The organism is Stenotrophomonas sp. AN71 (assembly GCF_050435725.1).
Lineage (GTDB): Bacteria > Pseudomonadota > Gammaproteobacteria > Xanthomonadales > Xanthomonadaceae > Stenotrophomonas.
Window position 1 is genome coordinate 1 of sequence record NZ_JBNDKU010000017.1, and the last position, 52365, is coordinate 52365.

Below are 52365 nucleotides of genomic sequence, written 5' to 3' on the forward strand. Positions count from 1 at the left end.
GGGGGGGGGGGGGGGGCCCCCCCCCCCCCCAAACCCCCCCGGGGGGGGGCCCGGGCCCCCCCCCCGGCCCCCCCCGGCCCCCCCCCCCCCCCACCCTCCGCCTCTGGACACGTTCCTGCGAGCGCGGCGCATACATGCGCGGTGCCTTGCCTTTGGTAGCTGCCAACCCTGGTTGGCAACAGCTTTTGACTTTGCTTTTTTCTTTTGACTTTGAATTTCGCTCTCGTTCCGCGCGCGCAGGAAGCTGTCAAGAGGGGGACGGGTGACGCAGGCAGGACCGTTGGCGCCATGGATGGCGCCATCGAGCCTACAGGGACGTACTTGCGGCGTGTCCTGCCTGCGTCACCCGCCCCCCTCAAGCCACGATCAATGCAGGCGCCGCGAACAACGCTGTAAACCTACTTCGCATACTGCCCACCGCAGTCGGCATCCTTGCCCGGCCCCAGCTCGATGGTCGCCAGCAATGCCGCCGGCGGGGCGATGCTGCCCAATGCCAATGCCACTGCACCGCGCAGGCCCAGTGCCTTGAAGTCCGGGCGGAACGACGGGTCCTTGAAGGTGCCCGCTATGTGCAGCGGTGAGCGCAGCACCAGGATGCTCTTGTCCTTCGGGCGTGGCTTCAGCAGCAGGTCGAGGGTTTCGTCGCGCAGGCTGACGGTGCCTTCGCCGATGATGATCGTGTCGGTGGTGTCCACCGCCAACGCTTGGCTGGTCATCAGCCCGTCGCGCACGCCGAAGTCGGCGAAGGCGCAGCGCAGCGGGATTTGTCGGTCACCAGTGACGAGGAATTTCAGCGATTCGGTGATGTCCAGGCCGGCCAGTTCCATCACCAGGTTGCCGACATGGCCGCGACCCATGGCCAGGCCGACCTTGCCGCTGCTGCTGCCCAGCATTGCGGCAATGGAGTTCCCGCGGCCGCTCAGGTCGATTTCACCGCCGATGCCGCCCTTGGCCTGCTCGGCCAGCTTCGCGTCGGGGAACAGCTGGCCCAGCTGTACACCGCGCACGCTGGCCTTCAGCGCGGTGCTGATCTGTGGTTGTCGCGCGTCCATGCGGATCGTGCTGCGGATATCACCGCCGGCCACGCCGAAGTTCAGCGGATCCAATCGCAGCAGACCGTCATCCAGCAGGAGGTGCGCGTCCATGTCGTCCAGTGGCAGCGAGGGCGCATTGATGCGGTGCGCTTTCCAGCGTACGTCGGCATCCATCGCGCGCAGCTTGCCCAGGTTGTACGGCGTGTCGGGAAGCACCCGGGCACGCGCGGCAACGCGGGCGGCCTCGGCCTTCTGCTCCGCGTTCGCGGTTTCACCGCTGCCGGTCTTCGGTGGCGCGCCGATGAAGCCGGCCAGGTCGTCGAAATCCAGACGCCTGGATTCCAGCGCGGCGGTCAGCTTGGGCCGTGTGCCGCCGACATCGAACTGCAGGTTGCCGCCGAGATCGCTGTCGCCGACCTTGCCGGTGAAGGCGTCGTAACGCCAGAGGTTGTGGTCACGCTTGAGGCGGCCGTTCAACGCATAGGGCGGCGAGGGAGGAATGGCGATGCCGAGCAACGGGTACAGGTCAGCCAGATCCTGCCCGCTGAGCGCGAACTGCAGGTCGAACACACGCAGCTGGAATGGATTGGTGAGCGTGCCACTGGCCACCGCGTGGGTGGCACCGGCGCGGCCGTCAAGATGGATGCGGAACGGGTGATCGCTGTCGGTCAGCTCCAGCGGTGATTCCGTGCCTCCGCTCAGGGTGAACGGATTACCCTGCCAGTGGCCCTTTCCCTGCATCTGCAAGGGCGGCGCGGCGTCGGCCTGCTTCGGCCGCCCGCTGCGCACGTCCATACGGATGTCGGTGCGGCCGAGCGCATCGAGGAACTGCAGGCGTCCGTCGTCGATGCGCAGGCGCTTGAGCTGGAGGCTGCTGCCGCCGGAATTGTCGCCGAGGAAATTCCAGTTGCCCGGATCGCCCTTGCGTGGAGCGGTTTCCAGCAGCAGGTCCGGTCGTGTCAGGCGCACCTCGGGCAGCTGCACGCTGCCGCGCAGCAGGGGCCACACCCGCACGTCGATCTCGACGCGGTCGGCGCTGGCCATGCTCGGCTGCTTCGCCCAGCGGGCATTGGCGAAGGTGATCGCATCGGCGCGGATCGTACTGGTGCGGCCGAGATCGACATCCAGATGGCCGATGTGCAGCGCACGGCCGGTGCGTGCCTGCACGGCCCGCTCGACCGGGCCCTTGAACCAGTTCCAGTCCCACAGCGCGACCAGCAGCAGGATCGCCGCGAGCAGGAAGATCAGCGCGGCCAGCCAGCGCTGCCCGCGTGGGCCGGGGCGACGCAGGCGCGAGCGGGAATGGCGCGAGGTGGCAGGGGAGGCGGCAGCATTCACGCCGTCATGGTTGCCCCGTCATCGTGGACGGGGCGCGAAGCGTTCATGTGCACGGCGTGCAGGCCCGCGCGCGAGCCTGCGTTTACAGCACCTGCATGGTGACCGCGACGAAGTGGCAGACGCTGCCGCCGATCACGAACAGGTGCCAGATCGCGTGCGAATAGGGGATCGATTCGCGGTGGTAGAAATAGGTGCCCAGCGTATAGGACAGGCCACCGGCCAGCAGCCAGCCCAGGGTCCAGCCATCGATCGAGGCCAGCATCGGCTTGACCGCGACGATCACCAGCCAGCCCATCGCCACGTAGATGGCGGTGGACAGGCGCTTGAAGCGGCCGGTGTAGAACAGCTTGAACACCACGCCGGCCAGGGCCAGGGTCCAGATCGCAGCAAACAGGCCCCAGCCCCACGGGCCACGCAGGCCGATCAGGGTGAACGGGGTGTAGGTGCCGGCGATCAATACGTAGATCGCGCAGTGGTCGAACACCTTCAGCCGGCCCTTGGCGACCGGGTGCTGGATGGCGTGGTAGAGGGTGGAAGCGGTGTACAGCAGCAGCAGCGCAATGCCGAACACGATGGCGCCGGCCAACTGCCAGCCATCGCTGTAGATGGCGGCCAGGGTGATCAGTACCGCGCCGGCGCCCAATGCGAACACGGCACCGAGGCCGTGGGTCAGCGCGCTGGCGATTTCTTCGCGGATCGAAGCAATGGAAGTCGTGGACATGGCGTGGGCATCGTTCGCGGGAGGGGGAGCCGCTCCCCCCTATCATCGCCGCGATGGCCGGCGCGTGCACGCCGGTCACCGTATGGTCGCCATGCCGGGGTCAGAGCCCTTTCCTGGCGGAAAGGGATCCGAGCCCACTGGCAGTAGATCCACGCCATGCGTGGATGAACCGCCCGGACGCGCAGGTTCAGCCCGCCGACACGGTGTGCGCGGCTTCGCGGGTGGCCGAGAAGCGCACGTCCGGCGCGCGTTCCTGCGCCAGCTGCAGGTTGACCCGGGTCGGCGCCAGGTAGACCAGGTGGCCGGCGGCATCCAGCGCCAGGTTCAGTGCGTTCTTCTCGCGGAACTCTTCCAGCTTCTTTTCATTGCTGCAGTGGACCCAGCGCGCGGTGGTCACGCTGACCGGCTCGAAGGTGGCTTCCACGCCGTACTCGTCCTTCAGACGATAAGCGGCCACGTCGAACTGCAGCACGCCGACCGCACCCAGGATCAGGTCGTTGCTGGTCAGCGGGCGGAAGAACTGGGTCGCGCCTTCCTCGGACAGCTGGGCCAGGCCCTTCTGCAGCTGCTTGAGCTTGAGCGGATCACGCAGGCGTGCGCGACGGAACAGTTCCGGGGCGAAGTTGGGGATGCCGGTGAAGGTGACCGCTTCGCCTTCGGTGAAGGTATCGCCGATGGAGATGGTGCCGTGATTGTGGATGCCGATCACATCGCCCGGCCACGCCTCGGCGGCGATCTCGCGATCGCTGGCCATGAACGTCAGCGCATTGGCCAGCTTCATCTCCTTGCCGGTGCGCACGTGGAAGGTCTTCATGCCGGCGCTGAACCGGCCCGAGCACACCCGCATGAATGCCACGCGGTCACGGTGCTGCGGGTCCATGTTGGCCTGGATCTTGAACACGAAGCCGGTCAGCTTGTTCTCCTCCGGGGCGATCTCGCGGCCGGTGGTGGAACGTGCCTGCGGCGACGGCGCATGCTCGATGAAGAAGTCCAGCAGCGGCTGTACGCCGAAGTTGTTCACGCCCGAACCGAAGAACACCGGGGTCTGCTTGCCGGCGCGGTAGGCCTGCAGGTCGAACGGGTGGCTGGCGCCCTGCACCAGTTCCAGCTCGTCACGCAGCTCGGCCAGCATCTGTGCACCGATCTTCTCGGCCAGGCCGGGGGCATCGATGGACGGGAAGATGGTGGAGTCCTGGCGGGTGAAGTTGCGGCCCGGTTCGTACAGGTGCACTTCGCCGGTCAGCAGGTGCACAACGCCCTTCAGGCGCTGGCCCATGCCGATCGGCCAGGTCACCGGTGCGCACTGGATGCCCAGCACGGTTTCCACTTCATCCAGCAGCTCGATCGGGTCCTTGCCCTCGCGGTCGAGCTTATTGATGAAGGTCATGATCGGGGTATCGCGCAGGCGGCACACTTCCATCAGCTTGATGGTGCGCTCTTCCACGCCCTTGGCCACGTCGATCACCATCAGCGCCGAATCCACCGCGGTCAGCACGCGGTAGGTGTCCTCGCCGAAGTCGGCGTGGCCGGGGGTGTCGAGCAGATTGACGATCTTGCCTTCGTACGGGAACTGCATCACCGAGGAGGTGACGGAGATGCCGCGTTCCTTTTCCAGCGCCATCCAGTCGGAGGTGGCGTGGCGGGCGGCCTTGCGGCCCTTGACCGAACCGGCCATCTGGATCGCGCCTCCGAACAGCAGCAGCTTTTCGGTCAGCGTGGTCTTGCCGGCGTCAGGGTGGGAAATGATGGCGAAGGTGCGGCGACGCGACGCTTCGGTTGCGACTTCGGACATGGCAGTGGCGCCCGCCCGGGGCGCTTTTCAAAGAGATAAGCGCCCGATTATACCGGCCGGGGCCGCTCAGCGCCCGGTGCCGCCGTCGGCCTCGCCCTGGCGGGCGAACTGCAGCTGGCCCTGCTCGGCGAAGATGCGTACCGGCACCGAGCGCAGGGCCATACCCCGGTTGACCTGCACCACGAAGTGCAGGTGCGGTGCACTGCTGTAGCCGCTGTTGCCTGACAGGCCGATCGGCTGCCCGGCCTGCACCGCCTGGCCGCGACGCACCCGCATGCCACCGGCCTGCAGGTGACCGTACAGGGCCATGCTGCCGTCGCTGTGCAGCACGCGGACGAAGTTGGCACGGCCACTGTCGCGTTCGCGGTCCAGGCCATGGCCATGGAAGCCGTCCTGGATCTGCATCACGGTGCCCTCGCGCGCAGCCAGTACCAGCGTGGCCTCGGGCAGCGCGAAGTCCACGGCGTCGCGGTTCTCCTCGTCATCGTGGCTGAACCGGCCCTGCGGTGCCTGGTCCACGCGCAGGCGGGCGGCATCGAACGGCACGCGGTAGGCAACGTCCTCGGCCTGCGCGGATGGATTGCCAGGGACCGACTGCATGCGCAGATCCAGCGTGCGGCCGTTGAGCGGCGCGGGCAGGTGGCCAACCACCAGGCTGCCGTCGCCCTGGATCAGCGACGTCACCGGCAGGCCGTCGACCGGGTGTCCGGGTGCGGCGCGCAACTCGATCTGCAGCGGCCCCGCCAGCCCGTTGTCGATGCGGGCCTGCCATTGCTCACCCACCGGCTGCAGGCGCAGCTGGGCCATGGGGTGTGCCTGCTGGGCGGTGGGGCTGCTGTCGGCGCGGGAAACGGCCTTGTCGACCAGTCCCCAGCCCTGGCGCCAGTCGCCAGCGTGCGCGGTCGTGCTTGCCAGCAGGGACAGCAGCAGGCAGGTCAGGGGCAGACGCGGCATTGATGGATCCAGCAGGGAGGCCGCCGCGACTCTACCCGATCCTGAACGGAGCGGCCGCGACCGGGTACGCGGAACGACAGGGAGGCACTCATGGAAAATATTCATCTCTCCATCCGCATGAAGGGATTGACAGTGACGAAAGGGGCTGGCATCGTGGCTCCACCATCGAGACCGGCAGAGGGACAGGCCCTTTGAAGCCGGGGCAGCCCGCGGACGTGAAAGCGTCGGCGTAGGTGCCAAATCCTGCGGGGACCGTGGTGTCTTCCGAAAGATGGTTCGAACCATGCACTGCACGTGCATTTCGAACGCGGGCCCCGCGAAGGCTCGATGGCCGATTCCCCAACCGGATCCCGCCATGAGCTTCGCCACCAGCACCGTCGTTCGCCCCGAACCCTTTGTCCCCGTCAGCGTGCCGGTCGAAGACCGCGTGCATGCCGAGCGCGGTGAGTTCGCCGCGGTGCTGTCGATGCGTCACGCCGGTCCCAGCCCGCTGCGCCTGCGCTACGAATGGGTCGGCCCGGCCAACGCGCCGGTGGTGGTGCTGGCCGGTGGCATCTCCGCACATCGTCATGTGGCGTCCAACGCGCAGTTTGCCGAGAAGGGCTGGGCCGAAGACCTGGTCGGCAGCGGCCGCGCGCTGGATCCGCAGCAGCTGCGCGTGCTGGCATTTGATTTCATCGGTGCCGATGGTGCGCTGGACGTACCGATCGATACCGCCGACCAGGCCGATGCATTGGCGTTGCTGCTGGATCACCTGGGCATCCGCACGCTGAAGGCCTTCGTCGGCTACTCCTACGGCGCGCTGGTCGGCCAGCAGTTCGCGATCCGCCACCGCTCGCGGGTGCGCCAGCTGGTGCTGGCCAGCGGCGCGCATCGCCCGCATCCGTATGCCGCGGCCTGGCGCGCACTGCAGCGTCGTGCGGTTGCCCTTGGCCAGCTGCAGTGCGGCGAGGACCACGGCCTGGCCCTGGCGCGGCAGTTCGCCATGCTCAGCTACCGCACGCCGGAAGAGTTCGGCGAACGCTTCGATGCCGCGCCGGAAGTCATTAATGGCCGCGTACGCGTGGCCGCCGAGGACTATCTCGATGCTGCCGGTGCGCAGTACGTCGCGCGTACACCGGTGACCGCCTACCTGCGCCTGTCCGAATCGATCGACCTGCATCGCGTCGACCCCACCGCGATCCTGCCGCCGACCGTGGTGGTTGCCGTGGAGGGTGACCGCCTGGTGCCGCTGGCTGATCTGGTCGGCCTGGTCGAGGGGCTGGGACCACGCGGCAGCCTGCGCGTGCTGCGCTCGCCCTATGGCCACGACGCCTTCCTCAAAGAAACCGATCGCATCGACGCGATCCTCGCCACCGCCTTCCGCACTTCTGGAGAGTCCGCATGAGCCTGCACGCCACCGAGCCGTCCTGTAGTCGCACCACCGCCGCCGTCCGTGCCGGCATCGATCGTGACACCGCGCATGGCGCGGTCACTCCACCGATCGTGCTGTCGTCGAACTTCAGCTTCGAAGGATTCGGCAACAAGCGCCAGTACGATTACACGCGCAGTGGCAACCCCACCCGCGATCTGCTGGGTGAAGCACTGGCCGAGCTGGAAGGGGGCACCGGTGGTGTGATCACTGCCACCGGCATGGGCGCGATCAACCTGGTGCTGAACGCACTGCTGCAGCCGGGCGATACGCTGGTGGTGCCGCACGATGCCTATGGTGGCAGCTGGCGCCTGTTCAACGCGCTGGCGAAGAAGGGTCACTTCGAACTGGTCACCGCCGATCTGACCGATCCGCGCGCGCTGGCACAGGCGCTGTCCACCCAGCCGAAGCTGGTGCTGGTGGAAACGCCGTCCAATCCGCTGCTGCGCATCACCGACCTGCGCTTTGTCATTGATGCCGCGCACAAGGCCGGTGCACTTGTTGTGGTGGACAACACCTTCCTGTCGCCGGCGCTGCAGCAGCCGCTGTCGTTTGGTGCGGATCTGGTGCTGCACTCCACCACCAAGTACATCAACGGCCACAGCGATGTGGTGGGTGGCGCGGTGATCGCGCGCGACCCGGCAGTGCATGAGCAGCTGGTGTGGTGGGGCAACGCGCTGGGCTTGACCGGGTCGCCGTTCGATGCCTTCCTGACCCTGCGCGGCCTGCGCACGCTGGACGCCCGACTGCGCGTGCACCAGGAGAACACCACGTCGATCGTCGCGCTGCTGGACCAGCATCCGGCCGTCGGCAGAGTGTATTACCCGGGCCTGGCCGATCACCCGGGCCATGCCATCGCCGCCCGTCAGCAGAGCGGCTTCGGCGCCATGCTGTCGTTCGAACTGGCGCACTGCGCCGGTGACGATCCGCACGCAGCGGTGCGGGCGTTCGTCGACGGCCTGCGCTGCTTCACCCTGGCCGAGTCACTGGGCGGCGTGGAAAGCCTGATCGCCCATCCGGCGACCATGACCCATGCGGCAATGACCGTCGAAGCGCGTGCGGCGGCCGGCATCAGCGAGGGCCTGCTGCGGCTGTCGGTCGGCATCGAGGCAGAGCGTGACCTGCTGGCCGATCTCGGCGATGCGCTGCAGCGTGCCGAAGCGGTGATCGATGCGGCTGCGCGCCGCAAACAGGCGGTGGATGCATGAGCGCGCTTGCCGCTGACATTCCCGCGCTGGGCGCAGGGCGCCTCGCGCTGCTCGGCACTGGCACGGTGGGCTCGGCGTTCGTGCAGCGCTACCAGGCGCTGCAGGCGCGTGGTCTGGAACTGCCTGGCGTGCAGTGGCTGGCCAATTCGCGCACCGCGCTGGCGATCGATCGCGATCTGGCGCTGCCGCTGGAACTGGCGCGGCGCGCACCGCGCGAAGGCCACAGCTCGCCGCCGTGGGCCAGCGCCGAGGGGCTCGAGCGTGGCGATGTGGTGGTCGACGCCACCGCCAGTGAAGATGTGGCCGCACGCCACGTGCAATGGCTGGCGCGCGGCGTTCATGTGGTGACGGCCAACAAGCTGGGGCGGGGCGCGCAGCTGGCGCGCGCGCAGGCGATCGCCGAGAGTTGCGCCGACAGTGGTGCGCGCTACGGAGACAGTGCCACGGTGGGCGCCGGCCTGCCGCTGTTGAGCAGCCTGCGTGCACTGGTGGCCGGTGGCGACCATATCCATGCCATTGAGGGCGTGCTGTCCGGTTCGCTGGCCTGGCTGTTCCACCGCTATGACGGCCGGTCGCCGTTTTCGGTGGCAGTGCGCGAGGCGTTGGCCGCCGGCTATACCGAGCCTGATCCGCGCCTGGACCTGTCCGGCGAAGACGTGCGCCGCAAGCTGCTGATCCTGGCCCGCAGCAGTGGCCTGGCGCTGGATGCTGCGCAGGTGCAGGTGGATTCGCTGGTGCCCGAGGCGCTGGCAGCACTGCCGCTGGACGAAGCAGTAGCTGCGCTGGAACAGCTGGATGCGCCGCTGCAGGCGCGCTGGCGGCAGGCGCGCGACAACGGCCGTGTGCTGCGTTTCGTTGGCCGTGTCGATGGCGAGGGCGCGCAGGTGGGCCTGCGCGAACTGCCGCCCGATCACCCGCTGGCACAGGGCGCGGGCACCGACAACCGCGTGGCCATCCACAGCGATCGCTATCAGCGCCAGCCGTTGTTGATCCAGGGACCGGGTGCGGGTGCGGAAGTCACCGCCGCCGCGTTGCTGGACGACGTGCTGCGTATCGTCGGGTGACGGATCGCCGGGCATGGCCCGGCGCTCCCCGTGCCGATCCTGGTAGCGCCGGGCCATGCCCGGCGGACAGGAAACCTCAACGCGCCTTCAACGCCTTCAACAACGCGGCATTGAACTGCTTCGGGTCCTGCACCTGCGGCGAATGCCCCAGTTCATCGAATTCGACCAGTGTCGCGCCGGGAATTGCGGCTGCCGCGGCCTTGCCGAGCGCCGGATAATTGCCCAGCGTGGCCTTCACCGCTGGCGGTGCCAGGTCGCGGCCGATCGCGGTGCGGTCCCTCTGGCCGATGAACAGCGTGGTCGGCACGTGCAGGTTCTTCAACTCGTAGACCACCGGCTGGTTGAACACCATGTCCGAGGCCAGCGCCTGGCTCCACGCAACGGCCGGCTTGCCCGCGCCTTCGTACATGCCCGCCTGCATCCGTGCCCACGGTTCGTACGCCGGCTTCCACTTGCCGTCGTAGTACACGTCCAGCTGGTAGCGGCGGATGCTGTCATAGCTGATGTTCATTTCGCCTGCGTACCACGCATCCACGCTTCGCCAGGGCACGCCCAGTGCTTTCCAGTCTTCCAACCCGATCGGGTTGACCAGCGAGAGGCTGCGCAGGTCCTGCGGGTACATCAGCGCGTAGCGCACTGCGAGCATGCCGCCCATCGAATGGCCGACCAGATGCACCGGGGTATCACCCAGCTGAAGGTGCTGCAGCAGCGCATGGGTGTTGTCTGACAGCTGCGCGAACGAGTACTGGTAGCGCTCGGGCTTGCTGGACTTGCAGAAGCCCACCTGGTCCGGTGCGATCACCCGGTAACCGGCCGCCAGCAAGGGTTTGATGGATTCCTTCCAGGTTGCCGCGCAGAAGTTCTTGCCATGCAGCAGCACCACCACGCCGACAGGCGCCTTCTTCGGCGCGATGTCCAGGTAGGCCATCTCCAGCGGTTGCCGCTGCGATTCCAGCGTGAAGATCCTTACCGGATAGCCATAGTCGAAACCCTCCAGCCGCGGCCCGTAGGTCGGTGCAGCGGCGGCGGACAGCGGAAGACAGGCGAGCAGGGCGGCAGCGATCACACGCATGGGGCGGTCCGGGGCAGGGGAGACCCGAGCCTAACCGCAATGTGGTGACGGCGCCGTTCTGCGTAGAGCCAGGCCATGCCTGGCGGCTGCCCTCAGCACTCGATGACGTTCACCGCCAGGCCGCCACGGCTGGTTTCCTTGTACTTGTCCTGCATGTCGCGGCCGGTGTCGCGCATGGTCTTGATCACCTTGTCCAGCGACACCTTGTGCTTGCCGTCGCCGCGCATCGCCATGCGCGAGGCGTTGATCGCCTTCACCGCACCCATCGCGTTGCGCTCGATGCACGGGATCTGGACCAGGCCGCCGATCGGATCGCAGGTCAGGCCGAGGTTGTGCTCCATGCCGATTTCCGCGGCGTTCTCGATCTGGCTCGGATTGCCGCCCAGGGCGGCGACCAGACCGCCGGCTGCCATCGAGCAGGCCACGCCCACTTCGCCCTGGCAGCCCACTTCGGCGCCGGAGATCGAGGCGTTTTCCTTGTACAGGATGCCGATTGCCGCCGAGGTCAGCAGGAAGTCGAACACGCGCTGTTCGTTCGCACCCGGGCAGAAACGGTCAAAGTAATGCAGCACCGCCGGCAGCACGCCGGCCGCACCGTTGGTCGGCGCGGTGACCACGCGGCCACCGGCGGCGTTTTCTTCATTAACCGCCAGCGCGTACAGGTTGACCCAGTCCAGCGTGGTCAGCGGGTCGCGCATCGCCGCTTCCGGCTTCGACGACAGTTCGCGGTACAGCGCCGGTGCACGACGGCCGACCTTCAGCCCGCCCGGCAGCACGCCTTCCTCGCGGATGCCACGCGCCACGCACGACTGCATTGCGCTCCAGATCTCGCGCAGGTTCTGGCGGATCTCCTCTTCGCTGCGCCAGCACTTCTCGTTCTCGAACATCAGCTGGGCGATGCTCAGGCCGCTGCGCGCAGTCTGCGCCAGCAGCTCGTCGCCGCTCTTGAACGGGTAGGGCAGCGGGGTTTCGTCGGGCACGATGCGGTCATCGGCCGCGTCGTCCTGGTTGACCACGAAGCCGCCACCGACGGAGTAGTAGTCGCGGGTGGCGATCACTTCGTCCTCGGCGTTGTACGCGGTGAAGCGCATGCCGTTGGTGTGGTACGGCAGCTTCTGGCGCTTGTTCATGCCAAGGTCGCGCTTCTCATCGAAGGCGATCTCGTGCTGGCCCATCAGCTGGATGCGCTTGCTGCTGCGGATGCGCTCCAGGGTGGCCGGGATGATGTCCGGGTCGATCAGGTTCGGCCGCTGGCCTTCCAGGCCGAGCAGGATCGCCTTGTCGGTGCCATGGCCGCGGCCGGTCAAGGCCAGCGAGCCGTAGACATCGGCGCGGATGCGCGCGACCTCGTGCAGGCGGCCCGGGTCGAGCAGCCAGCGATGGATGAATCGCTCGGCGGCCTTCATCGGCCCGACGGTGTGCGAGGAACTCGGACCAATGCCGATCTTGAAAACGTCGAACGTGCTGACAGCCATGGTTGCCAAACTGCGGGTACCGGACAAGCGGCTATTCTAGCGGCTTGCCGGGCCATCCGATGGCTGCGGCGCAGCATTTCCGCCACGGGAGCCCTGCCGGTGTTGACCCTGATCCAGCGTGACGATTGCCACCTGTGCGACATGGCCGTGGCCGAGCTGGCCAAAGCGCGGGCGCCGGAGTTCGAATCGGTGTTCCTGGATGACCAGCCGGCGCTGGAAGCACGCTATGGCGCGCGGGTGCCGGTGCTGCGTGACGAGGCCGGCGGCCGTGAGCTGGACTGGCCATTCGACGCGGCCGGGGTGCAGGCCTGGTTGGCCGCGGGTTGAATCCGCCGGGCATGGCCCGGCGCTACCCTGTGTCACCGTCCTGCGGTAGCGCCGGGCCATGCCCGGCGGCAGGCCCGTCTTATTTCGCGTCGAACTTCACGATCGTGCTGATCGCGGTGTCGTCCGGAATGGTCTTGGTGTCGGCCCAGTCACCGCCGCCCACGCCGAAGTCCAGGCGCTTGACCGTGGCCTTGCCGGTCAGCACCGGCTGGGTGCCGGGCTTCCAGGTGAAGGTGAGGGTGACCGGCTTGCTGACGCCGCGCAGTTCCAGGGTGCCATCGGCGGCGAACTGGTCGTTGCCCACGGCGCGGAAGCCCTTGGCGGTGTATCGCGCGGTGGCGAACTTGCCGACATTGAAGAAGTCGGCGCCCTGCAGGGTCGAGTCGCGGTCGGTATTGCCGCTCTTCGCGCCGGCCAGCGGAATCACCACGTCCAGTGAACCGGCGGCGGGATTGGCCGGGTCGAAGCTGAGCTTGGTCGCAAAGCCCGGGAAGCTGCCGGTGAACACTTCGCCGTCGTACTTGGTGGCAAACACCAGGATCGAGCCGGCACCCGGGGCCTGCGCGTAGTCCGCGGCGAGCGCCGGGGCGGTGGCCAGCATGCCGGCCAGGGCGGCGGCCACGGCGGCCGGAGTGGTCAGTTTCAGGTTCATCGGTCAGTCCTTCTGAGGGGAGGCGAGCCAGCCGCGCGGCAACATGCGGGACAACGTTGCATCGCGCTGGAACAGGTGGTGGTAGAAGGCAGCGCCGGCATGGGCCAGCACCACCGCGATCAACAGCCAGAAGCCGTATTCGTGGATGGCATGCGACACCGCCACGACCTGCGGGTCCGGGCCGCTCAGCTTGGGCACGTCGACCAGACCGAACCAGCGGAACGGACGCAGGCCACTGGCCGAGTCGTACAGCCAGCCCGACAGCGGGATGGCGAACATCAGTACATAGAGCAGCACGTGGGTCGCGCTGGCGATGCGTTCCTGCCAGCTGGGGATGCCCGGCACCGGTTTCGGGGCGCCGGCGTAGACGCGCCAGCCGAGGCGGAATAGCACCAGCGCCAGCACGGTGATGCCGATCGATTTGTGCGCGGTATAGACCCAGAAGTATTTGGGCGTCTTGGGCAGTTCACCCATGAGCAGGCCGACCACGCCCAGGGCGAGGATCAGCAGTGCGATCAACCAATGCAGGATCTGGCTGACACTCCCCCAGGCGGCGGGGGTGTTCTTGGCGGTCATGAAGGGTCCTTGGGGGCCGTCGTGTGGTCGGAGTGCGGAACGGGAGCGGGAGTTCCCGGGGTATCGCTGCGGTCGAGGGTGGCTTCAGCTTCAATTCTTACCTGTACCGCGTCACCGATGACACCGGGCCAGGCGGTGATGCCGAATGCGCGCCGGCTCAGCGTGGTGCTGGCGGAAAAGCCGGCGGTACGCCGGAATGGCGGCAGTGGATAGCGCTTGATGGCGTTGAGCGTCACCTCCAGGGTGACTTCCTGGCTGACCCCACGCAGGGTCAGCGTGCCGATCACGTGCGCACGCTTGGCATCGATCGGTTCCACCCGGCTGGAGACGAAGCGCGCCTTCGGGAAGCGCTCGCCATCGAGCAGACTGCGCGCCAGCGTGGCCTGGTTCCACTTGGCGTCGCCAAGGTCCAGCCGCGACACCGGCACCTCCACCTCCAGCGTGGCGTCGCGCCAGTTGTCGGCATCGAACAGCAGGCGTCCCTCGCTGCCGGAAACCGTGCCCATCGCCTGCGAGTAGCCGGCGTGGTCGATGGAGAACAGGACCCGCGTATGCACCGGATCGAGGCGATAGGCGTCAGCGGCCGCCCAGGCGGGGGCGGTGGCGAGCAGCATCGGCAGCAGGGCCAGGCAGGGACGCATCGATGGCGGGCTCCGGGAAGGGGACGTTGCGATCATACGCACAGCCCCCCGCCAACGTTGCGTGCATGGCTGCAACAGTTCGTGGTGGCTCTGCCTGTGGAAACAGGCTGTTGCAGCGATGAACCCGGCCCTGTGTGACAATCGGCCCAGGACAGGGGGTTCAGGATGACGAGCGGCTGGCGCCGGTGGTGCCGTGGCATCGCAGGTATGGGATTGCTGCTGATGGCGATGGCCGCGGCGGCTGCGACCTTGGACATGGCAGAAACACCGCGCCTGCGCCGTTTCGGTGCCGCTGAGGGCTTGCCGTCGCGCATGGTGGTTGCGCTGGCCGAGGACCGCCAGGGCCACATCTGGGCGGCCACCGATGGCGGCCTGGCCCGCTACGATGGCAGCCGCCTGCGGGTCTGGGAGCACGACCCGGAACAGGCGGGCTCGCTGCCGGGCAACGAGATCGAGACGCTGCTGGTCGATCCGCTGGACCGGGTCTGGGTGGGCATCAACGGCAAGGGCGTGGCGCGCCTGGATGCCGACCGCGAACGCTTCAGGACCTTCGATACGGTCAATGCGCAGTGTCAGGGCCAGTTCTGGGCGTTGGCCTACGCCGACGACGCGCTGTGGATCGGTACCAACAACCATGGTGTGTGCCGGCTGGGCGAAGATGGCAGCGTGCGCCTCTATGCACACGACCCGGCACGCTCGGGCGGGCTGCCCAGCAACAGTATTTTCACCAGCCTGGTCGATGCCCGGGGCCGACTGTGGGTGGGCACTGAAGCCGGTGTGGCGCGCTGGAATGGCAGCGGGTTCGAGCCGGTGGCAGCGCGGGAACTGGGCGCGCTGAGCGTGCTCCGCCTGAGCCGTGATGCGGAGGGTTCGATCTGGGTGGGCAGCCAGAACGATGGCCTGTACCGCATCGATGCGCAGGACCGGGTCAGCCGCCCTCGATGGGCCGACAGTGGCCAGCTGCGCTCGGCGCTGGTGCTGGCCGATCGCCAGGGCGGCTATTGGGCCGGCACCTCCGATGGCCTGTTGCGTGGCGATGCGGCGGCGCTGCGCCGCCTGGAGGGCGATCGCGGCAGTGGCTTCCTGACCGCGCACAGCGGCGTACTCGACCTGCTGCAGGACCACGAGGGCGGATTGTGGGTGGCGCTGCTGACCCAGGGCCTGGCCTATCTGCCACCGGATTGGCGGCGTTTTTCGATCTGGAACCAGCTCGACGGCAAGCCGCTGGACAGCCAGTACCTGCTGAGCGCGGCCAGCGATGGGCAGAACTACTACGTCGGCTCGGCCCGTGGCGTCTACCAGCTGGATGCACAGGGCACCCTGCGGCTGCTCGCCAGCGATCGGCAGCTTGGCAGCGGCGTGGTGTGGTCGGTGTTGCCGCGCCCGGATGGGCGGCTGTGGCTGGGACGTGGCGGCCGCATCACCGAGTACGATCCGGCCACCGGCAGACTGCAGGATTGGCGGATCGACGGCAGTGCCGACCTGCGCCAGCGCATCGACCTGATGCGGCAGGCACCTGATGGCACGGTCTGGGTGTCGGTGATGGGCCTGGACCTGCAGCAGCGCGATGCGCAGGGCCGCCTGCTGCACAGTTATCCGCTTGAGCACTTCCGTGGCACGGCCGATGCACCGATCGAGCAGATCCGCTTCGATGCCCAGGGCCGGCCCTGGGTAATGGGCGACATGGGCATCTGGCGTGAGCAGGCCGGGCGCTTCGAGGCGGTGCCGGGCGTTTCGCGCGGCCCGATCTACGACCTGGTGTGGGTCGATCCGCAGCAGTTGTGGCTGGCGCGCCAAGGGGCATTCGAGCGCTACCAATGGGATGGCATGAGCCTGCGCCTGATCCAGCGCATCGATGGCAGTGCAGGCGTGCCACCGGTCACCATGGGCGGACTGGCCTTGGCCGCCAATGGCCAGCTGTGGGCCACCACACCACGCGGCCTGCTGCGCTGGGACCCAAAGGCGCGGCGGCTGCAGCAGTTCAACGAGCGTGATGGCCTGTCCGATGCCGAGTTCACCGGCCGGCCGCCGGCGGTGAATGCCGATGGCCGTGTGCTGGCTGTCACCCAGACCGGACTGGTCGCCTTCGATATGAATGTTGCCGACACCGTGCTGCCGCCGTCGTCGCTGGTGATCGCCGAGGTGCGCGTGCGCCGCGATGATGCGCGTGGTTGGCAACCGTTGCCGCTTACCGGCATCCTGCTGCTGGGGCCGGACGATCGCGACCTGCAGATCGATGCGCGCCTGCTGTCCTATGCCAGCCCGCAGGGCAACCGCTACCGTTTCCGCGTACAGGGGTACGATCAGGATTGGGTGGAGCAGGGCGGTGACGGCCAGCGTACGCTGTCACGCTTGCCCACCGGCAGTTACCTCATCGAGGTGCAGGCAGCGACCGCCAGCGGCGCGTGGACACCCTCGCAGCAGCTGCAGGTGAAGGTGCTGCCGCCATGGTGGCGCAGCGGCATGGCGATCTTCGGCTACATCCTGCTGGGGTCACTGCTGCTGGTGATCCTGGTCTGGTCGATCCGCGCACGCCTGCGGCGCCGCCAGCAATGGCAGCTGACCGTGCACAAGCAGCAGCTGGCCGAACAGGCCTCGCAGGCCAAGAGCCGCTTCCTCGCCACGCTGGGGCACGAGGTGCGCACGCCGATGACAGGCGTGCTGGGCATGAGCGAGCTGCTGCTGGCTACTCCGCTGGATCCGGTGCAGCGCGGTTATGCCGGCTCGATCCAGCAGGCCGGCAGCCACCTGCTGCGGCTGGTCAACGATGCCTTGGATCTGGCCCGCATCGAGGCCGGGCGATTGGAACTGGACCTGCGTCCGTTCGATCTGGTGGACCTGCTCGACCAGGTGCAGGGCCTGATGCAGCCGATGGCGAACCAGCGCCAGCTGGAGTTCCAGCGCGGTGAGAATCCGCCCGGCCCGATCAGCGTCAGTGGTGATGAGATGCGCGTGCGCCAGATCCTGCTGAACCTGCTTGGCAACGCGATCAAGTTCACCGAGCGCGGCCACGTTGGCCTGGCCGTGCACCTGGATGACAAGAGCGGCGTGTGCTTCGACGTGCATGACAGCGGCCCGGGCATCAATGCCGAGCAGCAGGAGCGCCTGTTCCATCGTTTCGAGCAGGCCGACGGCCCGCGCACGGCGTCGCGTTATGGCGGCAGCGGGCTGGGCCTGGCGATCTGCCAGGAGCTGGCGGTGGCGATGGGCGGACGTATCGAAGTGGACAGCCAGCCCGGCAAGGGCGCGCGCTTCCGCGTGCGCCTGCCATTGCCGTGGACCCGGCAGGCGGCCGGAGTGGCCGGCGAGTCGGCGACGTTGCCGGTGCTGCCACCGCTGCGCATCCTGCTGGTCGAAGATGACGCCACCGTGGCCGAAGTCATCGCAGGCCTGCTGCGCGGACGCGGACATGACGTGGTGCATGTGCTGCACGGTCTGGGCGCATTGGCGGAGATCGCCACCGATGGCTTCGACGTGGGCCTGCTCGATCTCGATCTGCCGGCGCTGGATGGCACCGCCATTGCCCGCCAGCTGCGCACCATGGGCTATGAACTGCCGTTGGTGGCGGTGACCGCACGCTCCGATGCCTATGCCGAGACACAGGTGCTCGCCGCTGGATTCGACGGTTTCCTGCGCAAGCCGGTCACCGGTGATCTGCTGGTGGCCGCCATCGCCCAGGCCCGTGCAAAACGCCAGACCACAGCGTGACCGTGCCGGCGCCGGGCGTGAACGGCGCGACTTTCGGTTTACCATGCCGACGCCCGCAGCGCGGGAATCATCAGGACCAGCGTGAGGAGGCAATCGGTGGTGTATCTGCGGGCGGCGATGCTGCTGCTGGTCCTGCTGTGCTGCGTGTCGCCCGTTGCGGCGCAGCCGGTACCTCCGAGTCCGCGACAGGTGACGGTGTTCGATGGCTTGCCGTCCAATACCGTCAACCGCATGGCCGAAGACCGTTATGGCTATCTCTGGATCGCCACCAACGATGGCCTGGCCCGCTACGACGGGCGCACCTATCGGGTCTGGCGCTCGGAGGATGGGCTGCGCGACAACCGCATCTGGACGGTGATGGTCGATGCCCGCAACCAGTTGTGGATCGGTACCGAGAATGCCGGCCTGGTGCGCATGTCGGCCGATCGCCGGCAGCTGCACTTCTACGACCGCAGCAGCCAGCCATTGATGGGCACCAACACCATCTGGAGCCTGGCCAGCACGCCCGATGGCTCGATCTGGTTCGGCACCCATGAAGGTGGGTTGTACCGGCTGGACAGCCACGACCGCCTGCAGCGCTTCCTGCCTGAACCGAACAATCCGCGCAGCCTGCCCTCGTCGTCGGTGCCTTATCTGGCCACGCTCGCCGATGGCAGTCTGTGGATCGGAACCAAGCACGGCGTGGCGCGCTGGACCGGAACCGACTTCGAGCGCATCGGCGCGGACGTCATTCCCAGCCAGTTGATCAACGGCCTGACGGCCGATCCCGATGGCAGCCTGTGGATCAGCACGATGGCCGGTGCCACGGTGCGCCGCCCGGATGGTCGCTTCGAGGCACCGCCATGGAAACTGCCGCCGGGCGAGCAGGTGCTGGGAATGATGCTGCGCGATGAGCAGGGCGGGAACTGGCTGGATACCCGCAGTGGGCTGGGGCGTGCGGTCGATGGCCAGTACCAGACCGTGCCGTTGTACAGCACGATCGCGCGTGGGCCGGTACGGCCGAACTGGGCCGGTGCCTATGAAGACCGTGAAGGCGGCATCTGGCTGGCCAGCACCAATGCTGGCCTGTGGCATCTGCTGCCGCGCTGGTGGCAGTTTTCGGTACTGTCGCGGCTGGAGGACGATCCCACCTCGTTGCGCAATGCCCTTGTGCTGGGCACCAGCCCGTCCAGCAACGGCGGCGTCTGGACGGTGGGCAGCCATGGCGCGCTGGACCGCTTCGACCCAAGGACCGGCAAGGTCGAGCAGCACCGCACCTGGGTCAACGGCATGTATTGGCTGACGTCGGTGCGTGAAGACCGCCGTGGTCAGGTCTGGATCGGGTCGACCGATGCGCTGTTGCGCTACGACCCGCAACGACGCGAACTACGCCGCTGGGGACGCGAGGCGGGCGACGATGCGCCGATGGAAGGGGTCATCGAGGCCATGATGACCTGCGATGGCGACAGCCTCTGGTTGATGCTGCCTGCGGGGTTGCAGCAGCGCGACCTCGACGGGCACCTGCGGCGCCAGCTGGACAATGGCCAGCGAGGACTGCAGCAGGGCCAGCTCAACCTCGACGTGGAATGCGGACCACAGGACCACATCTGGCTGGCCAGTAGCCGTGGTCTGCTGCAATGGCTGCCGGAGAGCGAACGGTTCCAGCCGGTGCCGGGTGCACCGGCAACCGCGATCCATGCGCTGCATGTGGGCCGCGATGGCCAGGTCTGGCTGTCCGAGGACGGTCGCCTGTCGCGCTACCGCTGGAGCCAGGGGCGCCTGGAACGGCAGGCAGTGGTTGGTGCGGAGCAGGGCTATCCAGCCATCTCCGCCTCTGGCCTGGTGGTTGACGCCCAGGGGGTGGCCTGGGCCACCAGTGCGCGCGGCCTGGTACGGGTCAGCGCCGACGGGCAGAGCGTGCGCCTGTATGGCGTGCACGATGGGCTGCCAAGCCAGGAGTTTCGCGAGCACACGCTGATAGCCGCCGCCGATGGTCATCTGGTGGCCGGTACGGCCGCCGGCGCGGTGGTGTTCGACCCGGAGCAGGTACGGCCTTCGGTGCGCCGCGCACCGTTGGTGATCGAGCGGGTGGAAGTGCGTCGCAACGAGCAGGTGCTGGACATGACCCATGATGTGCCGTTGCAGATCGCCGATGGCGACCGCGACCTGCGCATCGTCGCGCGGCTGCTCTCCTTCGCCGATTCGGCCTCCAACACCTACCGCTATCGCCTGGCTGGCTACGACCCGGATTGGGTCGAGGTCGGCCCGGCCGGCGAGCGCCTGTTCTCGCGCCTGGCGCCCGGCAGCTATCGGCTGGAAGTGCAGGCGCGCTCGGCTGACCACGTCTGGTCGCGGGTGCAGAGCCTGGAGTTCCGCGTGCAGCCGCCGTGGTGGCGCAGCCTGTCCGGCCTGCTGGTGCTGGCGTCGATCGCATTGCTGCTGACCAGCTGGTTCGCCTGGCTGTATCGCCGTCGCCTGCAGCGCCGCCATGCCTACCAGTTGGCGCTGCACAAGCAGGAACTGGCCGAGCAGGCCTCGGCGGCCAAGACCCGCTTCCTGGCCAACCTCGGCCACGAGATCCGCACGCCGATGACCGGCGTGCTGGGCATGAGCGAGCTGCTGCTGTCCTCGCCGCTGGACCCGCAGCAGCGCGGCTACACGCAATCGATCCGGCATGCCGGCGAGCATCTGCTGCACCTGGTCAACGATGCGCTGGATCTGGCCCGGATCGAATCGGGGCGGCTGGAACTGCAGTCCAAGCCATTCCCATTGAATGGCCTGCTGCGTGACCTGGCTGCCCTGATGGGCCCGCTGGCCGCACAGAAGGGCCTGCGCTTCAGTCTGGACAACCAGCTGCCAGCAGGCCTGCAGGCCACTGGCGATGCCATGCGCGTGCGCCAGATCCTGCTCAACCTGCTGTCCAACGCGGTGAAGTTCACCAGCCGCGGCACCATCACCCTGCATGCGCGCTGCGATGGCGAACTGCGCGCGCTGCAGTTCGAAGTGCGCGATACCGGTCCGGGCATCAGCCAGGAACAGCAACAGCGCCTGTTCCGACGCTTCGAGCAGGCCGATGGTGCACGTACGGCGGCGCAATACGGTGGCAGCGGCCTGGGCCTGGCGATCTGCCGTGAACTGGCACAGGCGATGCAGGGGCGCATCCAGGTCGAGAGCCAACTCGGTCGCGGTACCTGCTTCGGCGTGACCCTGCCGTTGCCGCTGGTGGTGGACAGCGATGCCGAGGCGGCCGCCGAGACCCATCGTGATGATGTGGCGAACATGCCACCGTTGCGGGTGCTGCTGGTCGAGGACGATGCCACCGTGGCCGATGTGATGCGCGGACTGTTGAGCGCACGCGGGCATGAGGTGGTGCATGCCGGGCATGCACTGGCGGCGTTGCGCGAGATCAGTGCCGGTGATTTCGATGTCGGCCTGCTGGATCTGGATCTACCGGGCCTGAGCGGCTTCGAGCTGGCGCAGCACCTGCGCAACCAGGGCTACATGTTGCCACTGCTGGCGGTGACTGCGCGCACCGATGCGGACCTGCAGCAGCAGGTGGAAGCGGCTGGCATCGGCGGCTTCCTGCGCAAGCCGGTGACCGGTGAGCTGCTGGTGGAAGCGATCGCCAGGGTAATGGGACGGTAGGGGGGCGGCAGGGCCTGCGGCCCTGCACCTGCCGAAGCAAAAGCAAAAGCGGAATTCCTGGGAAATGGTGGGGTGGGTCCGGTTGCGGGGGACGCCGTGAATTCCCCTCCGGGGTCCGGCCCAGCCGCTGGCGGCTGTGCGTTCGGGCGCTTGCGAAGCAGTGCTTCGCAAGCAAAGCGCCCTCACCCATGTAGGCTCGGTCGCGCCTTGCTCGTGTGCGCTGTCCTGCGCACACGGCAAGACCGGGGTTGGGCGTCCTGCCCAATCCGCCCGAGGCATGCCTCGGGCCCATGGCGCTCACGCCCCCGCAACCGGACCCACCCCGCCTTCGACAGAATTCCGCGATCTGTCGGAACGGCGCTTGGGGTCAGATCCGTTTTCCGCAGGAAAACGGATCTGACCCCAGATTCAATTCGATATCTGACAGATTTGATCCACGCATGGCGTGGATCTACCGGACACAGGAAACTGTCAGAGGCGGGGAGGTGTCGGAGTGCGGGGTGTCAGCCGCATGGATGCGGCTGCCAAGCCTACACGGACGTACTTGCGGCGTCCCCGCACTCCGACACCTCCCCGCCATCCCACGGAATGCCCGCTTTTGATGTTGCTTCGGCCGTTGCCGTTGCCTCCAGTGGGTGCAGGGCGCAGCCCTGCCGAACCCCCTTCACTCCGCGACGTGCTCGACCTGCCGCGGTTCGGGCTTGGTGTCGGGCAGCTGCCAGAAGATCATCGTCGAGGTCAGCGTGATCGCACCCACGCACAGGAACGTGGCATGCAACGCCGCGGTGGCGTCGGTGCTGTCCAGATGATTGCCGAATGCCGCCAGCAGGCTGCCGGCGGCCGCAGCGCCGAAGCCGGCGGCGAGCATCATCACCATCGACAGCAGGCTGTTGCCGGAACTGGCGAACTCGCGGTCGAGGTCGCGCAGGGTCACAGTGTTCATCACGGTGAACTGCAGTGAGTTGACCGCACCGAAGAACGCCAGCTGCAGCAGGCGCCAGGCGAGGGGCTGGTCCGGCGTCATCAGGATGAAGCTGGCCATTGCCAGGCCCACCAGCACCGTGTTGATCATCAGCACGCGGCGGTAGCCGAAGCGCTCCACCAGCTTCACCGCCAGCTGCTTGGAGACCATGCCGGCGGCGGCCACCGGCACCATCATCAGACCGGCGTTCATCGGCCCCAGCCCGAGGCCGACCTGCAGCAGCAGCGGGATCAGCATCGGCATGGCGCTGCTGCCGATGCGCGAGAACAGGTTGCCGAGGATGCCGATGCGGTAGCTGGGCACCCGGAACAGCGCCAGCGAGAACAGCGGTGCGGTGGAGTTGGCCGCGTGCAGCCAATAGCCGACCAGGGCGGCCAGGCCGGCGACGGTCATCAGCATCACCAGTGCATGCGGCGCGCCCAGGCCGGAGATGCCGTCCAGTGCCAGCGAGAGAACGACCATCGCGAACGCCAGCATGATGTAGCCGCGCAGATCGAAGCGGGTGCGGTGGCTCGCGTAGTGGTCGGGCATGATCTTCATCGCCGCGATGAAACCGATCACGCCGATCGGCAGATTGATCAGGAACACCCAGTGCCATGAGGCGATCTCGACCAGCCATCCGCCCAGCGTCGGGCCGATCAGTGGGCCGACCAGTGCCGGAATGGCGATGAAGCTCATCGCGCGCAGGAAGTCCTCGCGCGGTACCGAACGCATCACCGCCAGGCGGCCGACCGGCAGCAGCATCGCGCCGCCGATGCCCTGCAGCACGCGCGCGCCGACCAGCTGGTGCAGATGCTGGGCCAGCGCGCATGCCAGCGAGCCGAGCGTGAACAGGATGATCGCCACCAGGAAGGTGCGGCGGGTGCCGTAGCGGTCGGCGATCCAGCCGGAGGCAGGAATGAAGGTGGCCACCGCCAGCGCATAGCTGAACACCACCGACTGCATCTGCAGGGGGCTTTCGCCCAGGCTGGCCGCCATCGCCGGCAAGGCCGTGTTGACGATGGTCGAGTCCAGCATCTGCATGAAGATCGCCAAGGACACCAGCCACAGCAGGGGACGCTGGCGGTTGTAGGTCGATGACGATGTGGGCATGGCGTGCGGCCGGTGCAGCGTGGGGGCCGCCATCATCGCGCAAACACGGTCACGGTGCGATCAACGTCGCACCGTGATTGCGTGCGGAATGCTCAGCGCTGGCTGTGCGCGTGCACCGCGTCGACCAGCACCTGCACGTGCGCCGGGTCCATGTCCGGCGACATGCCGTGGCCGAGGTTGAACACATGGCCCTCGCGCGAACCACCGTTGCCGGCGGCATAGGTGTCGAGCACGCGCGCGGCGGCGGTGGCGATCGCATCCGGTGAGGCGTACAGCGTGGTCGGGTCGAGGTTGCCCTGCAGGGCAACACGGCCGCCGGTGCGGCGCATCGCCTCGTCCAGATCCAGCGTCCAGTCCAGGCCCAGTGCATCGGCGCCGGTCTGCGACAGCGCTTCCAGATGCAGCCCGGTGCCCTTGCCGAACAGGATCAGCGGCGTGCGTTCGCTGCCTTCGCCACGCTCCAGGCCTTCGGCGATGCGCTGCAGGTAGCGCAGCGAGAACTCGCGGTACATCGCCGGCGACAGCACACCGCCCCAGGTGTCGAATACCTGCAGCGCCTGCGCACCGGCGGCACGCTGCGCGCCGAGGTAGGCGATGACGGCCTCGGTGGTGACCTCCAGCAGGCGGTGCAGGGCCTGAGGGTGGTTCAGTGCCATCGCCTTGATGCGCGCGAAATCCTTGCTGCCGCCACCTTCCACCATGTAGCAGGCCAGCGTCCACGGGCTGCCGGAGAAACCGATCAGCGGTACCTGACCATCCAGCTCCCGGCGGATCAGGCGCACCGCGTCCATCACATAGCCCAGGTCCTGCTCCATGTCCGGCACCGCCAGTTTGGCGATGGCGGCTTCATCACGCACCGGATGGCGGAACTTGGGGCCTTCGCCTTCGACGAAGTACAGCTCCAGGCCCATCGCATCGGGAATGGTCAGGATGTCCGAGAACAGGATGGCGGCGTCCAGCGGGAATCGGCGCAGCGGCTGCAGGGTGACTTCGCAGGCGATCTCCGGGGTCTTGGCCATGCCCAGGAAGCTGCCGGCCTTGGCCCGGGTGGCGCGGTACTCCGGCAGGTAGCGGCCAGCCTGGCGCATCAGCCAGACGGGGGTGCAGTCCACCGGTTCGCGGCGCAGGGCGCGCAGCAGGCGATCGTTGCGGAGAGGGCTGGTCACGATGGGCATTCCTTGGACGAAAGGGCAGCGGCGTCAGTCGCCGTGCGAAAGGATCTGGAAGCCGCGATGCAGGTCGGCATCGCGGGCCTTCTCGAAGGCGTGGCGGGCTTCATCGGCCTGCAGGAACAGCTCGCGCCGCAGCTGCGAGCGGCCTCCCACGCGGCCGCTCTCGCGCAGCAGCTCCCAGCCGCCGAACAGGTCCGGCTGCAGGCTCAGGCGCAGGAAGCGCGGTGCGTCGGCACCGGCGTCGGGATGTTGCAGGTAGACGTGCATGGAACCGATTGTATCGCCCCGGGGCGGCACGGACCTGTAGAGCCGAGCCCATGCTCGGCTGCGCTTCATGCCGCGACACAACCCGGTCGCGCCGGGCCATGCCCGGCGAACGCGGAAACGGTCAGCCCGCGCCCAGCACCTTCAGCACTGCCGCCTCATCCACGTCCGGCACCACCTCGGCGCGGCCCATGCCGCGCCACAGCACCAGGCGCAGGCGACCGGCCACATTCTTCTTGTCCAGCCGCATGCGGCCGAGCAGGGCGTGCGGGTCCAGCCCTGCGGGGATCGTCACCGGCAGGCCGAGGCGTTCCAGCAGTGCCTGCAGGCGTGCGCGGTCGGCGTCGGCAGCCAGGCCCAGGTCGGTGGACAGCTTCGCGGCCAGCACCATGCCCACCGCCACCGCCTCACCATGGTTCAGCGCATCGCGGCCGGGGGCCGAATAGCCCTGTTCGGTTTCGATGGCGTGGCCGAAGGTGTGGCCGAGGTTGAGCAGGGCACGTTCGCCTTTCTCGAACGGGTCGCGTTCGACGATCGCGGCCTTGTGCCGGCAGCTGCGCGCGATGGCTTCAGCCAGCACGGTGTGCTCGCCGGCGAGCAATGCCTCGGCGTTGTGTTGCAGCCAATCGAAGAAGGCAGCGTCGCCCAGCGCGCCGTACTTCACCACTTCGGCCAGGCCGGCGCGCAGCTCGCGCGGGGGCAGGGTGGCCAGCACGCGGGTATCGGCGATCACCGCACGTGGGGGATGGAAGGCACCGACCAGGTTCTTGCCGGCCGGAATGTCGACCGCGGTCTTGCCGCCCACCGACGAATCGACCATCGCCAGCAGGGTGGTCGGCAGCTGCACGCAGTCCACGCCACGCATCCAGCACGCGGCAGCAAAACCGGCCAGATCACCGACCACGCCGCCGCCGAGGGCGAACACGCAGGCATCGCGGGTGGCGCCGAGCGCAGCCAGGGCTTCGATCGCGCGGCCGAATTCGGCCAGGGTCTTGGAGGCTTCACCGGCAGCCAGCACGTGCTCGCCGACGATCAGGTCCGGGCGTGCGGTCAGCAACGCTTGCTTCACCCCCGCCAGGTAGAGGGGGGCCACTTCGCTGTCGCTGAGCAGCAGCACGTGGCGGCCGCGCACGTGCGTGGCCAGTGCGGCACCGTCGGTCTGTGCACCGGTGCCGATGGTGATGGTGTAGGGGCGGTCGCCGCCAACGGCGACCTGCAGCAGGGCGGGGGAGGTCATGCGGTCAGGTCCTGGCGCTGCCAATGCGTAGCCAGCTTGACCACGAGCTGGGCGGTCGCATCTGCAGCGGTGTACGGGTCGGTATCGAGGGTGAGGTCGGCCAGCTCGCGATACAGCGGGTCGCGGTGTGCGGCCAGGTCGTGCAGCACCTGCTCGCGGTCCGGGCGCTGCAGCAGCGGCCGGCCCTTGTCGCGGGCCAGGCGTTCCAGCTGCGCGGTCACGCTGACCCGCAGGTAGACCACGAAGCCGCGTCGGGCGATCAGTGCCCGGTTGTCGGGATCCAGCACCGCGCCACCACCGGTCGAAACCAGCTGGTTGCGGCCGGCCAGCACACGGGCCAGGGCCTGGCGTTCATGGCTGCGGAAGGCGGCTTCGCCGGAGTGCTCGAAAATGGTCGGTATGCTGGCGCCGGCAGCATCGACGATGGCCTGGTCGACATCGACGAAGTCCAGCGTGAAGCGCTCGGCCAGGCGGCGGCCGATGCAGGTTTTGCCGGCGCCCATCGGGCCGATCAGGATCAGGTTCGGAGCAGGATTCATGCCCTCTGATGCTAACACCTCCGTGCCCCGGCCTTTACGTTCTTCACGTCAGGGTGGACATTCCTGCGGGGTCTCCCGCGCCAGCCGGAGTACAGACCATGACGGTCGCCAAGGTCATCGAAATCACCGCCTCCTCGCCGAAGAGTGTGGAAGACGCCGTGCGCAGCGGGTTGAAGAAGGTCTCCGAGACGGTCAAGGGCATCCAGGGTGCCTGGGTGAATGAAACCAAGGTGGTCACCAACGGCAGCGGCGAGATCACCGAGTGGCGGGTCAACCTGCGGGTGACCTTCCTGGTGGAGTAGGCGCCCTCAGCGTACCGCCTGCACCTGGCGCTGGCCGTCCAGCGCCACCACGTGGTCGGCGAGGGTGGGCAGGGCCAGCAGCGCCTGCCGGCTGACCCGCTCGTAGTACTGCACGAACCGCTCCAGCTGCGGCCGGCTCATCCCATGCCGGCCCGGCTGGGCGGCCTGCAGGTTCTGTTCCTGCTGCCAGCGCCAACGCGGTACCACCGAAAAGTCGGGTGGTTGCAGGAACCACAGGCGGTTGCAGCGCTGCCACAGCGCCGGATAGTCGCGGGCCAGCGCCTGATTGCACCAGCGCCGCCAGCGGCCATCGGCGTCGGCCTCACGTTCCAGCGCGTTCAGCGGGCTGTCCAGCGCATCGTCGTCCTGGGCCGGTGTGCCGAGGAACCAGCCTTCGAACACCAACAGGTCGAGGGGCTGTTCGAGATGTGGCCATTGCGCTTCGGGAACGCGCTCGTCGGCCAGCTTGTCAAAGCGCGGCAGGGCGAACGGCCGGCGTGCGGCCACTGCGTCGAGCACAGCATGGGCCAGTGGCAGGTCGTGGGTGCCAGGCGGGCCGCGGGTGATCAGCAGCGGATGTACCTGCCTGGCCAGTCGCTGGCGCTGCACACGGGTCAGGTAGACATCATCGATCGACAGCGTGGCCGCGTTCAGCCCCCGCGCCTGTGCACGTGCCACCACCTGTGCCGCCAGCGTCGATTTGCCACTCCCCTGCAGACCGCTGATCGCCAATACTGGAACCGCAGCGCCGCTGCCCAGCGCATCGTCCAGCACCTGTTCGGCCAGTGTTTCGGGGAATCCTTTCACCTGGGGCATATACGCAGCAGCGGCCATGCAGCCACAATAGCCCAAACCGTGTGAGAACAACGCAATCATGAGCGACCTGTACGCCGAAGCCCTGTCCACGTTTGCCGCCCTGTTCGAAGAGGCCAAACAGAGCCGCGAGGTCGAGCCGAACGCGATGACCGTGGCCACTGCCGATGCGCAGGGCCGCCCCTCGGCGCGTACCGTGTTGCTGAAAGCGTTCGATGAGCGCGGCTTCGTGTTCTACACCCACCTGGACAGCCACAAGGGCCAGGAGCTGCAGGCCAATCCGCAGGCCGCGCTGCTGTTCCTGTGGCGCAGCCTGCGCGAGGCGGGCATCCAGGTGCGCATCGAAGGCCGCGTCGAGCAGGTGGCCGATGCCGAGGCCGATGCCTATTTCGCCAGCCGCCCGCGCATGAGCCAGGTTGGCGCATGGGCCTCGCAGCAGTCGAAGACGCTGGCGACCCGGGAGGAGTTCGACGCGCGCGTGGCCGAGATCGAGGCCCGCTTCGAAGGCAAGGACGTGCCGCGCCCTGACGGCTGGAGCGGGCTGCGCGTCGTGCCCGACCGCATCGAATTCTGGTACGGCGCGCAGTTCCGCCTGCACGAGCGCTGGTGCTATGAAGCCGGCGCCGAAGGCCGCTGGAGCAAGCGCCTGCTGTATCCATAAGGCATCTTGTGATGGGGCTGCTGTAGAGCCGAGCCCGCGCTCGACTACTCCTGGCGGCAGATCAACAGCCGTCGAGCACGCTCGACGCTACGGAGCGGGTTGTCGCGAACGGACTGGCCCGCTTCATCTGCGAGCAGGCCGGCGACCGGCACACTCCGACGAATGCCCTTGACTTCCGGAGCTGCCATGCACTCCTGGCGTTGCCTGCTGCTGTGCCGGCGTCGCGCCGCGGCCTGGAAGCATGGCTGTTGCTGAGCGAAGTGTCGCTGGGCGTGCTGTTGCTGTGGATTGCGGCCGTCGGCAGTGGTCGGTTGGCCATCGAAGCGCGCTGGGCGCGTTAGACGGGGCCGTTTCGCGCGCCCTCTGTAGCGTCAAGCAAGCTCGACCCTACATCCCCTCCGCACGCAGCCAGCGCCACAGCGTGGTGCGTGAGACGCCAAGCACCTGCGCCATGCCTTCACGATCATTGCGGTGTTCCTGCAGCAGCGCCTCCAACTGCGCACGCGGCGGTCGCTTGCCGTTGCTTTCCGCCGGTAGTGCCGCGACGCCTTCGTTCACCAGCTCCGGCGCCAGTTGCAGCAGTCGCGTGGCATCAATCAGCCCCTCACTCGGCTGCCAGTGGATGCGCAGTCGATCAACCAGGTTGCGCAGCTCGCGCACATTGCCGGGCCACGCGGCGTTGGCCAGCACAGCCATCGCTTCTTCGTGCAGCGGTGCATCAATGCCGCGCAGCTGGCGGAAGAAATGCTGCGCGAGCAGCGGAATGTCGTCGCGTCGCGCCCGCAGCGACGGCAGCGCGATACGCAGCGCGGCGAGGCGGTAATAGAGGTCACGACGGAAGCTGCCCGTCGCCGCGCGCTGTTCCAGCGACTGCAGCGTGGCGGCGACCACGCGCAGATCCACTGCGGTCGGTTCGGTGGCGCCCACGCGCAGCACCTCGCGTTCTTCCAGTACGCGCAGCAGGCGGGTCTGCAACGGCAATGGCAGCTCGCCAATCTCATCCAGGAACAGCGTGCCGCCGTCTGCAGCTTCAACCAGACCGACCCGGCCGCCACGACGCGCGCCGGTGAAGGCGCCATCGCTGTAGCCGAACAGCTCCGCTTCCAGCAACGATTCGCTGATCGCGCCGCAGTTCAGTGCGACGAAACGGCCGCGACGACCGCTGGCGGCATGCAGTTGTCGTGCGACCAGTTCCTTGCCGGTACCGGTTTCGCCGGTGACCAGCACGGTGCTGTCGTGCGGGGCGTACAGCGTTATCTGGGCACGTACCTGTGCCATCGCGTCGCTGCCACCGAGCAGTTCATGCGTGTCAGTGCGCGGCGCTGCGCGCCTGCGTGGGGCGGCCCGGTTGCCGCCGGAGCGGGCCAACGCCTGGGTCAGCTCGAGCGCGTGTTCGAAGGCTTGGCGCACTGAGTCGGCCGAGTACAGCAGCACGCCCGGCAGGCCTGCCTGTTCGGCATGATCGATGGCCATGCCGGTGCCGACGATCACCTCGATGCCGTTGGCGCGCAGGTCGGCGATGCAGTCGCGGGCGTCCTCGCGGGTGACGAAGCGGCGGTGCTCGATGTCCAGGCCGAAGCTCTGCTGGAAGTGGCTGAATACCGGCACATCGCTGGCGTGGGTGACCAGGCCGATGCGGCTGGCGATGCGACGGGCACGTGCCAGTGCCTCCATCAGATCGAAGCCGTTGGCCTGGATCGGCACCAACGGCAGGTCCAGCCGGCCGCGCAGCCAGGCAGCATTGGAGCCACCGGCAATCACCACGTCGCAGTGCTCACGGCGCAGGCGCTGGCCGATCACGTCCACGGCTTCCTCGAAACCGAGGTTGATCTGCTCGATGCGCGCGCGGCGGTCGAACTCGGGAATGACGTCGCCGAGCAGGCCGGTCAGCCGCGAAACGCTGACCGTCCAGATCACCGGGCGAGCGGGGTCGACATCGGCGTGGCGCAGGGGGGAGCGGGGCAGGTACATGGCGGCGGCGTCGGGCAGGATGTTTCATGATACATCTGTTTCAATGTTTCATATGTTTCACCTGTGCGCGGCGGTCATTCCCGTGAAATCAAGCGCTTGCAGGTTGGCATGGTGCTTGCGCTCACCCACCTGATCTTCAACCTGGATTGCCGCATGACTGCTTCCGCCCCTTTCTCCGCCGGTGCCCGCTTCCGTGAGGCTCTGGCTGCCGAATCGCCGCTGCAGGTGATCGGCGCGATCAACGCCAACCACGCCCTGCTGGCCAAGCGCGCCGGCTTCCGTGCCATCTACCTCTCTGGTGGTGGCGTTGCCGCGGGCTCGCTGGGCCTGCCGGACCTGGGCATCAACACCCTGGAAGACGTGCTGGTCGACGTGCGCCGCATCACCGACGTCTGCGACCTGCCGCTGATGGTCGACATCGATACCGGTTTTGGCCCGAGCGCGTTCAACATCGCGCGCACCGTGAAGTCGCTGATCAAGGCCGGCGCTGCTGCCTGCCACGTTGAGGACCAGGTCGGCGCCAAGCGCTGCGGTCACCGCCCGGGCAAGGAGATCGTCTCGCAGGGTGAAATGGTGGACCGCGTGAAGGCCGCCGCCGATGCCAAGACCGATCCGGACTTCTTCCTGATCGCGCGTACCGACGCCATCCAGGTGGACGGCGTGGACAAGGCTATCGAGCGCGCCATCGCCTGTGTCGAGGCCGGTGCCGATGGCATCTTCGCCGAGGCCGCCTACGATCTGGACACCTACCGCCGCTTCGTCGACGCGGTGAAGGTGCCGGTGCTGGCCAACATCACCGAGTTCGGTGCCACCCCGCTGTTCAGCCGCGACGAGCTGGCCTCGGCCGGCGTCGCCATCCAGCTGTTCCCGCTGTCGGCGTTCCGTGCGGCCAACAAGGCTGCAGAGAACGTCTACCAGGCGGTGCGCCGCGATGGCCACCAGCGCAACGTGGTGGAGACCATGCAGACCCGCGAAGAACTCTATGACCGTATCGGCTACCACGCTTTCGAGCAGCAGCTCGATGCACTGTTCGCCGCCAAGAAATAAGCAGTACCCTGCACCATCAAGTTTTCGGAGGGAAACATGAACGATACGACCGCAACCCCGACCTTCAAGCCGAAGAAGTCCGTCGCCCTGTCCGGCACCGCTGCCGGCAACACCGCGCTGTGCAGCGTGGGCCGTAGCGGCAACGATCTGCACTACCGTGGCTATGACATCCTGGACCTGGCCAACACCAGCGAGTTCGAGGAAATCGCCTACCTGCTGGTGCACGGCAAGCTGCCGACCCGTGCCGAGCTGGTTTCGTACAAGTCCAAGCTGAAGTCGCTGCGCGGTATCCCGGCGGCAGTGAAGGCCGCACTGGAAGAACTGCCGCCGTCGGCGCACCCGATGGACGTGATGCGCACCGGTGTATCCGTGCTCGGCTGTGTGTCGCCGGAGAAGGACGACCACAACCATCCGGGTGCGCGTGACATTGCCGACAAGCTGATGGCCTGCCTCGGCTCGATGCTGCTGTACTGGTACCACTGGAGCCACAACGGCCGCGCCATCGACGTGGAAACCGATGACGATTCGATCGGCGGCCACTTCCTGCACCTGCTGCACGGTGAAAAGCCGCAGGAGTCGTGGGTGAAGGCGATGCACACCTCGCTGATCCTGTACGCCGAGCACGAGTTCAACGCCTCCACCTTCGCCTGCCGCGTCATCGCCGGCACCGGCAGCGACATGTACAGCGCGATCTGCGGTGGCATCGGTGCGCTGCGCGGCCCGAAGCACGGCGGCGCCAACGAAGTGGCATTTGAAGTGCAGAAGCGTTACGACACGCCCGATGAGGCCGAGGAAGACATCAAGGCCCGCGTCGAGCGCAAGGAAGTGGTGATCGGTTTCGGCCACCCGGTCTACACCGTGTCCGACCCGCGCAACAAGGTGATCAAGGACGTGGCCCGTGAGCTGTCCGAAGAGCAGTCCAGCATGAAGATGTACGACATCGCCGAGCGTCTGGAAACGGTGATGTGGGACATCAAGAAGATGTTCCCGAACCTGGACTGGTTCAGTGCCGTCAGCTACCACATGATGGGCGTGCCGACCGCGATGTTCACCCCCCTGTTCGTGATTGCCCGCACCGCCGGTTGGAGCGCGCACATCGTCGAGCAGCGCATCGATGGCAAGATCATCCGCCCGAGCGCCAACTACATCGGACCGGAAGACCGCGAGTTCGTCGCCATCGACAAGCGCGTCTGATCCACCTGCTGTATCCATCCGGCCGGCTACGTGCCGGCCGGATGCTTTCGCTGCCGCACCACCGGCAGCCGGCCCGCCCCAAGTACTCCGCCAGCCCATGAATACCGATTACCGCAAGAACCTTCCCGGCAGCTCGCTGGACTATTTCGATGCGCGCGCCGCCGTCGATGCGATCCAGCCCGGCGCCTACGCCACGCTGCCGTACGTTTCGCGTGTGCTTGCCGAGAACCTGGTGCGCCGCTGCGACCCGGCCACGCTGACCGATTCGCTGAAGCAGCTGATCGAGCGCCGCCGCGACCTCGATTTCCCGTGGTTCCCGGCGCGCGTGGTGTGCCACGACATTCTCGGCCAGACCGCGCTGGTCGACCTGGCTGGCCTGCGTGATGCGATCGCCGACAAGGGCGGCGACCCGGCCAAGGTCAATCCGGTGGTGCCGGTGCAGCTGATTGTCGATCACTCACTGGCGGTGGAATGCGGTGGTTTCGATCCGCAGGCGTTCGAGAAGAACCGCGCCATCGAGGATCGCCGCAACGAAGACCGCTTCCACTTCATCGACTGGACCAAGCTGGCCTTCGAGAACGTGGATGTCATTCCACCGGGCAACGGCATCATGCACCAGATCAACCTGGAGAAGATGTCGCCGGTGGTCTACGTGCAGGACGGCGTGGCGTTCCCGGATACCTGTGTGGGCACCGACAGCCACACTCCGCACGTGGATGCACTGGGCGTGATCGCCATCGGCGTGGGTGGTCTGGAAGCGGAGAACGTGATGCTTGGCCGCGCGTCGTGGATGCGTCTGCCGGACATCATCGGCGTCGAGCTGACCGGCCGGCCGCAGCCGGGCATCACCGCCACTGACGTGGTATTGGCCCTGACCGAGTTCCTGCGCAAGGAACGCGTGGTCGGCGCCTGGCTTGAATTCTTCGGTGAGGGCGCCGCGGCACTGACCATCGGTGACCGTGCCACCATCTCCAACATGTGCCCGGAGTACGGCGCGACTGCGGCGATGTTCTACATCGATGCGCAGACCCTCGATTACCTGCGCCTGACCGGCCGCGAGGAAACACAGGTCGCGCTGGTCGAGAACTACGCGCGCAGCACCGGCCTGTGGGCCGACGCGCTGGCCACCGCGCAGTACGAACGCGTGCTGCGCTTTGACCTGTCCAGCGTGGTGCGCAACATGGCCGGCCCGAGCAATCCGCACCGGCGTTTGCCGGTGGCCGAGCTGGCCGAACGTGGCATTGCCGATGAAGCCAAGCTGGCAGCCGGCAAGGCCGAACAGGCACAGGGGCTGATGCCGGATGGCGCGGTGATCATCGCCGCCATCACCAGCTGCACCAACACCTCCAACCCGCGCAACGTGATTGCCGCTGCGCTGCTGGCGCGCAAGGCCAACGAGCGTGGCCTGCTGCGCAAGCCGTGGGTGAAGTCGTCGCTGGCACCGGGCTCGAAGGCGGTGCAGTTGTATCTGGAAGAAGCCGGTCTGCTGCCGGACCTGGAGAAGCTCGGCTTCGGCATCGTGGCGTTCGCCTGCACCACGTGCAACGGCATGAGCGGCGCACTGGATCCGGACATCCAGCAGGAAATCATCGACCGCGACCTGTTTTCCACTGCCGTGCTGTCGGGCAACCGCAATTTCGACGGCCGCATCCACCCGTACGCGAAGCAGGCCTTCCTTGCCTCGCCGCCGCTGGTGATCGCCTACGCCATTGCCGGTACCGTGCGTTTCGATATCGAGAAGGATGTGCTGGGGCTGGATGCCGACGGCAACGAGGTGCGCCTGAAGGACATCTGGCCGACCGACGCCGAGATTGATGCGGTGGTGAAGGCTGCGGTCAAGCCGGAACAGTTCCGCAAGGTCTACAACCCGATGTTCAACGTGCGCGTGGAGCACGGCGCGGCGGTCAGCCCGTTGTACGACTGGCGCCCGCAGAGCACCTACATCCGCCGCCCGCCGTATTGGGAGGGGGCGCTGGCCGGTGAGCGCACGCTGGCGGGCATGCGCGCGCTGGCGGTGCTGCCGGACAACATCACCACCGATCATCTGTCGCCGTCCAACGCGATCCTGGCCTCCAGCGCCGCCGGCGAATACCTGGCGAAGATGGGCCTGCCGGAGGAGGACTTCAATTCCTACGCGACCCACCGCGGCGACCACCTGACCGCGCAGCGCGCCACCTTCGCCAACCCCAAACTGTTCAACGAGATGGTGCGCAATGACGACGGCAGCGTGAAGCAGGGTTCGCTGGCGCGCGTGGAGCCGGAAGGCAAGGTGATGCGCATGTGGGAGGCGATCGAGACCTACATGGAGCGCAAGCAGCCGCTGATCATCATTGCCGGTGCCGACTATGGCCAGGGCAGCTCGCGTGACTGGGCCGCCAAGGGCGTGCGTCTGGCCGGCGTGGAAGCCATCGTGGCCGAGGGTTTCGAGCGGATTCACCGTACCAACCTGATCGGCATGGGTGTGCTGCCGCTGGAGTTCAAGCCGGGCACCACCCGCCTGACTCTGGGCATCGATGGCACCGAGACGTTCGATGTGATCGGTGAGCGCACTCCGCGTGCGGAGCTGAGTGTGGTGATTCACCGTCGCGATGGCCAGGACGTGATCGTACCGGTGACCTGCCGCCTGGACAGCGACGAGGAAGTGGCGATCTATGAAGCCGGCGGCGTGTTGCAGCGCTTCGCCCAGGATTTCCTGGAAGGCGCCAAGGTGGCATAAGGCATCCGACGGCCCGGCAACGGGCCGTCTTTCTTTGCAAGGAACACATCCATGACCTTCCTCCCGCAACTCCGCATTCCCGCCACCTACCTGCGCGGCGGCACCAGCAAGGGCGTGTTCTTCCGCCTGCAGGACCTGCCCGAGGCGGCGCAGGTGCCGGGTGCCGCACGCGACGCCCTGCTGATGCGCGTGATCGGCTCGCCCGATCCGTATGGCAAGCACACCGACGGCATGGGCGGCGCCACCTCCAGCACCAGCAAGTGCGTGATCATCTCCGCCGCCTCGGTGCCGGACCACGACGTGGACTACCTGTACGGCCAGGTGTCGATCGACACCGCCTTCGTCGACTGGAGCGGCAACTGCGGCAACCTCAGTACCGCCGTCGGCCCGTTCGCGATTGGCAATGGCCTGATCGATCCCGCCCGCGTGCCGCGCGATGGCCTGTGCACGGTGCGCATCTGGCAGGCCAACATCGGCAAGACCATCATTGCCCATGTGCCGATGCGCGATGGCGAGGTGCAGGAAATCGGCGATTTCGAACTGGATGGGGTGACCTTCCCGGCCGCCGAGATCCAGCTGGAATTCATCGATCCGTCCGATGACGGCGATGCCGGCGCGATGTTCCCGACCGGCAATCTGGTGGATATTCTGGACGTGCCGGGCGTGGGCAGTTTCGAGGTGACGATGATCACCGCCGGCATCCCGACCATCTTCCTCAACGCCACCGATCTGGGCTACACCGGCACCGAGCTGCAGCCGGCAATCAACGAGGACAAGGCGGCACTGGAGCGCTTCGAGAAGATCCGCGCCCACGGCGCATTGCGTATGGGGCTGATCAGGAGCCTGGAAGACGCGGCCACCCGCCAGCACACCCCGAAGGTGGCCTTCGTGGCACCGGCGCAGGACTACGTGTCGTCGAGCGGCAAGTCGATCCCGGCCTCGGCCATCGACCTGCACGCACGTGCGCTGTCGATGGGCAAGCTGCACCACGCGATGATGGGCACCGCGGCGGTGGCGATCGGTACCGCCGCGGCGATTCCGGGCACCCTGGTCAACCGTGCCGCCGGTGGCGGCGAACGCGAGGCGGTGACGTTCGGCCATCCTTCCGGCACATTGCGCGTGGGTGCTCAGGCCGGGCTCGTTGACGGCCAGTGGACGGTGACCAAGGCCATCATGAGCCGCAGTGCCCGTGTGCTGATGGAAGGCAAGGTGCGGGTGCCGGCCGATACGTTGTAAGGCAGGTTCATTGCGGCAGCGCCGGGCCACGCCCGGCGAGCGCAGCGGGCCCCGCCGATGAACCGCCGGGCGTGGCCCGGCGCTACCGGAGAACCCATGATGTCCAACAGCCACACCCCATCCAACGAGCGTGCAGCGTGGGATGCGCTGCTGGTGGACATCGTCGATTACGTGCGCGAGGCCCGTATCGACTCGCCGCTGGCGTTCAAGACCGCACATCATTGTCTGCTCGATACCCTCGGCTGCGGACTGGAAGCGCTGTCCTTCCCGGCGTGCAGCAAGCTGCTCGGGCCGTTGGTGCCGGGCATCAACGTGGTCAACGGCGCACGCGTGCCGGGCACACACTATGTGCTGGATCCGGTGCAGGCCGCGTTCAACGTTGGTGCGATGGTGCGCTGGCTTGACTTCAACGACACCTGGCTGGCTGCCGAATGGGGCCACCCGTCGGACAACCTCGGCGGCATCCTTGCCGTGTGCGATTGGCTGGGCCGCAACGCGCAGGCCCTACGTCGGCCGCCACCGACGGTACACGACGTGCTGTTGGCGATGATCAAGGCGCACGAGGTCCAGGGCGTGCTGGCCCTGCAGAATTCGTTCAACCGGGTCGGGCTGGACCATGTGGTGCTGGTCAAGGTGGCGACCACCGCGGTGGTCGCGCAGCTGCTCGGCCTGGATCGCGAGCGCATGCTCAATGCACTGTCGTTGGCCTGGGTCGATGGCCAGGCATTGCGTACCTATCGGCACGCCCCCAACACCGGCTCGCGCAAGAGCTGGGCGGCCGGGGATGCGACCAGCCGGGGCGTGCGCCTGGCGTTGATGGCCGCCAGCGGCGAGATGGGCTACCCGAGCGTGCTCAGTGCGCCGATCTGGGGCTTCGAAGCGGTGTCCATGCACGGGCAGGCGCTGACGCTGGGGCGGCCGCTGGGCAGCTACGTGATGGAGAACGTGCTGTTCAAGATCAGTTACCCGGCCGAGTTCCATGGCCAGACGGCGGTGGAGGCGGCGATCATGCTGCACCAGCAGCTGCACACGATGGGGCGCCGGGTCGAGGATATCGCGCATATTGCGATCCGGACCCAGGAAGCCTGCATCCGCATCATCGACAAGCAGGGACCGCTGCATAATCCAGCCGATCGTGATCACTGCGTGCAGTACATGGTCGCTATCGCGCTGTTGCATGGACGGCTGGTGGCCGAGGACTATGAGGACGATGTCGCGGCCGACCCGCGCATCGATGCGCTGCGCGCGAAGATGGCCTGCCACGAGGATCCGCAGCTCAGTGCCGACTACCTGGATCCGGACAAGCGCAGCATTGCCAACGGCCTGAGCGTGCGCTTCGCCGATGGCAGCGATCTGCCGGAGGTGCTGGTGGAATATCCGCTCGGGCACGCCCGGCGCCGCGAGGAGGGAATTCCGCTGCTGATGGACAAGTTCCGCCGGCACCTGGCCCATCGATTCCCGACCACCCAGCAGCAGCGCATCCTGGCCGCCTCCCTGGACCCGGTTGCGTTGGCGGCGATGCCGGTGACCGACTACGTGGACCTGTACCTGCCGGGGTAAGGGGGCGCTCGGTAGTGCCGGCCGCTGGTCGGCAGTCCCAGTCAACCTTCCATGCCGGCTGCCGGCCAGCGTCCGGCACTACCCGCATCCGGGGCAATTGCCGAATCCGCGTCAACACCTTGACGCGGCCTGCCTATAATGGCCGCCTCGATCAAGGAGTGACGACATGAGCGGTCCGGCACGGCGGATGCGGTGGGGATGGACGGCGGCCATACTGGCAGGAGGCCTGTTGCTGGGCCTGGCCGGCTGCCGCAATGACAGCGGGCAGCTGCCCAAGGCCAGCGGTGAAGCCATCACCACCAAGGCCGAGCAGGTGAAGGAGTTCACCCTGCTGCGTGCCTATCCGGACCAGAAGAATGAGGGCCTGTCGCTGGCGCTGGAGTTCTCGCGCCCGCTGGTTGGCACCCAGGATTTCGACAAGCTGGTGCGCTTCGAGGAGAAGGTCGGCACCGATGACAGCAGCTGGACGCTGTCCGATGACGGCCTGACCCTGCGCTATCCGTTCGTCGAGGCCGGCAAGGAGTTCAGCCTGGTGGTTTCGGCTGACCTGCTGGCCGCCGATGGCAGCCGCCTGGGCAAGGAACTGAAGCAGAAGGTGTTCAGCGGCGAGCTGAAGCCGGTGGTGGGGTTCGCCTCGCAGGGCAGCGTGCTGCCGGCCAAGGACAGCCGCGGCCTGCCGGTGGTCTCGGTGAACGTGCCGGAAGTGGACGTCGAGTTCCTGCGCGTGCGCGAAAAGGACCTGCCGACCTTCTTCAGCCAGTACCAGCGCGGCGGCCGCCGCGGCAGCTGGGAACTGAGCAGCGACTACGAGCGCAGCCCGATCAACAAGCTGGCCGAGCCGGTCTATGTCAACCGCTTCATCCTCGGTGGCAAGAAGAACGAGCGGGTGCTGACCTACCTGCCGACCCAGGACATCAAGGAGCTGCAGGAGCCCGGCCTGTACTTCGCCCTGCTCAAGCGCACCGGTGACTACGAAGGCGAGTTCGATACCGCGTTCTTCTCGGTCAGCGACATCGGCCTGCACACCCGTGCCTACAAGGACAAGCTGTTCGTGCACACCGCCGGCCTGAAGGACGGCGCGTCACTGAAGGGCATCGAGCTGCGCGTGCTGGATGGCAAAGGCGAGGTGGTACTGAAGGGCAGCACCGACGGCAACGGCAACGCGCTGCTGAACTACACCCTGGATGCCACCCACGTGCTGGTGGCCAGCAGTGGCAAGGACACCAGCTTCCTGCCGTTCAACCAGCCGGCACTGGACCTGAGCGAATTCGCCGTGGCCGGGCGTGACAACGCCTGGTTCGACGTCTATGCCTGGTCCGGCCGCGACCTGTACCGCCCGGGCGAGACCGTGCGCCTGTCCGCGCTGCTGCGCGACAACGATGGCAAGCCAGTCAAGGCCCAACCGGTATTCCTGCGCCTGAAGCAGCCCGACGGCAAGACGTTCCGCGAGACCCGTCTGCAGCCGGGCGACCAGGGCTACATCAACTTCGAGCAGGTCATCCCCGCCGAGGCGCCGACCGGGCGTTGGCAGGTCGAGTTCCGTACCGACCCGGCCAGCAAGGAAGCGATCCAGGGCATGACCCTGCGCATCGAGGAGTTCCTGCCCGAACGCATGAAGCTGGACCTGGACAGCGTGCAGAAGACGCTGAAGCCGGGTGAGGACCTGCGCCTGCAGGCCAATGGCGCCTACCTGTACGGCGCACCGGCCGACGGCAACCGCTTCACCGCACGCATGGCGGTGACCGCCGAGCAGCAGCCGGTGGAGGGCCTGCCGGGCTACTTCTTCGGTGACCCGACCCTGCAGTTGCCGCGCGAAGCCAAGGATGTGATCGATACCACGCTGCCGGCCAACGGCCAGCTGCGCGAGGATGTGGCACTGCCGGAAGAGGCGGCCAAGGCCAAGGCGCCGATTGCCGTGGTGCTGTCCGGCAGCCTGTACGAGACCGGTGGCCGTACCGTCACCCGCACCCTGAAGCGGGTGATGTGGCCGGCCAACGCGCTGGTGGGCGTGCGCCCGTTGTTCAACCCTGAGGACGGTGCCGATGCCAACGGCAACGCGCGCTTCGAGCTGATGCGCGTGGACGCGGCGGGCAAGCCGCAGCCGGCCAAGGGCCTGAAGATCACCCTGGTGCGCGAACTGCGCGATTACCACTGGACCTTCAACGACAACCGCTGGGACTACGATTTCACCCGCCGCTTCGAGAACAAGGAAACCCGCACGGTCGATGCCGGTGCCAGTGCGGTCGCCTTCGATGTGCCGGTGGAGTGGGGCGAGTACCGCGTGGATGTGTTCGATCCATCCACCGGCCTGACCAGCCGCTATCCGTTCCGCGCCGGCTGGAGCTGGGGGGATGACAACCGCGGCCTGGACGCGCGCCCGGACAAGGTCAAGCTGGGCCTGGACAAGACCGGCTACAAGGCCGGCGATACCCTGCAGGTGACGGTGACCCCGCCGCACGCCGGCAAGGGCATCCTGATGGTCGAAACCGACCGCATGCTGTACGTGCAGGACATCGACGCCAAGCCGGGTTCGACCTTCAAGATTCCGGTCACCGCCGACTGGGAGCGCCACGACGTCTACATCACCGCGCTGGTGTTCCGTGGCGGCAGTGCGCCGAGCAAGATCACCCCGGCCCGCGCCGTGGGCGTGGTGCACGTGCCGATGGACCGCAAGGGCCGTACCGTGGCCGTCGGCCTGGCTGCGCCGAAGCAGATGCGGCCCGAGCAGGACCTGCCGGTGACGGTCAGCGCACCGCAGCTGGCCGGCAAGACCGCGCACGTTACGGTTTCGGCGGTGGACGTGGGCATCCTCAACATCACCCGTTTCCCTGTGCCGGATGCTGGCGCGCACTTCTTCGCCCAGCGTCGTCTCGGCATCGATGCCTATGACATCTACAGCCGGGTGATCGAGAGCTTCGACGGCGGCGCCGGCAAGCTGAAGTTCGGTGGTGACATGGCCCTGCAGGCGCTGCCGCAGGCCAAGCGCCCGACCGCGCGCGTGCAGACCGTGGACCTGTTCTCCGGCCCGGTGCAGCTCGATGCCAAGGGCATTGCCCGGATCCGCCTGAAGGTGCCCGATTTCAACGGCACCCTGCGGGTGTCGGCGCTGGTCTACAGCGATGACCAGTACGGCAAGCGCGACGTGGAAACCGTGGTGCGCGCGCCGATCCTGGCCGAAGCCAGCATGCCGCGCGTGCTGGCCCCGGGCGACCGCAGCACCGTGACCCTGGACGTGCAGAACTTCACCGGCAAGCCCGGCCAGTTCAACGTGAAGGTGGAAAGCGAGGGCCCGCTGAACCTGGGCGAGGGCAGCCGCAGCGTGCAGTTGAATGCCGATGCCAAGACCACGCTCAGCTTCCCGCTGTCGGCACGCGAGGGCCACAGCGTGGCCAAGGTGCGCGTGCGGGTCGATGGCAACGGCTTCAAGGCCGACCGCCGCTACGATCTGCCGGTGCGTGCGGCGTGGCCGCAGGTGCTGCGTTCGCAGGTGCGCACGCTCGACCCGCTGGCTGCGGTCAGCCTCGACAACAGCCTGACAGAGGGCCTGATGTCCGAGTCGGTGAACGCACGGCTGCTGGTCAGCCCGCTGCCGCCGATTCCGTTCGCCAGTGCGCTGCAGGGTGCGTTGAATTACCCGTACGGCTGCGCCGAGCAGACCACCAGCAAGGGCTACGCCGCGCTGATCCTGGACCAGGCGACCTCGTCGATGCTCGGCGCCGACGGCTTGGATGCCAAGACCCGCCGCGAGCGCATGGAAGGCGCGTTCGGCCGCCTGGCGTCGATGCAGGTGGCCAACGGCAACTTCTCGATGTGGGGTGACGACGGCTACGTGAATCCGTGGCTGACCCCGTACATCACCGAGTTCCTGCTCGATGCCAAGGATGCCGGATTCGCGGTGCCCGACAACGTGCTGCAGAAGGCGCTCAACCGTCTCAGCGAGGACCTGCTGTCCGGCGGCAATCAGTTCTATGGCCAGGACGAGCGCGAGAAGTTGAAGTTCGCCAACCAGGCGTACTCGGGCTATGTGCTGGCGCGGGTCAACCGCGCACCGCTGGGAACCCTGCGCACGTTGTACGACAACGAGCGTGGCAAGGCGGTCGGCGGCCTGTCGCTGGTCCACCTGGGCGTGGCGCTGTCGCTGCAGGGCGATGCCAAGCGCGGCCAGGCGGCGCTGGCCGCGGCCTTCGCCAAGTCCAGCAGCGAACGCCCGTCGTACTTCGGCGACTACGGCAGCGCGATCCGTGATGACGCCCTGATGATCGCGCTGACCCACGAAAACAAGCTGGCCAAGCCGGCGTGGGATGCGCGTGCGGTTGATCTCGGTCGTGGCCTGGATGCACGCCGCAACGCGGGGTGGATGTGGCTGAGCACGCAGGAGCAGGTGGCCATCGCACGCCTCGGCAAGGCACTGGCCGCCAACCAGAAGGCTTTGGTGGCCGGTGAACTGGTGATCGGTGGCAGCACTGAAACCATCGGCGAGCGCAAGCTGTTCGGCCGCAACTTCAGTGCCAGCGAACTGGCCAGCGGCGTGCGCTTCACCCCGCAGGGCCAGCCGCCGATGTTCGCCAGCATCGACGTGGCCGGTATCCCGCGCAGCGCGCCGGCGCCGGACAGCAGCGTGCTGGGCGTTGAACGCAGCTACTTCGGCACCGATGGCAAGCCGTGGTCGCCGCGTCCGCTGAAGGAAGGCGAGGCGCTGATCGTGCGTGTCACCGTCACTGCCGACACCACGATGCCCGATGCACTGCTGACCGATCTGCTGCCGGCCGGCCTGGAGATCGAGAACTTCAACCTGGGCGACGCCAAGCAGTGGGCCGACGTGGTGGTCGATGGCATCACCATCAGCGACCGCAGTGAAGCGGCCGACACCAAGCACGAAGAGTTCCGCGACGACCGCTACGTGGCCGCGCTGAAACTGTCGCGTGGCAGCAAGGCCAACGTGTTCTACCTGGTGCGCGCGGTGACCCCGGGGACTTACTCGGTGCCGCCGCCGCTGGTGGAGGACATGTACCGGCCGCAGCTGCGGGGCGTCGGCCGCAGCAACCCGACCACGATCACGGTGGTGCAGCCGTGACCGCGCGGATGGGCCGCGACGGCGCGGCCCGTCCCGCTGGCAACCTGCAATGAAAGAAGCACTGTCGACCCGGCTGGCGGCCCTGCGCCGCCGGCTGCGGCCGCTGTGGCCGTGGCTGCGCTGGGGCACGGCGGGCCTGCTGGCGCTGCTGCTGGTGCTGGATTTCGCCTTTCCGCCGCCGCTGCCGAAGCAGCGCGACACCAGCACGCTGGTGGTGGCGGCCGACGGCACACCGCTGCGCGCGTTCGCCGATGCCGAAGGCGTGTGGCGCTATCCGGCATCGATCGACAGCGTTTCCCCGTTGTACCTGCAGGCGCTGCTGACCTACGAGGACCGCTGGTTCTGGACCCATCCGGGCATCAACCCGCTGGCGATCCTGCGCGCCAGCGGTCAGCTGCTGCGCGGTGGCCGCATCGTGTCCGGCGGTTCGACCCTGACCATGCAGGTCGCACGCATCCTCGACCCGCACTCGCGCACGCCGTGGGGCAAGCTCAAGCAGATGTTGCGTGCGGTGCAGCTGGAAGTGCACCTGAGCAAGCAGCAGATCCTGGCGCTGTATCTGGAGCGCGCGCCCTACGGCGGCACCATTGAAGGCGTTGAGGCGGCCAGCTGGGCCTATCTGGGCAAGCCGGCAGCGCAGCTGTCGCATGCCGAGGCCGCGTTGCTGGCGGTACTGCCGCAGGCGCCGAGCCGGCTGCGCCCGGACCGCCATCCTCAAGCGGCACAGAAAGCACGCGACAAGGTGCTCTCACGCATGGCCGAACTGGGTGCGTGGACACCGGAAGAGGTGGAGGATGCGCGCATCGAGAACGTAGTGGCGCGCTCGCTGCGGCCGCCGCTGCACGCGGCCCTGCTGGCACAGCGCCTGCATTCGGCACATCCGGGCCAGGCGCGCATCCAGAGCAGCATCGACATCGGCCTGCAGCGCACGCTGGAAGAACGCGTGGCCAGCTATTTCTCGACGCTGCCCGAACGTACCTCGGCGGCCTTGCTGGTGGTCGACAACCAGACCCTGCAGGCCCGCGCCTATGTTGGCACGCTGGCGTTCGGCGACCGCCAGCGCCTTGGCCACGTGGATATGGTGCAGGCATGGCGTTCGCCGGGCTCTACGCTCAAGCCGTTCCTGTACGCGATGGCGATGGATGATGGCCTGATCCATTCGGAAAGCCTGCTGGTCGATGCGCCGCAGAGCTTCGGCAGTTACCGGCCCGGCAATTTCGACATGGCCTTCAACGGGCCGATCGGTGCTTCCAGTGCGCTGCGTCTGTCACTCAACGTGCCGTCGGTGGACCTGCTGCAGCGGGTCGGCGCGGCGCGCTTCGCCGCGCGCCTGTCGCACTCGGGCATCCAGCTGCGCTTCCCGCCGGGCAGTACGCCGAACCTGTCGTTGATCCTGGGCGGTACCGGCGCGCGCCTGGAAGACCTGGTCGGCGCGTTCGCCGCACTCAACCGCAACGGCATCGCCGGTCGTGTGCGCTACACCAGCGACGAGCCAATGATCGAGCGCCGCCTGGCGTCTCCGGGCGCCAGCTGGATCGTGCGCGAGATGCTGGAATCGAATCCTCGCCCGGGCTATGGCATCGGCACCTTCGATGTCGGTGGTCGTCCACGCGTGGCCTGGAAAACCGGCACCAGCTATGGCTACCGCGATGCGTGGGCGATCGGCAGCACGCGTCACTACACCGTGGGCGTGTGGGTGGGGCGCCCGGATGGCACGCCGCTGCCGGGCCAGTACGGCGCAGTCACCGCGCTGCCGTTGATGTTCGAAGTGGTCGACAGCCTGCCGCGCCAGCGCGGCGATGCGGCTGCCGCACCCATGCCGGCCAGCGTCAGCGAGGAAGACATCTGCTGGCCAACCGGCGAGCGTGCCGAGGGCCTTCCGCCAGCGTTGTGCCAACGGCGGATGCCGGCGTATCTGCTCGACGGCGCGGCGCCGCCGACGTTCCCCGAGCGCGAGGCACGGCGCTGGCAGCCGGGTCGGCAGCGTTACCTGGCCGATGCCCGCACCGGCCTGCGCGTGTCGGCCGACTGCCGTGCACCGCATGAAGAGGTGACGCGCGAGATCGCGCGCTGGCCGGCGCTGTTGTCGCCGTGGTTGTCCAAGGCCACGCGGGAGGCCTCGCAGCTGCCGCCGCTGTCACCGGATTGCCGCGATGATGGCCGTGAGGCCAGCGTGGCCCTGCATGTGGATGGGCTCAACGATGGCGCCACGCTGGCGCGCGCGCCGAATGCCGAGCATGGCGTACGCCTGCAGCTGCGCGCGCTGGGCAGCGAGCAGGCGGTGGACTGGTTGCTGGATGGCCGCTGGATCGCGCAGACCCATGGCGCGCAGTTGATGCAGCGTGAGTTCGCCGAACCGGGCGCACACACACTGACGGCGTTGGCGGCCGACGGCGCCTGGACACAGGTGCGGTTCACCGTCCTGCGGTAGGTGCCAACCTTGGCAGGCACGCGGCAACTGCGCCCACCAAGGTGGGCATCTACCAAGGCCTACGCCGCGTCGCTATTCCCCGATCCACCCGTCCAGCAGGTCGGCGAACTCGTCGGCGTGCTCCTCTTCCTGCGCCAGGATCTCCTCGAGGATGCGCTTGGTGGTGGTATCGCGGTCGCCGATGAAGTTGATCATCTCGCGGTAGCTGTCGATGGCGATGCGCTCGGCCACCAGGTTCTCGCGGACCATGTCGCGCAGGTCGCCGCCTTCCTTGTACTCGGCATGCGAACGCGCGGTGAGCGTATCAGGGTTGAAATCGGGCTCGCCGCCGAGCTGGACGATGCGCTCGGCCAGTTTGCCGGCATGTGCCTGTTCCTGCTGGGCATGTTCGAGGAACTCGGCCTTGATCGCATCGGCCAGCATGCCCTTGGCCATGAAGTAGTGCCGGTAATAGCGCAGCACGCACACGTACTCGGTGGCCAATGCATCGTTGAGCAGCTTGATCACCACCTTGCGGTCGGCGCTGTAGCTGTCGGTGATCGCGCCGTCTTCGATGTTGCGCCGGGCGCGGTCACGCAGGGTCCTGCGGTCGCTGATGCCGGGAACCTTCGCGACGGGCTTGCTGGCTTTGGCTGGCTTGCTGGACATGGCTGGCCGTTTCCTCTTGCGGTGGAGAATCAGGTGGGCAGGTGCTCCAGCACGTACTCGGCTGAAGAGACTTCGAACTGGCCGGGCTGTTCGATCCAGGCCGCGCGCACCACGCCATCGACCACGTACAGGGCGAAGCGGCGCGAGCGGATGCCCATGCCCGAGGCGCTGGCATCGAGTTCCAGGCCGAGCGCGCGGGTCAGCTCGGCATTGCCGTCGGACAACATCAGCAGCCCGTCGGGCACGCTCTGGTCGGCGGCCCAGGCCTTCATCACGAACGGGTCATTGACCGCCATGCAGTAGACATCGATACCGCGCTGGCGGAAGGCCTGGAACTTCTCCACGTAGCCGGGCAGGTGGCGTGCCGAGCAGGTCGGAGTGAACGCACCAGGCACGGCGAACAGCACCACCTTGCGCGCGTCGAACAGCGAGTGCGTATCGAGCGTTTCGATGCCCTCACGGATGCGCTTGAGGGTCACTTCCGGAATGCGGTCGCCGACATGGATGGTCATGGGGAACTCCTTGCAGGGGCAGGCTAGTGGCCGGCATGGGACAGGGACGTCAAGACATTGGAAAACCGGTGTGCAGGCTCCATCTTCACGCTTTGCGGCGCGGGCTTCCAGCCACAGCCTGGGGCAAGGGGATGGCAAGCGCATTGCGCAGGATCAGTCGGCCTCACCGGGGCGGCACGGGGGGCGGCGTAACCTCGTCGGCGCGTAGAATGAACCCGGGGCGGCGCCACCGGCGCGGCCGAAGCGAATCGAGGTAGCTGGATGGAATTCAAGGATTACTACGCCACCCTGGGGGTGGAACCGAGCGCGGGTGAGGCGGAGATCAAGACCGCCTACCGCCGGCTGGCACGCAAGTACCACCCGGATGTCAGCAAGGAGGCCGGGGCCGAAGACAAGTTCAAGGCGGTCAATGAGGCCTACGAGGCGCTGCGCGATCCCGAGAAGCGCGCGGCCTACGACCAGTTGCGCGCACAGGGCTACCGCCCGGGCGAGGAATTCAACGTTCCGCCCAACTATGGCGGTGCCGGTGGTTTCAATTTCGAGGAAGTGTTCGGCGGCGGTGGCCCCAACGGTGGCTTCAGCGACTTCTTCGAAAGCCTGTTCGCGCGCCAGCGTGGTGGTGCCGGCGCCGGGCCGGGGCCGGGCTTCAGCAGCCAGGGCCATGCGCCAAACCGGGATACCCGCGCCAAGCTGTCGGTGCCGCTGGAGGCCGCCTACAACGGCGACAGCCTGCGCATCACTGTCAACGGCAAGCAGCTGGACGTGCGCGTGCCCAAGGGCATCCGTCCGGGCCAGGTGATCCGGCTGGCAGGGCAGGGCAACCATGGCGGCAATCTGCTGCTGGAAGTGGAATACGCCGCGCACCCGCAGTTTGAGGTCGATGGTCGCAACATCCTCTACACGCTGCCGGTGACGCCGTGGCAGGCAGCGCTGGGCACCAGCATCAGCGTGCCGACCCTGGGCGGTGCGGTGGAACTGAAGATCCCGGCCGACTCCGATGCCGGCCGCAAGCTGCGCCTGCGCGGGCGTGGCCTGCCGGGCAACCCGGACGGCGATCAGATCGTCGAAATCGAGATCGTGGCCCCGGCCGCGACCGACGAGGCGCAGAAGAAGGCGTACCGCAATCTGGCCAAGGCCTTCGGCGAAACGATCTGAGACCGATTCTGGTGGGTGCGGACCTTGGTCCGCACGCCTTTCGGCCGTTCAATGCGTGCCAACCAAGGTTGGCACCTACCAAGCAACAGCGTGCCAACCAAGGTTGGCACCTACCGGAGCGGTATAGCGGCGACGGTTGGCACGTGCCGGCGCGGCTCAGCCCTGCCCGGCGAACACCCGCTCCAGCACCTCTGACAGCTCGTCTTCCGAGAACGGCTTGGTGATGTAGGCCTTGGCGCCCTGGCGCATGCCCCACATGCGGTCGGTGTCCTGGTCCTTGGTGGTCACCAGGATCACCGGGATGTGCCGGGTCGCCTCGTCGCGGGCCAGGGTGCGGGTGGCCTGGAAACCATTGAGATTGGGCATCACCACGTCCATCAGGACCAGGTCGGGCAGCTCGGCCTTGGCGGTTTCGACCCCGGCGGCACCATCGGTGGCGGTCAGGATCTGGTGCCCGAGTTTCTCGACGATGCGCTGTATCCCCAACAGCTGCGACGGTGAGTCGTCGACGATCAGAATGCGTGCCATGTTGTTCCCCATGTAATGCCCGCAGTGTAGTGCGGGCTCATTACCGGCGGGAGGGCCGTGGTTGCCGTCCGTCGCCTGCCTGCGACGTTCAGTCGATCCGCACCACGGTGCGCCCCAGCGAACCACCGCCGAGCATCCGTTCGAACACGGCCTGCAGGCCGTCCAGGCCGACTTCGGCGGTGCAGATGCGCTCAAGGTGCTGCGGCTTCCATTCGTTGCCCAGGCGCGACCACACCTCCTCGCGCAGCCCACGCGGCGCGCTGGCCGAGGACACGCCAAGCAGTGACACGCCACGCAGGATGAACGGCATCACCGTCATGTCCAGCTTCGGGCTGGCGGCCAGGCCGGCACTGACCACGCTGCCGTAGGGCACGGTCTGCGCCAGCAGGCTGGCCAGCATGTCGCCGCCGGCATTGTCGAGACCACCGCCGAAGCGTGCTGACTGCAGTGGGCCGGTATCGGCCAGCGCCTCGCGCGGCAGGACCTCGCTGGCGCCGATTCCGCGCAGGAAATCGGCCTGTTCGGGTTTGCCGCTGACCGCGTGGACCGTGTAGCCGGCACGGCTGAAGATCGACAGCGCCAGCGCACCGACGCCGCCACTGGCACCGGTGACCGCCAGTGGACCGAGCTCCGGCGTCTGTCGGTTGTCCTGCAGGCGCAGCAGCGCCAGCGCTGCGGTGAAGCCCGCGGTCCCCAGCACCATCGCCTCGCGTGGGCTCAGCCCGGCCGGTTGGGCGATGACCGCGCTCGACTCCAGCCGCACGTACTGGCTGTAGCCGCCGTCGCGGGTCTCGCTGAGGCCGCAGCCGGTGGCCAGCACCGCATCGCCTTCACGCCAGGCCGGGTCGGTGCTGGCGACCACGGTACCGGCCACGTCGATGCCGCCCACCAGCGGGAAGCGGCGCAGGATCCGGCCCTTGCCGGTGCCGGCCAGGGCGTCCTTGTAGTTGACCGAGGACCATTGGGCGCGGATCAGCACCTGGCCGGGATTGAGGTCGTCCAGGTCCAGCTGGGCCAGCCCGCTGCGGTAGCCGGCGGCGTCGTTTTCAATGCGGAAGGCGGTGAACGGGGTGGTGGGGGCCATCGGCGTTGCCTGACTTCGAGGAAAACGCCACCTTACCCCGTTGCCCCCCTTTCGATCCTGCCGATCCGCCCCATCTTGTATGATCGGTGATGGTTTCACGGCTGGCGGTGTGGGAAGGGCCCGCGCCGCAGCCCAAATCTTGATGGAGCGTGCATGGCCTGGAATACACCCGGCGGCAACAAGGGCGGACAAGGCCCCGAGGACAATCGACGCGGGCCGTTCGGGTCGCGCGGCGGTGGCAATGGTGGTGGCTGGGGCGGTTTGCCCGGGCCGCTGAAGGACCTGTTCGATGGTGGCATCGTGCGTTGGGTGGTCGCGGCTGCGGTGCTGCTGGTGTTGTTCTCCAGCTTCCAGCTGATCGGCGAACAGCAGCGTGGCGTGGTGCTGCGCTTCGGCCAGTTCTCGCGCATCCTGACCCCCGGCCCGAACTTCAAGCTGCCCTGGCCGATCGAATCGGTCACCAAGGTCAACGCCACCGAGATCAAGACCTTCTCGATCCAGGTGCCGGTGCTGACCCGTGACGAGAACATCGTCAACGTCTCGCTGAACGTCCAGTACCGCATCGACGACCCGCAGCAGTATCTGTTCGGCACGGTGGACGCCAACCAGGTGCTGGAGCAGTCGGCGCAGAGTGCGGTGCGCGAGGAAGTCGGCCGCGCCGATCTCAATGCGGTGCTGAACAACCGTGGCCCGTTGGCCGTGGCGGCCGAGGAGCGCCTGCAGGCGCTGCTGAAGGCGTTCAAGACCGGCCTGACCGTGACCGGCCTGACCCTGCAGGACGCCCGTCCGCCGGAAGAGGTGAAGCCGGCCTTCGATGAGGTCAACGGCGCCCAGCAGGTCAAGGAGCGCCTGATCAACGAAGCCCAGGCCTACGCCGCCAAGGTCGTGCCGGAAGCTCGAGGCCAGGCCTCGCGTGCCCGCACCACCGCCGAGGGCTACAAGCAGGCCGTGGTGTCCAAGGCCGAGGGTGACGCGCAGCGCTTCAGCCTGTTGCAGGTCCAGTACAAGGACGCCCCGGAAGTGACCCGCAAGCGCCTGTGGCTGGAGACCGTGCAGCAGGTGCTGAGCGAGAACCGCAAGGTGATCGGCGGCGATGGCCGCCAGCTGATCTACGTGCCGATGACCGGCGATACCCGTCCCACCACGTCGGCCCCGCCCGGCGTAACGAACCCGGAGGTGGTGATGCCGTCGCTGCCGGGTACGGCGGTGGAACAGTCCCGTGATCCGGGCCGGCCGGTAGGCCGCCCGACCGGGCGACCGAGCGGCCGTGAGGAGGGCAGCCGATGAAGAGTCCTATCTGGATCGCCGTGATCGTGGCGGTGGTGCTGGGCCTGCTCGGCTCGGTGTACGTGGTCCGTGAGGACCAGACCGCCATGGTGCTGAACCTGGGCAAGGTGGTGCGTTCGGACATCAAGCCGGGCCTGCACTTCAAGGTGCCGGTGGTGGAAACGGTGAAGGTCTTCGACCGTCGCTTCCAGGTGCTCGACACCGCGCCGGCGCGCTACTTCACCGCCGAGCAGAAGGACGTCAGCGTCGACTTCTTCGCCATCGGCTACATCTCCAACGTGGGTGACTACTTCCGTGCCACCGGCGGCGATCCTCGCATCGCCAATGCGCGCCTGGCGCCGATCATCACCGACTCACTGCGCAACCAGATCAACTCGCGCACCCTGCAGCAGCTGGTGTCCGGCGACCGCAGCGAGCTGATCGCCGAGCAGCTGAAGGGGATCAATGAAGCGGTAGCCGGTCTGGGCATGCAGATGATCGACCTGCGCATCAAGCAGGTGGACCTGCCGACCGACAGCCAGGTGATCAACGATGTGTACGAGCGCATGCGCGCCCAGCGCAAGCAGGAAGCCGCCAAGCTGCGTGCAGAGGGTGAGGAGCAGTCGCTGACCATCCGCGCCCAGGCCGACCGTGACAGCACCGTGCTGATCGCCGAAGCCGAGCGTGATGCCCAGCGTCTGCGCGGTGAAGGCGATGCCGACGCGGCCCGCATCTACGGCAAGGCCGGTTCCGCCGACCCGTCGTTCTACGCGTTCTACCGCAGCCTGGAGGCCTACCGTGGCTCCATGACCGACGGCAACGGCGTGATCGTGCTGGACAAGAACGACCCGTTCCTGCAGTACCTGAAGAACGACCGCTGAGGTCGCAGGGCAGTACCCCACGGGGCCCGGCCAGATGCCGGGCCCCGTGTTTTTTCCGGAGTCCCCCCATGAAAGATCTGTTCGCGGCCGTCTGCCTGGTGGCGGTGCTGGAAGGCCTGTTCCTGTTCGTCGCACCGTTTGCCTGGAAGCGCATGGCCGAGCGCCTGCTGGACCTGCCGAGCCCGGCGCTGCGCAGCTTCGGCGGGCTGGTGCTGCTGGCCGGCCTGAGCCTGCTGTGGTGGGCAAGGCACTGAGAGGGGAGTGCCGGGGGGGGGGGGGGGCCCCGGGGGGGGGCCGCCCCCCCCCCCCCCCCCCCCGGGGGGGGGGGGGGCCGCCGGCCCCCCCCCCCCGCCGCGCCTCCCCGGCCCCCCCCCCCCCCGGCCCCCCCCCGCCCCCCCCCCCC

40 protein-coding genes and 1 riboswitch are annotated in these 52365 nt (G+C 67.6%); of the genes, 20 read left to right on the forward strand and 20 right to left on the reverse strand.

Annotation, left to right across the window (positions count from 1 at the left end; translation table 11 throughout):
- Positions 1-398: 398 nt before the first annotated feature.
- The 4 genes from ABH900_RS19360 to ABH900_RS19375 form a co-directional block, all read right to left on the reverse strand.
- Entirely contained in the window at positions 399-2372 is a 1974-nt protein-coding gene (locus ABH900_RS19360; RefSeq protein WP_429624797.1) for an AsmA family protein, read from the reverse strand.
- Between the two features lie 82 nt (positions 2373-2454).
- Positions 2455-3093: a PAQR family membrane homeostasis protein TrhA gene (trhA, locus tag ABH900_RS19365; RefSeq protein ID WP_429624798.1), complete on the reverse strand. Its 639-nt coding sequence runs from the start codon at positions 3091-3093 to the stop codon at positions 2455-2457.
- 187 nt (positions 3094-3280) lie between these two features.
- Entirely contained in the window at positions 3281-4885 is a 1605-nt protein-coding gene (locus tag ABH900_RS19370) for a peptide chain release factor 3 (protein WP_429624799.1), read from the reverse strand.
- A gap of 66 nt (positions 4886-4951) precedes the next feature.
- The gene (locus tag ABH900_RS19375; RefSeq protein ID WP_429624801.1) at positions 4952-5839 is read right to left on the reverse strand and encodes a M23 family metallopeptidase; all 888 of its coding nucleotides are present in this window, start codon (positions 5837-5839) and stop codon (positions 4952-4954) included.
- Positions 5840-5998: 159 nt separating this feature from the next.
- A riboswitch (SAM riboswitch) is annotated at positions 5999-6117 on the forward strand.
- 77 nt (positions 6118-6194) lie between these two features.
- Here ABH900_RS19375 and metX point away from each other — a divergent pair.
- The 3 genes from metX to ABH900_RS19390 are packed head-to-tail and all read left to right on the forward strand — an operon-like array spanning position 6195 to position 9522.
- Complete coding sequence (gene metX / locus ABH900_RS19380) at positions 6195-7226, forward strand: homoserine O-succinyltransferase MetX (RefSeq protein ID WP_429624802.1); 1032 nt, start codon at positions 6195-6197, stop codon at positions 7224-7226.
- Positions 7223-8458: an O-succinylhomoserine (thiol)-lyase gene (locus tag ABH900_RS19385; protein ID WP_429624804.1), complete on the forward strand. Its 1236-nt coding sequence runs from the start codon at positions 7223-7225 to the stop codon at positions 8456-8458. The genes metX and ABH900_RS19385 overlap by 4 nt, the downstream gene beginning before the upstream one ends.
- Positions 8455-9522: a homoserine dehydrogenase gene (locus ABH900_RS19390; RefSeq protein WP_429624805.1), complete on the forward strand. Its 1068-nt coding sequence runs from the start codon at positions 8455-8457 to the stop codon at positions 9520-9522. The genes ABH900_RS19385 and ABH900_RS19390 overlap by 4 nt, the downstream gene beginning before the upstream one ends.
- A gap of 76 nt (positions 9523-9598) precedes the next feature.
- Here the strand turns inward: ABH900_RS19390 and ABH900_RS19395 are convergent, their stop codons facing one another.
- Both ABH900_RS19395 and ABH900_RS19400 read right to left on the reverse strand, forming a co-directional pair.
- Positions 9599-10594 (reverse strand): alpha/beta fold hydrolase, encoded by a 996-nt coding sequence (locus tag ABH900_RS19395; RefSeq protein WP_429624807.1) that lies wholly within the window; start codon positions 10592-10594, stop codon positions 9599-9601.
- Between the two features lie 92 nt (positions 10595-10686).
- A complete protein-coding gene (locus tag ABH900_RS19400; RefSeq protein WP_429624809.1) occupies positions 10687-12069 on the reverse strand; it encodes an L-serine ammonia-lyase in 1383 nt (460 codons plus the stop codon).
- A gap of 99 nt (positions 12070-12168) precedes the next feature.
- On the opposite strand from ABH900_RS19400, the gene ABH900_RS19405 reads away from it, so the two are divergent.
- Positions 12169-12396, forward strand: coding sequence for a glutaredoxin family protein (locus ABH900_RS19405; protein WP_429624811.1), 228 nt, complete (start codon positions 12169-12171; stop codon positions 12394-12396).
- 79 nt (positions 12397-12475) lie between these two features.
- Here the strand turns inward: ABH900_RS19405 and ABH900_RS19410 are convergent, their stop codons facing one another.
- Genes ABH900_RS19410 through ABH900_RS19420 form a run of 3 tightly spaced genes read right to left on the reverse strand, consistent with a single transcriptional unit; the run spans position 12476 to position 14265 of the window.
- Positions 12476-13048 (reverse strand): YceI family protein, encoded by a 573-nt coding sequence (locus tag ABH900_RS19410; protein WP_429624812.1) that lies wholly within the window; start codon positions 13046-13048, stop codon positions 12476-12478.
- Between the two features lie 3 nt (positions 13049-13051).
- On the reverse strand, positions 13052-13624 hold the full coding sequence (locus tag ABH900_RS19415) for a cytochrome b (protein WP_429624813.1): 573 nt from the start codon (positions 13622-13624) through the stop codon (positions 13052-13054).
- Positions 13621-14265, reverse strand: coding sequence for a YceI family protein (locus ABH900_RS19420; protein ID WP_429624814.1), 645 nt, complete (start codon positions 14263-14265; stop codon positions 13621-13623). The genes ABH900_RS19415 and ABH900_RS19420 overlap by 4 nt, the downstream gene beginning before the upstream one ends.
- A 165-nt stretch (positions 14266-14430) precedes the next feature.
- On the opposite strand from ABH900_RS19420, the gene ABH900_RS19425 reads away from it, so the two are divergent.
- Together ABH900_RS19425 and ABH900_RS19430 are read left to right on the forward strand one after the other, a co-directional pair.
- Positions 14431-17973, forward strand: coding sequence for an ATP-binding protein (locus ABH900_RS19425; RefSeq protein ID WP_429624816.1), 3543 nt, complete (start codon positions 14431-14433; stop codon positions 17971-17973).
- Between the two features lie 96 nt (positions 17974-18069).
- Positions 18070-21597, forward strand: coding sequence for an ATP-binding protein (locus ABH900_RS19430; RefSeq protein ID WP_429624817.1), 3528 nt, complete (start codon positions 18070-18072; stop codon positions 21595-21597).
- 664 nt (positions 21598-22261) lie between these two features.
- On the opposite strand, the gene mdtD is transcribed toward ABH900_RS19430, so the two are convergent.
- From mdtD to ABH900_RS19455, 5 genes are all read right to left on the reverse strand, one after another.
- Positions 22262-23671 carry a multidrug transporter subunit MdtD gene (gene mdtD, locus ABH900_RS19435; protein WP_429624818.1) on the reverse strand — a complete coding sequence of 470 codons (1410 nt, stop codon included), beginning with the start codon at positions 23669-23671 and terminating at the stop codon, positions 22262-22264.
- 92 nt (positions 23672-23763) lie between these two features.
- Positions 23764-24846, reverse strand: coding sequence for a uroporphyrinogen decarboxylase (gene hemE, locus ABH900_RS19440; RefSeq protein ID WP_429624820.1), 1083 nt, complete (start codon positions 24844-24846; stop codon positions 23764-23766).
- 24 nt (positions 24847-24870) lie between these two features.
- On the reverse strand, positions 24871-25110 hold the full coding sequence (locus ABH900_RS19445) for a WGR domain-containing protein (protein WP_429624821.1): 240 nt from the start codon (positions 25108-25110) through the stop codon (positions 24871-24873).
- Positions 25111-25231: 121 nt separating this feature from the next.
- The gene (gene aroB / locus ABH900_RS19450) at positions 25232-26344 is read right to left on the reverse strand and encodes a 3-dehydroquinate synthase (RefSeq protein WP_429624823.1); all 1113 of its coding nucleotides are present in this window, start codon (positions 26342-26344) and stop codon (positions 25232-25234) included.
- On the reverse strand, positions 26341-26883 hold the full coding sequence (locus tag ABH900_RS19455; RefSeq protein ID WP_429624824.1) for a shikimate kinase: 543 nt from the start codon (positions 26881-26883) through the stop codon (positions 26341-26343). The genes aroB and ABH900_RS19455 overlap by 4 nt, the downstream gene beginning before the upstream one ends.
- Before the next feature lie 98 nt (positions 26884-26981).
- Between ABH900_RS19455 and ABH900_RS19460 the strand changes: the two genes are divergently transcribed.
- Positions 26982-27185, forward strand: coding sequence for a dodecin family protein (locus tag ABH900_RS19460; protein WP_005410663.1), 204 nt, complete (start codon positions 26982-26984; stop codon positions 27183-27185).
- Positions 27186-27191: 6 nt separating this feature from the next.
- Here the strand turns inward: ABH900_RS19460 and ABH900_RS19465 are convergent, their stop codons facing one another.
- Entirely contained in the window at positions 27192-28019 is an 828-nt protein-coding gene (locus tag ABH900_RS19465) for a kinase (RefSeq protein ID WP_429624825.1), read from the reverse strand.
- 40 nt (positions 28020-28059) lie between these two features.
- On the opposite strand from ABH900_RS19465, the gene pdxH reads away from it, so the two are divergent.
- Both pdxH and ABH900_RS19475 read left to right on the forward strand, forming a co-directional pair.
- On the forward strand, positions 28060-28659 hold the full coding sequence (pdxH, locus tag ABH900_RS19470; RefSeq protein WP_429624827.1) for a pyridoxamine 5'-phosphate oxidase: 600 nt from the start codon (positions 28060-28062) through the stop codon (positions 28657-28659).
- 200 nt (positions 28660-28859) lie between these two features.
- On the forward strand, positions 28860-29000 hold the full coding sequence (locus ABH900_RS19475; RefSeq protein WP_429624829.1) for a hypothetical protein: 141 nt from the start codon (positions 28860-28862) through the stop codon (positions 28998-29000).
- Between the two features lie 46 nt (positions 29001-29046).
- Here the strand turns inward: ABH900_RS19475 and prpR are convergent, their stop codons facing one another.
- The gene (gene prpR, locus ABH900_RS19480) at positions 29047-30630 is read right to left on the reverse strand and encodes a propionate catabolism operon regulatory protein PrpR (protein ID WP_429624830.1); all 1584 of its coding nucleotides are present in this window, start codon (positions 30628-30630) and stop codon (positions 29047-29049) included.
- 153 nt (positions 30631-30783) lie between these two features.
- Between prpR and prpB the strand changes: the two genes are divergently transcribed.
- The 7 genes from prpB to pbpC all read left to right on the forward strand — a co-directional run bounded on the left by prpB (position 30784) and on the right by pbpC (position 45888).
- On the forward strand, positions 30784-31677 hold the full coding sequence (prpB, locus tag ABH900_RS19485) for a methylisocitrate lyase (RefSeq protein ID WP_429624831.1): 894 nt from the start codon (positions 30784-30786) through the stop codon (positions 31675-31677).
- A 36-nt stretch (positions 31678-31713) separates the two neighbouring features.
- Positions 31714-32871, forward strand: coding sequence for a bifunctional 2-methylcitrate synthase/citrate synthase (gene prpC, locus ABH900_RS19490; protein ID WP_429624833.1), 1158 nt, complete (start codon positions 31714-31716; stop codon positions 32869-32871).
- A 97-nt stretch (positions 32872-32968) separates the two neighbouring features.
- The gene (gene acnD, locus ABH900_RS19495) at positions 32969-35587 is read left to right on the forward strand and encodes a Fe/S-dependent 2-methylisocitrate dehydratase AcnD (protein WP_429624835.1); all 2619 of its coding nucleotides are present in this window, start codon (positions 32969-32971) and stop codon (positions 35585-35587) included.
- Between the two features lie 51 nt (positions 35588-35638).
- Entirely contained in the window at positions 35639-36823 is a 1185-nt protein-coding gene (prpF, locus tag ABH900_RS19500; protein WP_429624837.1) for a 2-methylaconitate cis-trans isomerase PrpF, read from the forward strand.
- Between the two features lie 99 nt (positions 36824-36922).
- On the forward strand, positions 36923-38383 hold the full coding sequence (locus ABH900_RS19505) for a bifunctional 2-methylcitrate dehydratase/aconitate hydratase (protein WP_429624839.1): 1461 nt from the start codon (positions 36923-36925) through the stop codon (positions 38381-38383).
- Positions 38384-38549: 166 nt separating this feature from the next.
- Positions 38550-43457, forward strand: coding sequence for an alpha-2-macroglobulin family protein (locus ABH900_RS19510; RefSeq protein WP_429624840.1), 4908 nt, complete (start codon positions 38550-38552; stop codon positions 43455-43457).
- Positions 43458-43506: 49 nt separating this feature from the next.
- Positions 43507-45888: a penicillin-binding protein 1C gene (gene pbpC, locus ABH900_RS19515; protein ID WP_429624841.1), complete on the forward strand. Its 2382-nt coding sequence runs from the start codon at positions 43507-43509 to the stop codon at positions 45886-45888.
- Positions 45889-45960: 72 nt separating this feature from the next.
- On the opposite strand, the gene ABH900_RS19520 is transcribed toward pbpC, so the two are convergent.
- The gene (locus ABH900_RS19520; RefSeq protein WP_429624843.1) at positions 45961-46536 is read right to left on the reverse strand and encodes a ferritin-like domain-containing protein; all 576 of its coding nucleotides are present in this window, start codon (positions 46534-46536) and stop codon (positions 45961-45963) included.
- A 29-nt stretch (positions 46537-46565) separates the two neighbouring features.
- On the reverse strand, positions 46566-47048 hold the full coding sequence (locus ABH900_RS19525; RefSeq protein WP_032127816.1) for a peroxiredoxin: 483 nt from the start codon (positions 47046-47048) through the stop codon (positions 46566-46568).
- A 261-nt stretch (positions 47049-47309) separates the two neighbouring features.
- On the opposite strand from ABH900_RS19525, the gene ABH900_RS19530 reads away from it, so the two are divergent.
- Positions 47310-48203: a DnaJ C-terminal domain-containing protein gene (locus ABH900_RS19530; protein WP_429624845.1), complete on the forward strand. Its 894-nt coding sequence runs from the start codon at positions 47310-47312 to the stop codon at positions 48201-48203.
- A gap of 156 nt (positions 48204-48359) precedes the next feature.
- Here the strand turns inward: ABH900_RS19530 and pilH are convergent, their stop codons facing one another.
- Both pilH and ABH900_RS19540 read right to left on the reverse strand, forming a co-directional pair.
- Positions 48360-48731, reverse strand: coding sequence for a twitching motility response regulator PilH (gene pilH / locus ABH900_RS19535; RefSeq protein ID WP_005410644.1), 372 nt, complete (start codon positions 48729-48731; stop codon positions 48360-48362).
- Between the two features lie 88 nt (positions 48732-48819).
- Positions 48820-49815, reverse strand: coding sequence for a YhdH/YhfP family quinone oxidoreductase (locus ABH900_RS19540; RefSeq protein ID WP_429624847.1), 996 nt, complete (start codon positions 49813-49815; stop codon positions 48820-48822).
- A 153-nt stretch (positions 49816-49968) separates the two neighbouring features.
- On the opposite strand from ABH900_RS19540, the gene hflK reads away from it, so the two are divergent.
- From hflK to ABH900_RS19555, 3 genes are all read left to right on the forward strand, one after another.
- Entirely contained in the window at positions 49969-51102 is a 1134-nt protein-coding gene (gene hflK, locus ABH900_RS19545) for an FtsH protease activity modulator HflK (protein ID WP_429624849.1), read from the forward strand.
- Positions 51099-51962, forward strand: a complete 864-nt coding sequence (gene hflC, locus ABH900_RS19550; RefSeq protein WP_010482785.1) for a protease modulator HflC — start codon at positions 51099-51101, stop codon at positions 51960-51962. The genes hflK and hflC overlap by 4 nt, the downstream gene beginning before the upstream one ends.
- Positions 51963-52030: 68 nt before the next feature.
- Positions 52031-52216 (forward strand): DUF2065 domain-containing protein, encoded by a 186-nt coding sequence (locus ABH900_RS19555; RefSeq protein ID WP_005410640.1) that lies wholly within the window; start codon positions 52031-52033, stop codon positions 52214-52216.
- Positions 52217-52365 lie beyond the last annotated feature (149 nt).

What these genes read in the sequence shown, in the direction of transcription:
- hflK (WP_429624849.1), top strand. Translation starts at nt 49,969, where the DNA reads ATGGCCTGGAATACACCCGGCGGCAACAAGGGCGGACAAGGCCCCGAG.
- hflC (WP_010482785.1), top strand. Translation starts at nt 51,099, where the DNA reads ATGAAGAGTCCTATCTGGATCGCCGTGATCGTGGCGGTGGTGCTGGGC.
- mdtD (WP_429624818.1), bottom strand. Translation starts at nt 23,671, where the DNA reads ATGCCCACATCGTCATCGACCTACAACCGCCAGCGTCCCCTGCTGTGG.
- ABH900_RS19525 (WP_032127816.1), bottom strand. Translation starts at nt 47,048, where the DNA reads ATGACCATCCATGTCGGCGACCGCATTCCGGAAGTGACCCTCAAGCGC.
- ABH900_RS19415 (WP_429624813.1), bottom strand. Translation starts at nt 13,624, where the DNA reads ATGACCGCCAAGAACACCCCCGCCGCCTGGGGGAGTGTCAGCCAGATC.
- ABH900_RS19555 (WP_005410640.1), top strand. Translation starts at nt 52,031, where the DNA reads ATGAAAGATCTGTTCGCGGCCGTCTGCCTGGTGGCGGTGCTGGAAGGC.
- ABH900_RS19520 (WP_429624843.1), bottom strand. Translation starts at nt 46,536, where the DNA reads ATGTCCAGCAAGCCAGCCAAAGCCAGCAAGCCCGTCGCGAAGGTTCCC.
- hemE (WP_429624820.1), bottom strand. Translation starts at nt 24,846, where the DNA reads ATGCCCATCGTGACCAGCCCTCTCCGCAACGATCGCCTGCTGCGCGCC.
- ABH900_RS19540 (WP_429624847.1), bottom strand. Translation starts at nt 49,815, where the DNA reads ATGGCCCCCACCACCCCGTTCACCGCCTTCCGCATTGAAAACGACGCC.
- prpF (WP_429624837.1), top strand. Translation starts at nt 35,639, where the DNA reads ATGACCTTCCTCCCGCAACTCCGCATTCCCGCCACCTACCTGCGCGGC.
- aroB (WP_429624823.1), bottom strand. Translation starts at nt 26,344, where the DNA reads ATGACCTCCCCCGCCCTGCTGCAGGTCGCCGTTGGCGGCGACCGCCCC.
- ABH900_RS19425 (WP_429624816.1), top strand. Translation starts at nt 14,431, where the DNA reads ATGACGAGCGGCTGGCGCCGGTGGTGCCGTGGCATCGCAGGTATGGGA.
- ABH900_RS19455 (WP_429624824.1), bottom strand. Translation starts at nt 26,883, where the DNA reads ATGAATCCTGCTCCGAACCTGATCCTGATCGGCCCGATGGGCGCCGGC.
- pdxH (WP_429624827.1), top strand. Translation starts at nt 28,060, where the DNA reads ATGAGCGACCTGTACGCCGAAGCCCTGTCCACGTTTGCCGCCCTGTTC.
- ABH900_RS19395 (WP_429624807.1), bottom strand. Translation starts at nt 10,594, where the DNA reads ATGCGTGTGATCGCTGCCGCCCTGCTCGCCTGTCTTCCGCTGTCCGCC.
- acnD (WP_429624835.1), top strand. Translation starts at nt 32,969, where the DNA reads ATGAATACCGATTACCGCAAGAACCTTCCCGGCAGCTCGCTGGACTAT.
- ABH900_RS19420 (WP_429624814.1), bottom strand. Translation starts at nt 14,265, where the DNA reads ATGCGTCCCTGCCTGGCCCTGCTGCCGATGCTGCTCGCCACCGCCCCC.
- prpC (WP_429624833.1), top strand. Translation starts at nt 31,714, where the DNA reads ATGAACGATACGACCGCAACCCCGACCTTCAAGCCGAAGAAGTCCGTC.
- metX (WP_429624802.1), top strand. Translation starts at nt 6,195, where the DNA reads ATGAGCTTCGCCACCAGCACCGTCGTTCGCCCCGAACCCTTTGTCCCC.
- ABH900_RS19390 (WP_429624805.1), top strand. Translation starts at nt 8,455, where the DNA reads ATGAGCGCGCTTGCCGCTGACATTCCCGCGCTGGGCGCAGGGCGCCTC.
- ABH900_RS19530 (WP_429624845.1), top strand. Translation starts at nt 47,310, where the DNA reads ATGGAATTCAAGGATTACTACGCCACCCTGGGGGTGGAACCGAGCGCG.
- trhA (WP_429624798.1), bottom strand. Translation starts at nt 3,093, where the DNA reads ATGTCCACGACTTCCATTGCTTCGATCCGCGAAGAAATCGCCAGCGCG.
- ABH900_RS19445 (WP_429624821.1), bottom strand. Translation starts at nt 25,110, where the DNA reads ATGCACGTCTACCTGCAACATCCCGACGCCGGTGCCGACGCACCGCGC.
- prpB (WP_429624831.1), top strand. Translation starts at nt 30,784, where the DNA reads ATGACTGCTTCCGCCCCTTTCTCCGCCGGTGCCCGCTTCCGTGAGGCT.
- ABH900_RS19400 (WP_429624809.1), bottom strand. Translation starts at nt 12,069, where the DNA reads ATGGCTGTCAGCACGTTCGACGTTTTCAAGATCGGCATTGGTCCGAGT.
- ABH900_RS19375 (WP_429624801.1), bottom strand. Translation starts at nt 5,839, where the DNA reads ATGCCGCGTCTGCCCCTGACCTGCCTGCTGCTGTCCCTGCTGGCAAGC.
- pilH (WP_005410644.1), bottom strand. Translation starts at nt 48,731, where the DNA reads ATGGCACGCATTCTGATCGTCGACGACTCACCGTCGCAGCTGTTGGGG.
- pbpC (WP_429624841.1), top strand. Translation starts at nt 43,507, where the DNA reads ATGAAAGAAGCACTGTCGACCCGGCTGGCGGCCCTGCGCCGCCGGCTG.
- prpR (WP_429624830.1), bottom strand. Translation starts at nt 30,630, where the DNA reads ATGTACCTGCCCCGCTCCCCCCTGCGCCACGCCGATGTCGACCCCGCT.
- ABH900_RS19385 (WP_429624804.1), top strand. Translation starts at nt 7,223, where the DNA reads ATGAGCCTGCACGCCACCGAGCCGTCCTGTAGTCGCACCACCGCCGCC.
- ABH900_RS19505 (WP_429624839.1), top strand. Translation starts at nt 36,923, where the DNA reads ATGTCCAACAGCCACACCCCATCCAACGAGCGTGCAGCGTGGGATGCG.
- ABH900_RS19370 (WP_429624799.1), bottom strand. Translation starts at nt 4,885, where the DNA reads ATGTCCGAAGTCGCAACCGAAGCGTCGCGTCGCCGCACCTTCGCCATC.
- ABH900_RS19465 (WP_429624825.1), bottom strand. Translation starts at nt 28,019, where the DNA reads ATGGCCGCTGCTGCGTATATGCCCCAGGTGAAAGGATTCCCCGAAACA.
- ABH900_RS19410 (WP_429624812.1), bottom strand. Translation starts at nt 13,048, where the DNA reads ATGAACCTGAAACTGACCACTCCGGCCGCCGTGGCCGCCGCCCTGGCC.
- ABH900_RS19510 (WP_429624840.1), top strand. Translation starts at nt 38,550, where the DNA reads ATGAGCGGTCCGGCACGGCGGATGCGGTGGGGATGGACGGCGGCCATA.
- ABH900_RS19460 (WP_005410663.1), top strand. Translation starts at nt 26,982, where the DNA reads ATGACGGTCGCCAAGGTCATCGAAATCACCGCCTCCTCGCCGAAGAGT.